Source organism: Blastococcus capsensis (assembly GCF_030165005.1).
GTDB lineage: Bacteria > Actinomycetota > Actinomycetes > Mycobacteriales > Geodermatophilaceae > Blastococcus > Blastococcus capsensis.
The window spans coordinates 1-55434 of sequence record NZ_JASNNW010000001.1 but is presented as its reverse complement, the minus strand read 5'-3'; the positions used below and the strand labels follow the sequence as shown (position 1 = coordinate 55434).

The 55434-nt window shown below is 73.4% G+C and carries 59 protein-coding genes and 1 pseudogene (1 of these 60 only partly in view); 28 read left to right on the top strand and 32 right to left on the bottom strand.

Annotated features, from left to right (window positions below; genetic code table 11):
- The 11 genes from QOZ86_RS00295 to gcvP all read left to right on the top strand — a co-directional run.
- Positions 1-640: the 3' end of an elongation factor G-like protein EF-G2 gene (locus tag QOZ86_RS00295; protein WP_284489944.1), read on the top strand. Its footprint begins 1442 nt before the window's first position; 640 of the gene's 2082 nt are visible here — the last part of the coding sequence; the start codon falls outside the window, past its left edge; it ends in the stop codon at positions 638-640.
- Positions 641-753: 113 nt separating this feature from the next.
- Complete coding sequence (gene clsA, locus QOZ86_RS00290; protein ID WP_284489943.1) at positions 754-1419, top strand: cardiolipin synthase ClsA; 666 nt, start codon at positions 754-756, stop codon at positions 1417-1419.
- Entirely contained in the window at positions 1416-2321 is a 906-nt protein-coding gene (locus QOZ86_RS00285) for a DUF881 domain-containing protein (protein WP_284489942.1), read from the top strand. Before clsA ends, QOZ86_RS00285 begins: the two co-directional genes overlap by 4 nt.
- A gap of 4 nt (positions 2322-2325) precedes the next feature.
- The gene (locus tag QOZ86_RS00280) at positions 2326-2658 is read left to right on the top strand and encodes a small basic family protein (protein WP_041775731.1); all 333 of its coding nucleotides are present in this window, start codon (positions 2326-2328) and stop codon (positions 2656-2658) included.
- Entirely contained in the window at positions 2655-3440 is a 786-nt protein-coding gene (locus QOZ86_RS00275) for a DUF881 domain-containing protein (RefSeq protein WP_284489941.1), read from the top strand. Before QOZ86_RS00280 ends, QOZ86_RS00275 begins: the two co-directional genes overlap by 4 nt.
- 82 nt (positions 3441-3522) lie before the next feature.
- Positions 3523-3927, top strand: a complete 405-nt coding sequence (gene gcvH / locus QOZ86_RS00270; RefSeq protein ID WP_284489940.1) for a glycine cleavage system protein GcvH — start codon at positions 3523-3525, stop codon at positions 3925-3927.
- Between the two features lie 265 nt (positions 3928-4192).
- The gene (gene odhI / locus QOZ86_RS00265; RefSeq protein ID WP_284489939.1) at positions 4193-4708 is read left to right on the top strand and encodes an oxoglutarate dehydrogenase inhibitor Odhl; all 516 of its coding nucleotides are present in this window, start codon (positions 4193-4195) and stop codon (positions 4706-4708) included.
- Between the two features lie 76 nt (positions 4709-4784).
- A complete protein-coding gene (ftsR, locus tag QOZ86_RS00260; RefSeq protein WP_284489938.1) occupies positions 4785-5513 on the top strand; it encodes a transcriptional regulator FtsR in 729 nt (242 codons plus the stop codon).
- A 116-nt stretch (positions 5514-5629) separates the two neighbouring features.
- Entirely contained in the window at positions 5630-6124 is a 495-nt protein-coding gene (locus QOZ86_RS00255; protein ID WP_284489937.1) for a bifunctional nuclease family protein, read from the top strand.
- Positions 6125-6362: 238 nt separating this feature from the next.
- The gene (locus tag QOZ86_RS00250; RefSeq protein ID WP_014376383.1) at positions 6363-6932 is read left to right on the top strand and encodes a MerR family transcriptional regulator; all 570 of its coding nucleotides are present in this window, start codon (positions 6363-6365) and stop codon (positions 6930-6932) included.
- Between the two features lie 209 nt (positions 6933-7141).
- Complete coding sequence (gene gcvP, locus QOZ86_RS00245) at positions 7142-10159, top strand: aminomethyl-transferring glycine dehydrogenase (protein ID WP_284489936.1); 3018 nt, start codon at positions 7142-7144, stop codon at positions 10157-10159.
- Between the two features lie 144 nt (positions 10160-10303).
- Here gcvP and QOZ86_RS00240 read toward each other — a convergent pair whose 3' ends face one another.
- A complete protein-coding gene (locus QOZ86_RS00240) occupies positions 10304-10507 on the bottom strand; it encodes a DUF5999 family protein (RefSeq protein WP_284489935.1) in 204 nt (67 codons plus the stop codon).
- A 208-nt stretch (positions 10508-10715) separates the two neighbouring features.
- A complete protein-coding gene (gene coaA / locus QOZ86_RS00235) occupies positions 10716-11678 on the bottom strand; it encodes a type I pantothenate kinase (RefSeq protein ID WP_284489934.1) in 963 nt (320 codons plus the stop codon).
- Between the two features lie 114 nt (positions 11679-11792).
- Here coaA and QOZ86_RS00230 point away from each other — a divergent pair, with 114 nt between their 5' ends.
- A complete protein-coding gene (locus QOZ86_RS00230; RefSeq protein ID WP_284489933.1) occupies positions 11793-12608 on the top strand; it encodes a GNAT family N-acetyltransferase in 816 nt (271 codons plus the stop codon).
- A 13-nt stretch (positions 12609-12621) separates the two neighbouring features.
- On the opposite strand, the gene QOZ86_RS00225 is transcribed toward QOZ86_RS00230, so the two are convergent.
- Positions 12622-13539: a serine hydrolase gene (locus QOZ86_RS00225; RefSeq protein WP_284489932.1), complete on the bottom strand. Its 918-nt coding sequence runs from the start codon at positions 13537-13539 to the stop codon at positions 12622-12624.
- A gap of 110 nt (positions 13540-13649) precedes the next feature.
- The gene (locus QOZ86_RS00220) at positions 13650-14195 is read right to left on the bottom strand and encodes a YbhB/YbcL family Raf kinase inhibitor-like protein (RefSeq protein WP_284489931.1); all 546 of its coding nucleotides are present in this window, start codon (positions 14193-14195) and stop codon (positions 13650-13652) included.
- Positions 14196-14375: 180 nt separating this feature from the next.
- Here QOZ86_RS00220 and QOZ86_RS00215 point away from each other — a divergent pair, with 180 nt between their 5' ends.
- Positions 14376-15125: an HAD family hydrolase gene (locus QOZ86_RS00215; RefSeq protein WP_284489930.1), complete on the top strand. Its 750-nt coding sequence runs from the start codon at positions 14376-14378 to the stop codon at positions 15123-15125.
- Positions 15122-17536: a glycoside hydrolase family 65 protein gene (locus QOZ86_RS00210; RefSeq protein WP_284489929.1), complete on the top strand. Its 2415-nt coding sequence runs from the start codon at positions 15122-15124 to the stop codon at positions 17534-17536. Before QOZ86_RS00215 ends, QOZ86_RS00210 begins: the two co-directional genes overlap by 4 nt.
- Here the strand turns inward: QOZ86_RS00210 and QOZ86_RS00205 are convergent.
- Together QOZ86_RS00205 and QOZ86_RS00200 are read right to left on the bottom strand one after the other, a co-directional pair.
- Positions 17529-18203, bottom strand: a complete 675-nt coding sequence (locus QOZ86_RS00205; RefSeq protein WP_284489928.1) for a M50 family metallopeptidase — start codon at positions 18201-18203, stop codon at positions 17529-17531. The two genes, QOZ86_RS00210 and QOZ86_RS00205, sit on opposite strands and share 8 nt — an antisense overlap.
- A 201-nt stretch (positions 18204-18404) precedes the next feature.
- Positions 18405-18593: a hypothetical protein gene (locus QOZ86_RS00200; protein ID WP_284489927.1), complete on the bottom strand. Its 189-nt coding sequence runs from the start codon at positions 18591-18593 to the stop codon at positions 18405-18407.
- Between the two features lie 174 nt (positions 18594-18767).
- On the opposite strand from QOZ86_RS00200, the gene QOZ86_RS00195 reads away from it, so the two are divergent.
- The gene (locus tag QOZ86_RS00195) at positions 18768-18890 is read left to right on the top strand and encodes a hypothetical protein (protein ID WP_284489926.1); all 123 of its coding nucleotides are present in this window, start codon (positions 18768-18770) and stop codon (positions 18888-18890) included.
- Between the two features lie 258 nt (positions 18891-19148).
- On the opposite strand, the gene QOZ86_RS00190 is transcribed toward QOZ86_RS00195, so the two are convergent.
- Together QOZ86_RS00190 and QOZ86_RS00185 are read right to left on the bottom strand one after the other, a co-directional pair.
- Positions 19149-19526 carry a VOC family protein gene (locus tag QOZ86_RS00190; protein WP_284489925.1) on the bottom strand — a complete coding sequence of 126 codons (378 nt, stop codon included), beginning with the start codon at positions 19524-19526 and terminating at the stop codon, positions 19149-19151.
- A gap of 32 nt (positions 19527-19558) precedes the next feature.
- The gene (locus tag QOZ86_RS00185) at positions 19559-20149 is read right to left on the bottom strand and encodes a hypothetical protein (protein WP_284489924.1); all 591 of its coding nucleotides are present in this window, start codon (positions 20147-20149) and stop codon (positions 19559-19561) included.
- On the opposite strand from QOZ86_RS00185, the gene QOZ86_RS00180 reads away from it, so the two are divergent.
- Both QOZ86_RS00180 and QOZ86_RS00175 read left to right on the top strand, forming a co-directional pair.
- Positions 20148-20504 carry a type II toxin-antitoxin system VapC family toxin gene (locus QOZ86_RS00180; RefSeq protein WP_284489923.1) on the top strand — a complete coding sequence of 119 codons (357 nt, stop codon included), beginning with the start codon at positions 20148-20150 and terminating at the stop codon, positions 20502-20504. The genes QOZ86_RS00185 and QOZ86_RS00180 overlap by 2 nt on opposite strands.
- A 478-nt stretch (positions 20505-20982) precedes the next feature.
- The gene (locus QOZ86_RS00175) at positions 20983-21213 is read left to right on the top strand and encodes a hypothetical protein (protein ID WP_284489922.1); all 231 of its coding nucleotides are present in this window, start codon (positions 20983-20985) and stop codon (positions 21211-21213) included.
- A 13-nt stretch (positions 21214-21226) separates the two neighbouring features.
- Here QOZ86_RS00175 and QOZ86_RS00170 read toward each other — a convergent pair whose 3' ends face one another.
- Positions 21227-21511 (bottom strand): hypothetical protein, encoded by a 285-nt coding sequence (locus tag QOZ86_RS00170; RefSeq protein ID WP_284489921.1) that lies wholly within the window; start codon positions 21509-21511, stop codon positions 21227-21229.
- Between the two features lie 194 nt (positions 21512-21705).
- Between QOZ86_RS00170 and QOZ86_RS00165 the strand changes: the two genes are divergently transcribed.
- The 6 genes from QOZ86_RS00165 to QOZ86_RS00140 all read left to right on the top strand — a co-directional run bounded on the left by QOZ86_RS00165 (position 21706) and on the right by QOZ86_RS00140 (position 27303).
- Positions 21706-22884, top strand: coding sequence for a MalY/PatB family protein (locus tag QOZ86_RS00165; protein ID WP_284489920.1), 1179 nt, complete (start codon positions 21706-21708; stop codon positions 22882-22884).
- A 44-nt stretch (positions 22885-22928) separates the two neighbouring features.
- The gene (locus QOZ86_RS00160; protein ID WP_284489919.1) at positions 22929-23705 is read left to right on the top strand and encodes a glycerophosphodiester phosphodiesterase family protein; all 777 of its coding nucleotides are present in this window, start codon (positions 22929-22931) and stop codon (positions 23703-23705) included.
- Entirely contained in the window at positions 23690-24592 is a 903-nt protein-coding gene (locus QOZ86_RS00155) for a lysophospholipid acyltransferase family protein (protein ID WP_284489918.1), read from the top strand. The genes QOZ86_RS00160 and QOZ86_RS00155 overlap by 16 nt, the downstream gene beginning before the upstream one ends.
- A gap of 52 nt (positions 24593-24644) precedes the next feature.
- A complete protein-coding gene (locus tag QOZ86_RS00150) occupies positions 24645-26018 on the top strand; it encodes an MFS transporter (protein ID WP_284489917.1) in 1374 nt (457 codons plus the stop codon).
- Positions 26015-26770 (top strand): thymidine kinase, encoded by a 756-nt coding sequence (locus tag QOZ86_RS00145; protein ID WP_284489916.1) that lies wholly within the window; start codon positions 26015-26017, stop codon positions 26768-26770. The genes QOZ86_RS00150 and QOZ86_RS00145 overlap by 4 nt, the downstream gene beginning before the upstream one ends.
- A 188-nt stretch (positions 26771-26958) precedes the next feature.
- The gene (locus QOZ86_RS00140; protein WP_284489915.1) at positions 26959-27303 is read left to right on the top strand and encodes an RNA polymerase-binding protein RbpA; all 345 of its coding nucleotides are present in this window, start codon (positions 26959-26961) and stop codon (positions 27301-27303) included.
- A 95-nt stretch (positions 27304-27398) separates the two neighbouring features.
- Here the strand turns inward: QOZ86_RS00140 and QOZ86_RS00135 are convergent, their stop codons facing one another.
- The 4 genes from QOZ86_RS00135 to QOZ86_RS00120 form a co-directional block, all read right to left on the bottom strand.
- Entirely contained in the window at positions 27399-27923 is a 525-nt protein-coding gene (locus QOZ86_RS00135) for an FxsA family protein (protein WP_284489914.1), read from the bottom strand.
- Positions 27924-27986: 63 nt separating this feature from the next.
- Positions 27987-28760 (bottom strand): polyprenol monophosphomannose synthase, encoded by a 774-nt coding sequence (locus tag QOZ86_RS00130; protein WP_284489913.1) that lies wholly within the window; start codon positions 28758-28760, stop codon positions 27987-27989.
- Positions 28757-30403, bottom strand: a complete 1647-nt coding sequence (lnt, locus tag QOZ86_RS00125; protein WP_284489912.1) for an apolipoprotein N-acyltransferase — start codon at positions 30401-30403, stop codon at positions 28757-28759. The genes QOZ86_RS00130 and lnt overlap by 4 nt, the downstream gene beginning before the upstream one ends.
- A gap of 573 nt (positions 30404-30976) precedes the next feature.
- Complete coding sequence (locus QOZ86_RS00120; RefSeq protein ID WP_284489911.1) at positions 30977-32521, bottom strand: amidohydrolase; 1545 nt, start codon at positions 32519-32521, stop codon at positions 30977-30979.
- 190 nt (positions 32522-32711) lie between these two features.
- Here QOZ86_RS00120 and QOZ86_RS00115 point away from each other — a divergent pair, with 190 nt between their 5' ends.
- On the top strand, positions 32712-33236 hold the full coding sequence (locus QOZ86_RS00115; protein ID WP_284489910.1) for a GNAT family N-acetyltransferase: 525 nt from the start codon (positions 32712-32714) through the stop codon (positions 33234-33236).
- A 3-nt stretch (positions 33237-33239) separates the two neighbouring features.
- Here QOZ86_RS00115 and QOZ86_RS00110 read toward each other — a convergent pair whose 3' ends face one another.
- The gene (locus tag QOZ86_RS00110) at positions 33240-34100 is read right to left on the bottom strand and encodes a lysophospholipid acyltransferase family protein (protein ID WP_284489909.1); all 861 of its coding nucleotides are present in this window, start codon (positions 34098-34100) and stop codon (positions 33240-33242) included.
- Between the two features lie 9 nt (positions 34101-34109).
- On the bottom strand, positions 34110-35285 hold the full coding sequence (locus tag QOZ86_RS00105; protein ID WP_284489908.1) for a carboxylate-amine ligase: 1176 nt from the start codon (positions 35283-35285) through the stop codon (positions 34110-34112).
- Between the two features lie 159 nt (positions 35286-35444).
- On the opposite strand from QOZ86_RS00105, the gene QOZ86_RS00100 reads away from it, so the two are divergent.
- The gene (locus QOZ86_RS00100; RefSeq protein ID WP_284489907.1) at positions 35445-36290 is read left to right on the top strand and encodes a hypothetical protein; all 846 of its coding nucleotides are present in this window, start codon (positions 35445-35447) and stop codon (positions 36288-36290) included.
- Positions 36291-36297: 7 nt separating this feature from the next.
- Here QOZ86_RS00100 and QOZ86_RS00095 read toward each other — a convergent pair whose 3' ends face one another.
- From QOZ86_RS00095 to QOZ86_RS00085, 3 genes are read right to left on the bottom strand one after another with little or no spacing between them, the layout of a single operon-like run.
- Complete coding sequence (locus QOZ86_RS00095; protein ID WP_284489906.1) at positions 36298-37932, bottom strand: Rv2578c family radical SAM protein; 1635 nt, start codon at positions 37930-37932, stop codon at positions 36298-36300.
- Positions 37933-37973: 41 nt separating this feature from the next.
- On the bottom strand, positions 37974-38447 hold the full coding sequence (locus QOZ86_RS00090) for an Lrp/AsnC family transcriptional regulator (RefSeq protein WP_284489905.1): 474 nt from the start codon (positions 38445-38447) through the stop codon (positions 37974-37976).
- A complete protein-coding gene (locus QOZ86_RS00085; RefSeq protein ID WP_284489904.1) occupies positions 38422-39576 on the bottom strand; it encodes a M24 family metallopeptidase in 1155 nt (384 codons plus the stop codon). The genes QOZ86_RS00090 and QOZ86_RS00085 overlap by 26 nt, the downstream gene beginning before the upstream one ends.
- Positions 39577-39714: 138 nt before the next feature.
- Between QOZ86_RS00085 and QOZ86_RS00080 the strand changes: the two genes are divergently transcribed.
- On the top strand, positions 39715-40632 hold the full coding sequence (locus QOZ86_RS00080; protein WP_284490334.1) for a 5'-3' exonuclease: 918 nt from the start codon (positions 39715-39717) through the stop codon (positions 40630-40632).
- Positions 40633-40638: 6 nt separating this feature from the next.
- Here QOZ86_RS00080 and QOZ86_RS00075 read toward each other — a convergent pair whose 3' ends face one another.
- From QOZ86_RS00075 to QOZ86_RS00045, 7 genes are all read right to left on the bottom strand, one after another.
- On the bottom strand, positions 40639-41328 hold the full coding sequence (locus QOZ86_RS00075) for a DUF4333 domain-containing protein (protein ID WP_284489903.1): 690 nt from the start codon (positions 41326-41328) through the stop codon (positions 40639-40641).
- An 88-nt stretch (positions 41329-41416) separates the two neighbouring features.
- Entirely contained in the window at positions 41417-44251 is a 2835-nt protein-coding gene (locus QOZ86_RS00070; RefSeq protein ID WP_284489902.1) for a DEAD/DEAH box helicase, read from the bottom strand.
- Positions 44252-44344: 93 nt separating this feature from the next.
- Positions 44345-45259 carry a twin-arginine translocase subunit TatC gene (gene tatC, locus QOZ86_RS00065; protein WP_284489901.1) on the bottom strand — a complete coding sequence of 305 codons (915 nt, stop codon included), beginning with the start codon at positions 45257-45259 and terminating at the stop codon, positions 44345-44347.
- A 19-nt stretch (positions 45260-45278) separates the two neighbouring features.
- Positions 45279-45602 (bottom strand): Sec-independent protein translocase subunit TatA, encoded by a 324-nt coding sequence (tatA, locus tag QOZ86_RS00060; protein ID WP_284489900.1) that lies wholly within the window; start codon positions 45600-45602, stop codon positions 45279-45281.
- A 109-nt stretch (positions 45603-45711) separates the two neighbouring features.
- Positions 45712-45918, bottom strand: a complete 207-nt coding sequence (locus tag QOZ86_RS00055; protein WP_284489899.1) for a hypothetical protein — start codon at positions 45916-45918, stop codon at positions 45712-45714.
- A 10-nt stretch (positions 45919-45928) separates the two neighbouring features.
- Entirely contained in the window at positions 45929-46912 is a 984-nt protein-coding gene (locus QOZ86_RS00050; RefSeq protein WP_284489898.1) for a helix-turn-helix transcriptional regulator, read from the bottom strand.
- A complete protein-coding gene (locus QOZ86_RS00045) occupies positions 46909-47886 on the bottom strand; it encodes a helix-turn-helix transcriptional regulator (protein WP_284489897.1) in 978 nt (325 codons plus the stop codon). Before QOZ86_RS00045 ends, QOZ86_RS00050 begins: the two co-directional genes overlap by 4 nt.
- Before the next feature lie 76 nt (positions 47887-47962).
- Here QOZ86_RS00045 and QOZ86_RS00040 point away from each other — a divergent pair, with 76 nt between their 5' ends.
- Entirely contained in the window at positions 47963-49123 is a 1161-nt protein-coding gene (locus QOZ86_RS00040) for a DUF3866 family protein (protein ID WP_284489896.1), read from the top strand.
- 51 nt (positions 49124-49174) lie between these two features.
- Here QOZ86_RS00040 and QOZ86_RS00035 read toward each other — a convergent pair whose 3' ends face one another.
- The 7 genes from QOZ86_RS00035 to QOZ86_RS21075 form a co-directional block, all read right to left on the bottom strand.
- Positions 49175-49924, bottom strand: a complete 750-nt coding sequence (locus QOZ86_RS00035; protein ID WP_284489895.1) for an SDR family oxidoreductase — start codon at positions 49922-49924, stop codon at positions 49175-49177.
- Positions 49925-49996: 72 nt separating this feature from the next.
- The gene (gene pafA / locus QOZ86_RS00030) at positions 49997-51355 is read right to left on the bottom strand and encodes a Pup--protein ligase (RefSeq protein ID WP_284489894.1); all 1359 of its coding nucleotides are present in this window, start codon (positions 51353-51355) and stop codon (positions 49997-49999) included.
- 103 nt (positions 51356-51458) lie between these two features.
- Positions 51459-52013: a hypothetical protein gene (locus QOZ86_RS00025; RefSeq protein WP_284489893.1), complete on the bottom strand. Its 555-nt coding sequence runs from the start codon at positions 52011-52013 to the stop codon at positions 51459-51461.
- Between the two features lie 197 nt (positions 52014-52210).
- Positions 52211-52561, bottom strand: coding sequence for a hypothetical protein (locus QOZ86_RS00020; protein WP_284489892.1), 351 nt, complete (start codon positions 52559-52561; stop codon positions 52211-52213).
- 28 nt (positions 52562-52589) lie between these two features.
- Positions 52590-53465: a proteasome subunit alpha gene (prcA, locus tag QOZ86_RS00015; protein WP_284489891.1), complete on the bottom strand. Its 876-nt coding sequence runs from the start codon at positions 53463-53465 to the stop codon at positions 52590-52592.
- 3 nt (positions 53466-53468) lie between these two features.
- Complete coding sequence (prcB, locus tag QOZ86_RS00010; RefSeq protein WP_284489890.1) at positions 53469-54326, bottom strand: proteasome subunit beta; 858 nt, start codon at positions 54324-54326, stop codon at positions 53469-53471.
- A complete protein-coding gene (locus tag QOZ86_RS21075; protein WP_431521188.1) occupies positions 54323-55021 on the bottom strand; it encodes an endonuclease domain-containing protein in 699 nt (232 codons plus the stop codon). Before QOZ86_RS21075 ends, prcB begins: the two co-directional genes overlap by 4 nt.
- A 15-nt stretch (positions 55022-55036) precedes the next feature.
- On the opposite strand from QOZ86_RS21075, the pseudogene QOZ86_RS00005 reads away from it, so the two are divergent.
- Positions 55037-55434, top strand: a pseudogene (locus tag QOZ86_RS00005) (ISL3 family transposase); the annotation flags it as partial.

Sequence of the window (55434 nt, the reverse complement as noted above, 5' to 3'; positions counted from 1 at the left end):
GCCGGTGCGGGTGCCGCTGGTGGAGACGCTGTGCGGCCCGGCCCGCGTGACCGGCCGGCACGTCAAGCAGTCCGGCGGGCACGGGCAGTACGCCGTGGTCGTGGTGGAGGGGGAGCCGGGCCCGCCCGGCTCGGGCATCGTGTTCGAGCAGCGGATCGTCGGGGGGACGGTGCCCTCCCAGTTCCACGGCAGCGTGGAGAAGGGCATCCGGGCCCAGGCCGAGCGAGGGGTGAACGGTGACCGGCCGCTGGTGGACGTCCGGGTGACCCTGGTCGACGGCAAGGCGCACTCGGTCGACTCCTCCGACGCCGCGTTCCAGGCGGCGGGAGCGCTGGCGCTGCGGGAGCTGGTGGCCGCGGTCGGGACCCGGGTGCTGGAGCCCTGGTGCCAGATCGAGGTGGAGGCGCCCAGCGAGTACGTGGGCGCGGTGATGAGCGACCTGTCCTCCCGGCGCGCCCGGGTGACCGGCTCGGAGGCCCAGGACGGCCGGGACCGCACCACGGTGCGCGCGGAGGTGCCGGAGGTCGAGCTGCTCGGCTACCCCGGCGTCCTCCGCTCGGTCACGCACGGGACGGCCACCTTCGACCGCGGCCCGCTGGGCTACGAGCCCGCTCCGGCGGGGGTGGCCGTGCCCGCCTGACGGCCCCGTGCCCAGTGGCCCCGTCCAGAGGCTCGCCGCGAGCTTGTGAGCGGTGAGAGGGACGGGGTCCTTCAGCTAGCCTCGGGCACGGTGGTGCAGGGGCTGGAGGGAACGTGACGTCGTCGAGCGGGCCGTCGGCTCCCGCGCCCGTACCCGGCGCCGGGACGCCTCGCGCAGGGATCGACCGGGAGGCGCTGCCGGACCGGATCTGGACGGTGCCGAACGCGCTGTCGGTGCTCCGGCTGCTGGGCGTCCCCCTGTTCCTGTGGCTCCTGCTCGGTCCCGAGGAGGACGGCTGGGCCGTCGTCGTCCTCATGGTCGCCGGCTTCACCGACTGGCTCGACGGCAAGATCGCCCGCTGGATGGACCAGGGCAGCCGCCTGGGCACGCTCCTGGATCCGGCCGCGGACCGGCTCTACATCGTCTCGACGCTGGTGGCGCTGGCCCTGCGCGACGTCGTGCCGGTCTGGATGGTGGCGCTGCTCCTGGGCCGCGATCTCGTCCTCGGCGTGGTGCTGCTGGTCCTGCGGGCGCACGGCTGGCCACCGCTGCAGGTGCACTACCTGGGCAAGGCGGCGACGCTGCTGCTCCTCTACGCCTTCCCCGGGCTGCTGCTGGCCGACGGCGACGGCCTGCTGGCGACCGTCGCCGCGCCGTTCGCCTGGGCACTCACCATCTGGGGCACCGCGCTGTACCTGCTCGCGGGCGTCTTCTACGTCATCCAGGTGGTCGGACTGCTGGCCGCCGAGCGGCCCGCGGGCCCCGGACGCCGGTCGTGACCGACCGACGGCCGCCGGGCGGGGTGCGGTCGCTGGGCGCCTCGCTGCTCGACGACGTCCTCGCCGAGACGCTGGACCCGGCGTACGCCCAGGCGGCCGCCGCGCGGACCGCCCGAGCGGAACCCCCGCGCCGCGGGCGCGGGCGGGTGCTGGTCGCCCTCGCGATGGCCGTGGCCGGACTGCTCGCCGCCGTGACCTACGGACTGGCGGCCGACCGGGCGCAGGGCCGGCAGGAGATCCGCGCCGCCCTCGTGCGCGACATCCAGCAGGCATCGGCGGTCAGCGACGAACTGGTCGACCAGCTCGCCGAGCTCCGGGCCGAGGTCAGCCGGACCAGAGACGACCTGCTCGACGCCACCGCGGTGGGGCAACGGGCACGGGACGCCCTGGCGCGTGCCGAGCAGGGCACCGCGGCGGTCGCCGTCACCGGGCCCGGGCTGCTCGTCACCCTGGCCAACGCCGAGGCGGAGCCCGACGACGACCTCGTGGGCGGCGGTTCGGTGGTGGCCGACCCCCTCGGCCGGGTCCAGGACGGGGACCTGCAGCGCGTGGTCAACGCACTCTGGGCCGCAGGCGCGGAGGCGATCAGCATCAACGGCCAGCGACTGGGGCCCACCAGCGCCATCCGCTTCGCCGGGGAGGCGGTACTGGTCAACTTCCGGCCGGTCACCGACCCGTACGAGATCAGTGCCGTCGGAGACCCGGACGAGCTCGCCAACGCCTTCCTCCTCAGCCCGCAGGTCCAGGCCCTGGCCGAGGACTCGCTCAACTTCGGTCTCCGGTTCGACTTCGCCAAGGAGGACGAGCTGTCCCTGCCCGCCGCCAGCCCGCCCGAGCTCCGCTCCGCCGAACCGGTCGATCCCGGCGCGGGCACCGGTGCCGATCCCACCCCCGGAGGCTGACGCCGTGATCCCCATCCTCGGACTGGCGGCCGGCGTCCTCCTGGGCCTGCTCTTCGACCCCACCGTCCCGCTGTGGCTGCAGCCCTACCTGCCGATCGCCGTGGTCGCCGCGCTGGACGCGGTGTTCGGTGGCTTCCGCGCCCGGCTCGACGGCATCTTCGACGCCAAGGTGTTCGTCATCTCGTTCGTCTCCAACGTCGTGGTCGCCGCGCTCATCGTCTTCCTCGGCGACCAGCTCGGCGTCGGCGCCCAGCTGTCGACGGCGGTCGTCGTGGTGCTCGGCATCCGCATCTTCGGCAACGCCGCGGCCATCCGGCGGCACGTGTTCCGGGCATGACCGACGCCGAACGGCCCGACGCCCCGGCACCCGCCGACGGGGCGGACGCCGGGGCTCCTCCCGGGGACCCGACGGCCACCGCGACGGCGCGGCGGCGGGGCCGGGACCCGCTGGCCGCTGCGCTGATCGGCGTCCTCACCCTGCTGCTCGGCTTCGCGCTCGCCGTCCAGGTCCGCAACGCCGACGAGGCCCAGATGCTGGCCGGCGCACGGGAGGAGGACCTCGTGCGCATCCTCGACGAGCTCGACGGCCGGGAGGACCGGCTGCGGTCCCAGCTGGCCGACCAGCGTGCGGCCCTTCGGGAGCTGACCGGTTCCGACAGCCGGACGGCCACGGCCCTGCAGGAGGCGCGCCGCCGGGCCGAGGCCCTGGGGACCCTGAACGGCACGCTGCCGGCGCAGGGACCCGGGCTGACGCTCACCGTCCGGGACCCCTCCGACGAGGTCGGGGTGTCCGACATCATCGACATCGTCCAGGAACTGCGCGGTGCCGGCGCCGAGACGATGCAGGTCGACGGCGTCCGCATCGGGTTGTCCAGCGCCGTCACGGGACAGCCGGGCCGGCTCCGGGTCGACGGCACGCCGCTGCGGGCGCCCTACGAGTTCGTCGTCCTGGGGGAGCCGCAGAACATGGAGACGGCCATGTTCATCCCGGGAGGCATCGTCCAGAGCATCGAGCGGGTGGGCGGCACCGTGGAGATCGCCCAGTCGCCCGCTCTGGTCGTGGACGCGTTGCGGCCGCTGGACCGCCCTCAATACGCTGCGCCCGACACCGGCGACTGATCGAGGACCTTTCTGCCCCACCGCTCGCATGCTCGCGGCGGCCCCTGCAGGCAGGCCGTAGCACCCATTGGAGACGCATCACATGGCAACACCGGACGACCGCCGCTACACCGACCAGCACGAGTGGGCACTGGTGCAGGGCACCGACGGCACGTCGCCCGTCGTCCGGGTCGGGATCACCCACCACGCCCAGGACGCGCTGGGCGACATCGTCTTCGTCCAGCTGCCCGAGGTGGGTGCGGAGGTGGCCCCCGGGACGGCCATCGGCGAGGTCGAGTCGACGAAGTCCGTCTCCGACATCTATGCCCCCGTGAAGGGCGTGGTCGCGGCGGTGAACGAGCGGCTCACCGACGCGCCGGAGACCATCAACGCCGATCCGTACGGCGCGGGCTGGCTGGTCGACATCGCCGTCCCGGTGGAGGTCGGCGACCCGATCGGCCTGCTGCTCGACGCGGCCGCCTACCAGGCGCTGATCGAGGGCTCGTAGCCGGGGCCGCCGGGAGGCTGCTCCCGGCGTCGCTCACTATGATCGCGCTGGTACCGGGAACGGCGGAGGACCTGCGGGGAAACCGCCCGCCCCGGCTCCGCACGTCCGGTTGACCCTCGGGCCGACCGGCTGGTTCCATGACCCACGGTCCGCCGCCCTCCCGCGGCGGCCGTCCCACGGCGGGCCGCCCGGCCCACCGTCCGCCGGCCGCCCGCGGCCCGTTCGAGGCCCCGCGGCTGGCCCCTCGTACCGGAGGAGACGCAACGTGCACTGCACTCGATGTGGCCACGAGAACCCCGAGGGCAGTCGCTTCTGCGCGCAGTGCGGTGCGGCGCTCAGCCCCGAGCGGATCGGCGAGGCGACCAGCGTGATCCCCAAGGTCGGTGGCGAGGACTCCGGCGACCAGCCGGAGGTCGTCGACGGCGCGGACGCACACGCCGGCGCCGTCGAGTCCCTGCCTGCGGGTTCGGCGCTCCTGGTGGTCAAGCGTGGCCCCAACGCGGGTAGCCGCTTCCTGCTCGACCAGGACGTCACCACGGCCGGCCGGCACCCCGACAGCGACATCTTCCTCGACGACGTGACGGTCAGCCGCCGGCACGTCGAATTCCACCGCGAGGGCGGCGGCTTCTCCGTGCACGACGTCGGCAGCCTGAACGGCACCTACGTCAATCGCGAGCCGGTCGACGTCGCCACCCTGGCCGGTGGGGACGAGGTGCAGATCGGCAAGTTCCGCCTCGTCTACCTGACCGGCCCGCGCACGGGCGAGCCGGCCGCTCGCTAGTGCACCGTCCGGCGATCTTCCGCATGTGGGGACCGCAGCCCGGGATCCCGCGACGGGATCCCGGCGAGAGAGGGGCGTGACCGCCGTGCCCGAGCGTGCGCTCGGGGACGCCGGCGACCAGCACGCGCCACGCCTGACCATCGGCGAGGTGCTGGCTGTTCTTCGCGACGACTTCCCCGACGTGACGATCAGCAAGATCCGTTACCTGGAGTCCGAGGACCTGGTCCACCCGCAGCGCACGCCGTCGGGGTACCGCAAGTTCTCGCGGGCCGACGTGAGCCGGCTGCGGTACGTGCTCACGGCCCAGCGGGACCACTACCTGCCGCTGCGGGTGATCAAGGACCACCTCGACGCGCTGGACCGGGGGGAGCCGGTTCCGGGTGCCGCTGGGGGGCCCGCGCCGCTGCCCCCGGCGTCGACGCCGGAGGGAGCCGACGCCCCGTTGACCGCGGAGCAGTTCGCCCGCGCGGCCGGCCTCGAGCCGGACCAGCTGGCCGACTGCGTGCAGTTCGGGCTGCTGTCCACCGACGCGCAGGGCCGGCACCCGGCCACCGACCTGCCGATCGCGCGCGCCGCGGCGGGCCTCGCCCGGCACGGCATCGAACCGCGGCACCTGCGGGTCTACCGGTCCGCCGTGGAGCGCGAGGCCGGGCTCGTGGAACAGCTGGTGGCGCCGGTCCTGCGCGCCCGGTCCGACGAGGCGCGCACCCGCGCGACCGAGAAGCTCGCCGAACTCGCCGCGCTGTCGGCGCAGCTGCACACCGCCTTGCTGGAGACGCGCCTGCGCGACCTCCTGCGCCCCTGACGCGGCGTACCGTGGAGCCCTCGCCGGCCGAGACGACCGACGTACCGACCCGTCACCGGCCGCCCGACCACCACCGTCCCGCCCGAGTCCAGGGCCGCAGCCGAGGGAGCCGCACCGTGCAGGAGCTTCGAGTCGTCGGCGTCCGCGTCGAGCTGCCCGGCAACCAGCCGATCCTGCTGCTCAAGGAGACGCAGGGGGAGCGCTACCTGCCGATCTGGATCGGTGCGGTCGAGGCGGCCGCGATCGCGTTCGAGCAGCAGGGCGTGCGCCCGGCCCGCCCGATGACGCACGACCTGCTCCGCGAGGTGGTGCGGACGCTGGGCGCGGAGCTGGAGGCCGTCAACATCACCGAGATGCGGGACGGGATCTACATCGCCGAGCTGGTGTTCGGCGACGACCGCGTCGTCAGCGCCCGCCCGTCGGACGCGGTCGCCCTCGCCGTGCGCACCGGGGCGCCCATCTTCGGGGCCGACGACTTGCTCGACGAGGCCGGGATCGAGATCCCGGACGAGCAGGAGGACGAGGTGGAGAAGTTCCGCGAGTTCCTCGACCAGATCTCACCGGAGGACTTCGGGGCCGGTTCGGGTTCCGGTGGGGGACCGTCCTCCTGACCGGCTCCCCGGTCGGCCGGCGGGCGGTGACCGGAAGAGGCCAACTCCTGGCTATCGGCAGGCCGGGCCGGATCCTCACCCGAAATGGGGCTGGTGTGGCGACACGCCGACCCGCTCGGTTGACCGCCCTCCCGGCCCGGCTTACCGTCGGCGAACAACAACGGTGTGACACCTGAGAACAGCGGGTGACCAGCCGTCGACCTGCCGCAGGCGTGGCGGGACAGAGGAGGACGCTGACGTGAGCGACCAGAGCAACGGCTCGCAGGGTCAGCTGTTCAGCGACGCCGCCGTCGGGGCTCCCGCGTACGACGAGGTCGACACCGACCTCGTCGGGTACCGGGGCCCGACCGCCTGCGCCGCTGCCGGCATCACCTACCGCCAGCTGGACTACTGGGCCCGTACCGGTCTGGTCGCCCCGTCGGTGCGCAGTGCCACCGGGTCGGGCACCCAGCGGCTCTACTCCTTCCGCGACATCCTGGTGCTCAAGGTCGTCAAGCGGCTGCTGGACACCGGTGTCTCGCTGCAGAACATCCGCAAGGCCGTCGACCACCTGCGCCAGCGCGGGGTGAAGGAGCTGGCCAACGTCACGCTCTTCTCCGACGGTGCGACCGTCTACGAGTGCACCTCCGCCGAGGAGGTTGTCGACCTGCTCGCCGGCGGTCAGGGCGTGTTCGGCATCGCCGTCTCCGGGGCCCTGCGCGAGCTCTCCGGCGAGCTGGCCGAGCTGCCTGCCGAGCGGATCGACGGTGGCCAGGTCGTCCCGTCCGACGACGAGCTGTCGATGCGCCGTCGACGCCGCGCCATGTAGTTGGTTTTCGGTCCTGTCGCGCCGAGTGGGCCCCGGAGGGGTCCGCGCAGGCACGACGTAGCGGCTCAGCGGTGTCGGGACGGCACCTGGTCGCGGTGTCGTCCGGTAGGACGACGGAGTCATAGCGTCTTCGTCTTCCACCCCGTCCCTCCTCGGGGAGCCCTCCGGGCCCCCGCTCGTCGGGACATCCCGCTGGTAGCGTTCTGCCAGTGGCAGACCGTGCTGAGACCGTCGCTGGACCCGAGGGCGCGGACCTTCCGCCGCTGGCCGGGCCGCTTCCTTCGCTGACGTCGCTGGACCCTGCCGGTTCCTTCGCCGGCCGCCACATCGGCCCCCGCCCCGCGGACACCGCCGCGATGCTCGAGACGGTCGGTCACCCGTCGCTGGACGCTCTGGCGGACGCCTGCGTCCCGGAGGGCGTCCGGGACCGTGCGCCGCTCGCCCTCCCGCCGGCCCAGGGCGAGGCGGCCGTCCTCGCTCTGCTGCGGGAGTGCGCGGCGGCCAACGAGGTCTTCACCTCGATGATCGGCCTGGGCTATCACGGCACGGTGACCCCACCGGTCATCCAGCGCACCGTCCTGGAGAACCCCGCCTGGTACACCGCCTACACGCCCTACCAGCCCGAGATCAGCCAGGGGCGGCTCGAGGCGCTGATCAACTTCCAGACCACCGTCGCCGACCTCACCGGGCTCCCCGTCGCCGGGGCATCGATGCTGGACGAGGCGACCGCCGCGGCGGAGGCCATGACGCTGGTGCGCCGGGCCGGCCGGGCCAAGGACGATGCGGTCTTCGTCGTCGACGCCGACACGCTGCCGCAGACCCTCGCGGTGCTGCAGACCCGCGCCGAGCCTCTCGGCATCCGGCTGCACGTCGCCGACCTGACCGACGGCTGGCCGACCGACCTGCCCGAGGCCGGCGCCTTCGGCGTCCTGCTGTCCTACCCGGGGGCCAGCGGCGCGGTCCGGAACCACCGAACGCTGGCCACCGCAGCCCACGAGGCCGGCGCGTCGGTCGTCGTCGCCGCCGACCTGCTGGCGCTGACGTTGCTGGAGGCGCCGGGGGAGTGGGGCGCCGACGTCGCCTGCGGCACCACCCAGCGCTTCGGCGTCCCGATGGGCTACGGCGGCCCGCACGCCGGCTACCTGTCGGTCCGCGAGGGGCTGGCCCGGCAGCTGCCGGGCCGGCTGGTCGGCGTCTCCGTGGACGCCGACGGCGACGTCGCCTACCGGCTGGCGCTGCAGACCCGCGAGCAGCACATCCGCCGGGAGAAGGCGACCAGCAACATCTGCACCGCGCAGGTGCTGCTGGCCGTCATGGCCGGCGCGTACGCGGTCTACCACGGCCCCGAGGGGCTGGCGGCCATCGCCGCCCGGGTGCACCGCAGCGCCACCGTGCTGGCCGGCTGGCTGCGGTCGGGGGGGCTGGAGATCGTGCACGAGCACTACTTCGACACGCTGCACGTCGCCGTGCCCGGCCGTGCGGCCGAGGTGGTGGTGGCGGCGGCCGAGCGGCGGATCAACCTGTGGCAGGTCGACGCCGACACCGTGCAGGTCGCCTGCGACGAGACGACGACGCCCGCGGTGCTCCGAACCGTGGCGGAGTCCTTCGGCGTCGCGGTGGACGACGCCGCGCAGGACGACGAGGGCGCGGATGCGCTGCCGGCCGACCTCCGTCGCCGCACGCAGTTCCTGACCCACCCGGTCTTCTCCGCGCACCGCTCGGAGACCGCGATGCTGCGCTACCTGCGTTCGCTGAGCGACAAGGACCTGGCGCTGGACCGCACGATGATCCCGTTGGGTTCCTGCACGATGAAGCTCAACGCCGCCACCGAGATGGCCGCCATCACCTGGCCGGAGTTCGCGAACCTGCACCCGTTCGTGCCGGCCGACCAGGCCCGCGGCTACGCCCGGCTGATCGAGGAACTGTGCGCGGGGCTGGCGGAGATCACCGGTTACGCCGCGGTCAGCGTGCAGCCCAACGCCGGGTCGCAGGGCGAGTTCGCCGGGCTGCTCGCGATCCGCGGGTACCACCGTTCCCGGGGTGAGGAGCAGCGCGACGTCTGCCTCATCCCGAGCTCCGCGCACGGCACCAACGCCGCGAGCGCCGTCATGGCCGGCATGGGGGTGGTCGTGGTGGCCTGCGACGAGGCCGGCAACGTCGACCTCGCCGACCTGCGGGCCAAGGTGCGGCAGCACGCCGAACGGCTGGCCGCGCTCATGATCACCTACCCGTCGACCCACGGCGTGTTCGAGACCGACATCCAGGACATCTGCGCAGCCGTCCACGACGCCGGCGGTCAGGTGTACGTCGACGGGGCGAACCTGAACGCGATGGTGGGGCTCGCCCGGCCCGGCCGGTTCGGGTCCGACGTCAGCCACCTGAATCTGCACAAGACCTTCTGCATCCCGCACGGTGGCGGTGGGCCAGGGGTCGGCCCTGTCGCCGTCCGGGAGCACCTGGTGCCGTTCCTCCCCGGCCACCCGGTCGTGGACACCGGCGCCGCCGGGCCGGTGGTCTCCGCCGCTCCCTGGGGGTCGGCGGGCATCCTGCCGATCTCCTGGGCGTACCTGCGGCTGATGGGCCCCGACGGCCTGACGAGGGCCACCGAGCACGCGATCCTGGCGGCGAACTACCTCGCCGCCCGGTTGCGTGAGCACTACCCGGTGCTCTACACGGGTGCGAACGGGCTCGTGGCCCACGAGTGCATCCTCGACATCCGGCCGCTCACCAAGGCCACCGGTGTCACCAACGACGACATCGCCAAGCGGCTGATCGACTTCGGGTTCCACGCGCCGACGATGAGCTTCCCGGTCGCCGGAACGCTGATGGTCGAGCCGACCGAGAGCGAGGACAAGGCCGAGCTCGACCGGTTCGTCGAGGCGATGGTGGCCATCCGCGGTGAGATCGACAAGGTGGCCACTGGCGAGTACGACCGGACCGACAACCCCCTGCGCAACGCGCCGCACACCTTGGCCATGGTGGCGGGGGAGTGGGGCCGGCCCTATCCGCGCAGCGCCGCGGTGCACCCGGTGCCGCGGCTGAAGAGCCGGGGCTACCTCAGCCCGGTGCGCCGCATCGACCAGGCCTACGGTGACCGCAACCTGGTCTGCTCGTGCCCGCCGCCGGAGGCGTTCGCCGATCCGGAGCCCCAGGAGGTGGCCGGCCGCACCGGTGGTGCGCCGGACGACCTCGGCACGGTGGCCGACGTGGTCGGCGCCCGGAGCTGACCCGGCGCGCCGCTGCACGCCGACGCCGAGAAGCTGGGCCGTGGCTGCGCCGATCCGCTGATATGCGCCTGGATGCGGTTATCCGGCGCGCATGACCGCATCCACGCGCATGGGCGTGCCATGCCGTCCTGCCGGCCCGAGGACTCAGGCGCTGACCGGCTGCGGGGCCAGCCAGACGTGGTGGTCGGCAACGGCGCGGCCGTCGGGCAGCAGCGCCCCGTCGTCGTCGAAGAGCACGACGCCGTTGCAGAGCAGCCGCCAGCCCTGCTCGGGGTGGCTGCTCACTACAGCGGCCAGGTCACGGGCGTCGCTGGCGGGCTCGGGGCAGGGGGTGCGGTGGGTGCACATGGCAGTCACTTCCGTTTCGCCGGGAGGAAGCCGGCAGTCACTGGTGGTACGCATCCGATTACCGGACTCCATCAGTGTCGGCACGAACGGGGCTCAGGTCACGTGATCCAGGTCACCGAGTCACCCGTCCGGGTCGTCAGGTCCTGCCATGGTGCTCCGCAGCAGCGCATGGGTGACGCCGTGCGATCGGCGTGTCGACCGGCTCCGCTCACAGCTTGCGGAGCAGGACCCGCCGCACCGAGTGGTCCGCGGACTTCTGCAGGACCAGCCGCGCCCGGGAGCGGGTCGGGGCGATGTTGTGCCGCAGGTTCGGCCCGTTCACCGCGGCCCAGATGTCCAGCGCCGTCTCCCGGGCCTGCTCGTCGGTGATGTCGGCAAAGCGGTGGAAGTAGGCGGTGCTGTCCTGGAACGCGGTCCGCCGCAGCGCCAGGAAGCGCTCGACGTACCAGCGCTGGATGTCGCCCTCGGCGGCATCGACGTAGACGGAGAAGTCGAAGAAGTCCGACAGGAAGATGTCGGGAGCCGATCCGTCCGTGCGCCGTCCGGCCTGCAGCACGTTGAGCCCCTCGAGCACGAGGATGTCCGGCCGGTCGACCGCCTGCACCCGCCCGGGCACGATGTCGTAGGACTGGTGGTCGTACACCGGCGCGAACACCTCCTCCCGACCGGACTTCACGTCGGCGAGGAACCGCAGCAGGGCCCGTCGGTCGTAGCTCTCCGGAAAGCCCTTGCGGCCGAGCAGGCCACGCTCCTCCAGGACCGCGTTGGGCAGCAGGAAGCCGTCGGTGGTGACCAGGTCGACCCGGTGGGCGCCCGGGGTCGCCGCCAGCAGGGTCTGCAGGAGGCGGGCGGTGGTGCTCTTGCCGACGGCGACGCTGCCGGCGACGGCGATGACGAAGGGAACCTTGGCGGTGGTGTCGCCGAGGAACTCGCTCTGCGCCGCCCACAGGCGGCGGCTGGCGGCGACGTGCAGACCCAGGAGCCGGGCCAGCGGGAGGTAGACCGTCGCCACCTCGCCGAGGTCGATGCGGTCACCGAGGGAGGCGAGGGCATCCAGGTCGGCGGCGTCCAGCGGCAGGCTGGACCCGGCCGCGAGCGCTCGCCACGAGTCGCGGTCGAACACCGCGTAGGGCGAGATGGAGCCACGCGTCCCAGCCGTCACAGTGCCCATCGTGCCGTCCCGCCCGGGAGCGACCTGCGCGCGGGTCACCCGCGCGGGTGGGCAGGGGCCGCCGGAGCGCCGGCGCGGGACCCGGCCGGGACGGCGCCCGTCTAGGGTCGTCCCGTGTCTTCCCACCCGGGGCTGCTCGAGTGCATCGAGCGGTACTTCGCCGCCGCGCCGCTGCCGGATGCGCGCATCGAGACGGCCGGGACGCTCGATGTCCCGATCGCCGATCCGGCCTGGCCCTACCCGGCGCGCCCCCGGTGGGACGGCGATCCGGTCACCGTCGACGACGTCCGCGCCGCCGTCGCGCTGCAGCGGGCGGCGGGCCTTCCGGCCGCCCTGGAATGGGTTCCGGAGTGCTCGCCCGAGGTGGGTGGCGTCGCCCGGGCCGCGGGGATGACGGTGGAGGAGCTGCCGCTGCTGGTGGCCGCCGACCCGGTCGACGTGGTGCTCCCGGCGGGTGTGCGACTGTTCCTCGTAGGAGGAGACGACCCCGAGCTGCCGCGCTACCAGCAGGTGGCCACGGTCGCGTTCGCGCATCCGGGTGGCGCGGTCGACGTCGAGGAGGTGCTGCTCGACGATTCGGCTGAGGCCGCGCGGCGCACCGCCGTGCTGCGGGAGCGCATCGCCGACGGGCGCACCGTCATGATGGTCGCCATCGAGCACGGCAAGCCGGTCGCGGTGGGCTGGCACCAGCCGGTCGACGTCGACGGGACCGAGGTCAGCGAGATCGTGGGGGTGGCGACCCTGCCCAGGCTCCGCGGGCGGGGCCTGGGCGCCGGCATCGCCTCCGCGCTGGCCGCGCACGCTCGCGAGACTGCCGACCTGGTGTTCCTGGCCGCTGGTGACGACGACGTCGCCCGCGTCTACGAGCGGATCGGGTTCGCCCGCATCGCCACCACCGGCGTCGCCGAGCTGCAGGCGCCGGGGGAGTGACCCGGCCGACGGCTCACCTGTCGCCGGGGGTCTCGAAGCCGGCGGCGATCGCCGCCCCGGCCGCGGTGAGGGCCCTGCGCGCGGAGCCGTAGTCCGCCGACCGCGGGACCTCGCTGAGCAGCACGACCACCCGGGAGCCGAGGACGGCGACCGAGTGCAGGTGCCGCTGGCCGTCGACGCAGCACATCCACCCCTGCTTCACGGCTGGATCGCCCGGGAGCGTGCCGAACAGCCCGAACCGCTGGTCGAAGCCGTCGGCGGCCTGGGGTGTCGTCCCCCGCATCCAGCTCAGCAAGGTGCTCGCGTCCTGGGGGTGGGCGACCACGGGCAGCAGCGCGAGGAACCGGGCCAGATCCTGCGCCGTCGTGACCGCCTGCCCCCACTGGCCCGGGATCTCCGCCGGCGGCGGGCGGGTGCCCGCCAGGTCGTACCGGGCAGCGACGTCGCGCACCATCTGACTGCCGTCGAACCGCACCCAGAGCAGGGAGGCGGCCGGATCGTCCGACCGCCGAATCATAGCGGCCAACAGGTCGGATTCGCGGGCCGTGAGTTCGATCGAGCCGTCGCGTGCCCGGGTGAGGATGTCCTCGGCCATGAAGAGCTTGACCATCGACGCGGTCGGGAACGGCCGGTCGCTCACCGGGCCGTTGTCGGAGCCGTAGGCGGCCCGGCGGGCCGCGCGTGCCTCGATCGCACGGATGCTGCCCTCGGTGGCGCGAGTGTGCTGACGGGCGACCACGACGGCGAGCGTGCCGGCCCCGCCGTGGGCACGCACCGCGTCGGTCACGAGGCTGTCCGGAGGCCCGCCGCCGGTCGTGGCCCGCCCGGGGATGGCCAGCACCAGCGCGAGCAGGTGGACCCCGGTGAGCAGGACCGCGAGTGCCGAGATCCTTGCGGACCGCGATCGGTGCGGGGCAATCGGATGGGACACATCTGACCGCTACCCGCCGACCGGTGGCTCATCCGGGGAAGCCCGATCCGTTCGGGACCAGCGGGCGGCCGTGCCGCTGTGCAACCAGGCGGCTGCACAGCGGCAGCGCCTCACTGCTGCTCGTAGGTGGCGATCAGCGTGGCCCGCGCCAGCGTGTGGAAGAAGAGGTTGAAGCCAAGCACGGCGGGCGTGGCGTCGGCATCGACGTCGAGCCGGTCGATGTCGACCGCGTGCACCACCACGAAGTACCGGTGCGGGCCGTGGCCGGCCGGCGGAGCGGCACCCACGTAGCCGGCGAAGCCACCGTCGTTGCGCAGCTGGAGGGCCCCGTCGGGCAGCCGCGGGGTCTCCTTGTCGCCGGCGCCGGAGGGCAGCTCGGTGACCGAGGCCGGGATGTTCGCCACCGCCCAGTGCCAGAACCCGCTGGCCGTCGGTGCATCGGGGTCGTAGACGGTGACGGCGAAGCTGCGGGTGCCCTCCGGGAAACCGGACCAGGACAGCTGCGGGGACCGGTCCTCGCCGCCGGCGCCCATGACGCCGCTGACGTGCGGCATCGGCAGCGGCTGCCCGTCGGACACGTCGCTGCTGGTGACAGAAAAGCCCGGCACCTTCGGCAGGAAGTCGTACGGGTTCGGCGGGGTGGGCCGGTCGGCCATGGTGGTCCTCTCCCTCGGTAGCGGTGAACGGCTGGCCGGATGCGCGCAGCGTCCTCCGTCGGACCCTAGGCAGCCGAGGACGGCGGCGCCCGTCGACGGGGGCCGCCGCAGAGATACCCCGGGATGCGGGACCGCAGGTCCGGACACGTGGACCGGGCTCGTCGCCGGTAGCGTCGCACCGTGGCCACTCCGCGATCGGTCGGTCTCCCCGACGGCGTCCGTGCCTGCCTGTTCGACCTCGACGGCGTCCTCACCCGCACCGCGACGGTCCACATGGCGGCCTGGAAGCGCACCTTCGACGAGTTCCTGCGCTCGCGCGACCCCGGAGCGCCGGAGTTCTCGCAGGAGGACTACAACGAGCACGTCGACGGGAAGCCACGGGCCGACGGGGTGCGGGACTTCCTCGCCAGCCGGGGCATCACCCTGCCCGAGGGTGGCCCCGGCGACCCGGCCGACGCCGCCACCGTCCAGGCGGTCGCCAGCCGGAAGAACGAGCTGGTGCTGGCCGAGCTCGACGAGCACGGGGTCGAGGTCTACGAGGGCTCGATCCGCTACCTGCGTGCCGTGCGGGACGCCGGGCTGGCGACGGCCGTGGTGACCGCCTCGGCCAACGGCGAGCAGGTGATGCGGGCCGGTGGGTTCGCCGACCTGATCGACGTCCGGATCGACGGGGTCGTGGCCACGCGCGACCAGCTGCGCGGCAAGCCCGCCCCCGACACGTTCCTCGCCGGTGCCCGAGCCCTCGGCGTACCACCGGAGGAGGCGGTCGTGTTCGAGGACGCCCTCGCCGGGGTGGCCGCCGGACGGGCGGGTGGCTTCGCCTTCGTGGTCGGAGTCGACCGGGTCGGGCACGCCGGCGGACTCCGGGAGTCCGGCGCCGACGTCGTGGTGCAGGACCTCGCCGAGCTGCTGGGGGAGGAGGACGGGTGACCGAGGGCCGGGCCTCGTTCCCCATCGAACCCTGGGCGCTGACCGAGGTCGGGCTGGACCATGCCTCCCTCGCGGTGCACGAGTCGGTGTTCTCGCTGGCCAACGGGCACATCGGGATGCGCGGGTCGTTCGAGGAGGGGGAGCCGGTCGCCGTCCCCGGTACGTACCTCAACGGGTTCTACGAGCAGCGGCCGCTGCCCTACGCCGAGGTCGGCTACGGGTTCCCGGAGCAGGGCCAGACCGTCGTGAACGTGACCGACGGCAAGCTCATCCGCCTGCTGGTCAAGGACTCGCCGCTGGACCTGAACTACGGCGAGATCATCGACCACCGGCGGACCCTCGACCTGCGGGGCGGGGTCCTCCGCCGGGCCACGGAGTGGCGCTCCCCGGGCGGGCGGACGGTGCGGATCACCAGCACCCGGCTGGTCTCCCTGGTCCGCCGGTCGGTCGCGGCCATCCAGTACCAGGTCGAGCTCATCGACGACCTGGGCGACCTGTACGTCTCCCTGCAGTCGGACCTGCTGGCCAACGAGACCGCCGGCCAGAGCACCGTCGACGGCGATCCCCGGGCGGCGGCCGCACTGGCCGAGCCGCTGGAGTGCGAGCTGGCCGCCGGGCGTGGCCGGCGGGCGGTCCTCGTGCACCGCACCAAGCGCAGCCGGCTGCGCGTCGCCGCCGGCATGGACCACCTGATCGAGATCCCCGACACCAGCACCGAGGACCTCGAGGCCAGCGGCGACCTCGCCCGCTACGCCCTGGCCGCCCGCATCCCGCCGCACGGCGTGCTGACGCTGACCAAGTTCCTCGCCTACGGCTGGTCCTCGCGCCGGTCGGCCCCGGCGGTGCGCGACCAGGTCGAGGGCGCCCTGGCCACCGCCAAGCTGGCCGGGTTCGACCGCCTGCTGCGCGAGCAACGCGAGCTGCTGGACCAGCACTGGGAGGATGCCGACGTCGAGATCGAGGGCGACGACGAGCTCCAGCAGGCGGTGCGGGTGGGCATGTTCCACCTCCTGCAGGCCGGCCTGCGCGGGGAACGGCAGCCGATCCCGGCCAAGGGGCTCACCGGCCCCGGCTATGACGGCCACACCTTCTGGGACACCGAGACCTACGTGCTGCCGGTGCTGACCTACACCGCTCCGCAGGCGGCCCGGGACGCGTTGCGCTGGCGGCACTCGATCCTCGACAAGGCCCGGGAGCGCGCCCGCGTGCTCGGCATGCAGGGGGCGGCCTTCCCCTGGCGCACGATCCGCGGCGAGGAAACCTCCGGCTACTGGCCGGCGGGGACCGCGGCCTTCCACATCAACGCCGACATCGCCGACGCGGTCGTCCGCTACTTCAACGCCACCCTGGACGACGACTTCGACCGCGACTTCGGCACCGAACTGCTCGTCGAGACCGCCCGGCTGTGGGCCTCGCTCGGCCACTTCGACACCGAGCACGGGTTCCGCATCGACGGCGTGACCGGCCCGGACGAGTACACGGCCGTGGTCGACAACAACGTGTACACGAACCTGATGGCGCAGCGGAACCTGCGCGAGGCGGCCGCGGCGGTGCGCCGCCAGCCCGACGTGGCCGGCCGGCTCGAGGTGTCGGAGGACGAGGTGGAGACGTGGCTGCGCGCGGCCTCGCTGATGGCGGTGCCGTACGACACCCGGCGCGGGGTGCACATGCAGTCCGACGGCTTCACCCACCACGAGGAGTGGGACTTCGAGAACACCCCGCGCTCGGACTACCCGCTGCTCCTGCACTACCCGTACTTCGACATCTACCGCAAGCAGGTCACCAAGCAGGCCGACCTGGTGATGGCGCTGCACCTGCGCGGCGACGCCTTCACGCTCGAGGAGAAGATCGCCGACTTCGCCTACTACGAGGCCCGCACCACCCGGGACTCGTCGCTGTCGGCGAGCCAGCAGGCCGTCGTCGCCGCCGAGACCGGGCACCTACAGCTCGCCTACGACTACTGGGCGGAGGTGGCGCTGACCGACCTGCAGAACCTGCACCTCAACTCCGGTCACGGGCTGCACATCGCCTCGCTGGCGGGCGCCTGGACCGTCGCCGTGGCCGGGTTCGGTGGGATGCGCGACCACAACGGGCAGCTGGCGTTCGCCCCGCGGCTGCCCCCGCGGATCACCCGGCTCTGCTTCCGCATGGTCTACCGCGGGCGAAAGCTGACCGTGACGGTGGAGCCGGCACGGGCCACCTACCGGCTGGTCGACGGCGATCCGCTGGACATCCGCCACCACGGGCAGCAGGTGACCATCGACCACGAGGACGTCGTGCTGGACATCCCGAAGCCGCCGGACGTCGAGCCGGTCTCCCAGCCACCGGGGTGCGAGCCCCGGCGGCGGACCCGGTCCCGGAGCACACCGGCCGTGCGCCCGTCGGCCAAGGACAGCGAGCGGCTCAGCTGATCAGCCAGCGGGCGCCCAACGCGAGCGCCCCGACGTCGACGGCGAGGAAGAAGCCGACCCAGAGGGGAGCCGGGAGGCGGGTCAGGCGGGCGAGCTGGTCGGCGTCGGAGTCCGGTGCGGCCCGGCGGCGCCGGGCCCCGTGCAGCTCCAGCACCGCGCGCGGCGCGGCCAGCAGCAGGAACCAGGTGGCCACCGCCCCGAACAGCGCCTGGCCCGCCGGCGGCAGCCACCAGGTGGCCGCGAAGACGATCCCGCCGGTGACCAGCACCGACCACAGGCCGTACCAGTTGCGGATCTGGACCAGCAGCAGTGCCAGGAGGGCCAGCAGGGCCCAGAGCAGGCCGACGGCGTGGCCCGCGGTCAGGAGCGCGGCCGCGCCCAGGCCGAACAGTGCGGGGCCGGTGTAACCGGCCGCGCAGGTGAGCACCATGCCGATCCCGGTGGGGCGGCCGGCGGAGACGGTCAGCCCGGAGGTGTCGGAGTGCAGCCGGATGCCGGCCAGCCGGCGGCCCACGGCCGCGGCCACCAGGCCGTGCGCCCCCTCGTGGGCGATCGTCACGACGTTGCGGGTGAGCCGCCACGCCGCGGGGGAGCCGACCAGGAGCGCCGCCACGGCGGCGCTGCCCCACAGCAGGCCGGGGGACAGATCGGGGACCGTCGCGCTCACCTGCGCCCACCAGCGCTGCAGCCGCTCCAGGATGTCTCCTCCGTCGCGCCGGGGGTCCCGCACAGGATCGCAGAGCCGGAGCCGGCGGCGTTCCGGTGGCCATCCGCCGTCGATGCACCGTTATCCCCAACAATAAGACAACAAAACCATCCGCTACGAGCAACACGAACACGACGGAAGAAACAACACCGGCGTCCGGCCTCAGTTGCCCGGCTTGGCCGCCTTGCCGCGCTCCCGATCGTCCTCGTCGGCGTCGTAGACCCCGGGCGTCACAGTCCCGCCGTTCCCGGCACCGGGGGTGGTCGGCTTGTCGATGAGGTCGTCCGGTCCGGGGGTGGGCGTGCCGCCCGGTTCGCCTCTGTTGTCGGTGTCGGGATGCCGTTCGGTCATGAGCGTCTCCAGTCGTAGGTATCTGCGGGGCGCTACCCGGCTGCCCGGGCCGGACACCTACCCGGGCCGGCTGCACGCGTCGCCACCGCGCGCAGCCGGCGGGGGAGTGCCACGATCGCCGGGGCCGGAGGGGGACACCGGAGCCGGTCGCGCAGCACGGGAGAGGAAGACCCGGTGAGCAGCTACCGGTACAAGCCCAGCAAGCCCCTGGCGATCTTCGGAGCGGCCTTCGGCCTGGCCCTGCTGGTCTTCGGCGTCGTCACGATGGTGAGCAGTGGCCTGGACGGGGAGGGCTAGCCTTCCTCGTCCTGTGGTGCGTCGCCGGCATCGCCATCATCGGGTTCAACCTCTGGGCAGCCTTCTCGGAGAAGGGCGCGCTGGCGACCTTCAGCAGGATTCCCGAGAGCGACGAGGACGCCGCCGACCGGCCTCGGTAGGGCCTGGAGAGGGCTCAGACCCGCGGCCTCCCGCTCCGGCTCGCTGATCCGGTCGCCCGGGTGCTACCCCCGGGCGGCGGTGGAATCGGAGAACTTCTGGACAGCTGCTGGGTCAGGTTCACCGCGTTGCCGTCGGGGTCGGTGACGTGGGCGACGCGCCCCAGGGCATGTCGTTCGCCCCAGACGGTGCGGTACCGCCGAGGCCGGCGACGCGGGGGATGACTGCGTCGACGTCGGGCACCTCGACGTTGAGCAGCACCCGGCCCGGGAAGCCCGTCCCGACCGCGGAATCGGCCGTGAGCCCGAGCCCGGAGTTCCCGAGACGGAGCCCGAGGTGGAACAGCGGGCCCTTCTGGGGGAAGCGGTCGGTCGCCTGAGCGTCGAACAGGCCGACGTATGAGGGCAGGCGCTCGAGGACCGGCGTGACGAGGATCGGGCGCCCGGTGGGGAACCCGGGAACTCCGGGGGAGAGGTCGGTCGAGCAGTCCCGCTGCATGGTCGACCGCCCGGTGTGCGGCAGTTGAGCGCTCAGTCCTGGCGGGTGAACAGCCAGCGGGCGAAGACGGCGTCCTGGTACAGCTCCGTGCACCAGAGAACCGACAGCCGGAAGGTCCCCGGTGGCACGACCAGGATCGGGCTGGCATCGGTGGCGTCGTCGTCGTCCAGCCGGTCCGACGACGGCGTCGGCCCCGGGGACTCGGGGAGAAGGAAAGCCCCGTTTTCGCCGGTACCGTCCAGAGCCGCGCTGATGAAGGCCAGCCGGCCGCTGGGCACCGTCACCAGGTCGCCGATGTGGTCGCCGGCCGCCGGGAACGCCAGCGCGGCGGCAAGTGTGCCGCGGTAGTCGCCGGCGCTGGCCTGCACGACGGCGACGCTGCCGTCGTCGCCCCGGAAGACCTCCAGCCAGCCTTCGTCACCGACATCCGGGTCGGTGAGCACGACCGCCGCGGTGCTGGCGCCGACCGGGATGCCGGTCAGCTGGTACCCCAGCTGCGGCACCAGGGCCTCGTAGGCCTGGTCGGAGAGGCCCCGCCAGGCGGGGAGCAGATCGCCGTCCAGGGCGAGGAACGGCTCGCCGTTGGTCCAGCAGCGGCCGACGTGCGTCCAGGCGGGTGGCATGCCGCCATCCTCCCGCAGGGGCTCGTGCGGCAACGCTGTCACCGTCGCCGACGGTCGTAGATCGCTGATCCGGGGGGCCGGGACCGCGTGCGGATCCAACTCGCTGCGGAACGTTGACTTAGTCCGCCTTATCGGAAAGCTGGCGATCCCGGACGACCTGGCCGAGGAACTCGAGCGCCAAGGCTTCGCCGCCATCCCGATCACCGTGGAGGACGGTCTGGCGGCCGGCGCGCTACCTCGACATCATGCCGATCCTTTCGACCGGATCCTGATTGCTCAAGCCATGCGACGAGGGCTCGTCCTCGTGACGGCGGATCGACGCTTCGCCGATTACGACGTCCTGGTGCTCACGTAGCGGCCTTTGCCTCGTTAGTTGACATAATGTGGATTATCGGCGCCAGACCCCGAGCGCCGGAAGGGGTTGTCGATCTTGTCCTACACACGCTGGCCGGACCGGCGGACCAGCGTGTGCCTCCAGGAATCGTCGCCGCCGTCCTCGTCCTCGACGCCGCCTCGCCGGTCCCGCGCCGAACTCCCGGACGAACACCGCCACGGCCGGCCGGGTGCGATCGATCCTGGACCCGGCGCCTCGGGGGGCCGACCGCTCCACCACATCGGTCCACGACTCCCCTGTCATGATCAACAAGCGATCAAGATCGCCTGACCCCTCACCAGCGGGTGCCGGCCGGACGCAATGTTGGCGCAGGGTGGACATCTCCAGAGGTCTCTCCCCCCTACCGCCGTGACCAGCCAGATAGCGTCACTGTGACGCAACTGGTGTGGTGTCCGTCGTTCGACGGGCGGCCGGCCGTCGGCGTTCGTAGGGTCGCACCATGAGAATCCGACGACCGTTCGCCGCACTGATGACCTCGCTGGCACTGTTCGGCGGAGCGGCCTCGCTGAGCGCCTGCGGTGACCCGGCCGGGCTCGACCGCAACGACGGCTCGACAGATGAGGTCGTGGAGACGGTCGACCCGGAGGAAGCCGACCGGGAGAACCTGCCGGACAACAGCAACCGGGAGCCCGGCCAGGGCACCGACGAGGACGCCATCGACCCGGACTGAGCCATCGCCTGGCTCAGTTGGAGCGTTCGGTGACCCAGAGCCGGTCGAGCCGGCCGGTCGAGTGCACGAGTTCGGCCAGCGAACGCTCCAGTTCGGCCTTGGTCGGCCGCTCCTGGAGCAGGGTCTGGACGTCCTCGAGGGCGCAACGCAACTGGAACAGCCGGTCCTGCAGACCGTCCAGTTCCGCCCGCGACACCAGGACGACGTCGCCCGGCAGCCCCGCCTTGGCCGTCGCCGACCGCTGCTCGTAAGCCCGTTGCCGGCACGCCTGGCCGCAGTACAGGCGGGGACGGCCCACCGACCCCTGCTGCGGGAGGACCCGTCGGCACCACCCGCAGCGCCGCTGGTCGTCACTCCCCCGGCTGGGGAGGGGAACGAGGGGCGCCGAGGTGACGCTGCCGGACGCGTGCTGCTGTGCCACGACTGCGCACGGTAGACGCCGCTGCCGACAGCTTCCGGTGACACGCCAGGACACCGCACGGAAGGTCCGAGATGACCCATCCCTCGCAGGAGGACCTCTCCCCGGTCTTCGACGCGCTCAGCGAGGAGGGACTGCGTGCCGCCGGCAGCCTCAAGTGGACCCGGTACACCGGGGCCCTGGGCGCCTTCGTGGCCGAGATGGACTTCGGAACGGCGCCGGTGGTCACCCGCGCCCTGGCCGCCGCGGTGGAGGCCGGCCGTTTCGGCTACCTCACGCCCGGAGCCGCCACCGACATGGCGGAGGCCTGCGCGCGGTGGCAGGCCGACCGGTACGGCTGGGCGGTGCCGCCGGAGTGGGTGACCCCGCTGCCCGACGTCCTGGCCGGGTTCCAGGCGGCGATCGAGCACTTCACCCCCGCCGGGAGCCCGGTCGTCCTGCCCACGCCCGCCTACATGCCCTTCCGCAGCGTTCCGAGCCTGCTGGGCCGGGAGCTGATCGAGGTGCCGATGGTCCGGCGCGAGGGGCGCCTGACCTACGACCTCGACGGGATCGGGCGCGCGTTCGACCAGGGCGGCCGGTTGCTCGTGCACTGCAATCCGCACAACCCCACGGGGCGGGTGTTCAGCACCGCCGAGCAGCTCGAGCTGGCCGACGTCGTCGACCGCTCCGGTGCGCGGGTGTTCTCCGACGAGATCCACGCGCCGCTGGTCCTGCCGGGAGCAGCCCACCGCCCCTACGCCTCGCTCAGCCCGGTCACCGCGGGCCACACCGTCACGGCGACGTCGGCGTCGAAGGCGTGGAACCTGCCGGGGCTGAAGGCCGCCCAGCTGATCGTCTCCACCGCCGCGGACGCCGAGCACTGGGCGCGGGTCGGCTTCCTGGCCGGGCACGGAGCCGCCACCCCCGGCGTGCTCGCGGCCACCGTCGCCTACGCCGAGGGCGGGCCGTGGCTGGACGGGGTGCTCGACTACCTCGCCGGCAACCGCCGGGTCCTGGCCGACCTGCTGGCCCGGCAGATCCCGGCCATCGGGTTCGAGCCTCCCGAGGGCACCTACCTGGCCTGGCTGGACTGCCGTGAGCTGCGCCTGGCGGGCCGTGCCGGCGACTTCTTCCTGGAGCAGGCGGGGGTCGCCCTGGTCGACGGCGCGGAGTGCGGCGCCCCGGGCTACGTGCGGCTGAACTTCGCGACGTCGAGGCCGCTGCTCACCGCCATGGTCGAGCGGATGGCCGCGGCGCTGGGACGGGCCTGACAGGGCCCCGCACGGACCGGGCGCGCCCCCACTAGCGTGAACGCGTGCCTGCCGCGCGGTTCCCCTTTCTCGACGGGCCGACACCGTTGGCCATGGCGCACCGGGGCGGGGCCATCGAGCACCTGGAGAACACCATGCCGGCCTTCCAGGCCTGCGTGGACCTCGGCTACCGCTACCTCGAGACCGACGTCCAGGTCACCGCCGACGGCGTGCTGGTGGCCTTCCACGATCCCACCCTCGAGCGGATCACCGACGGCACCGGGCGGATCGACGGGCTGACGTGGGCTCAGGTGTGCGAGGCCCGCATCGGCGGCCGGCAGCCGATCGTGCGCCTGGAGGACCTGCTGGCCGCCTGGCCCGACGTACGGTTCAACCTCGACATCAAGGCGGCCGGCGTGCTGGCTCCCCTGGTGCGGCTCACCCGCCGCATGGCGGTGACCGACCGCATCTGCCTGGGTTCCTTCTCGGACGCACGGATCGCCGCAGCCCGGCGGCTGTTCGGCCCCGCCGTGTGCACCTCGCTGGGACCGCGCGGGGTCGCCGCGCTGCGGCTGTCGTCCTACTCCCCGCGGGCCGCGGGCCTGGTGCGCATCTCCGCCGGTTGCGCGCAGGTGCCCCTGCAGCTCGGTGGCCGGGCACTGGTCGACGAGCGGTTCGTGGCCGCCGCCCACGCCCGTGGCCTGCAGGTGCACGTGTGGACCGTGGACGACCCGGTGGAGGCCGAGGCGATGCTCGATCTCGGTGTCGACGGGATCATGACCGACCGGCCGGCCATGCTGCGCGAGTTGCTGGAGAAGCGCGGCCAGTGGGCGCCGCGGTGAGCATCGGCGCGCGGCTGCAGAGCTGGCACCCGCGCACTCCGCCGCTGCCGCAGGATCTCGCCGACCTCGTCCGGCCCGGGGATCCGGAGTGGTTCGCGCGCGAACTGGCCATCGCCGTCGCGCCGCCGTGGTGGGTGTGGCGTCTCCTGCTGCGCCGCTTCTCCTGGCTGGTGGGCCTCTTCGGCCGGGTGGAGGTGACCGGCAGCATCCCCGAGGAGCTGCGCCGCGGACCGCTGCTGCTGGCTGCCAACCACATCGGCGACTTCGATCCGGTCGTCATCGCCGTCGCGCTCAGCAAGCTCGGCGTGGCGCCGCGGATCATGACCACCGGCGGCATCGTCTCCGCGCCGGTGGCCGGGCCGTTGATCGAGCGCACCGGCGCCATCCGCGTCGAGCGGGGCACGGAGCTGGCCCGGCACGCGGTCCGGGTGACCGAGGTGGCGCTGGTCCACGGCGGCCACGTCGTCGCCTATCCCGAGGGACGGGTGGGACTGGCGCCGGACTTCTGGCCCGAACGCGGGCGCACCGGCATGGCCCGGCTGGCTCTCGGTTTGCAGGTCCCGGTGATCCCGGTGAGCCAGTGGGGCGCGCACGAGGTGCTGCAGTACGGCAACGACTGGGGGAAGCTGCGCACGCTCCTGCGGGCCGTCGTGCGGCGTCCGGCGCTGCGGGTCCACGTCGGCCCGCCCGTCGTCTTCGACGACCTGCAGATGGGACGGGTCGGGGATGCCAACCGGGCCCGCCTGCGCATCGCCGCGGCGCTGACCCGCGGCCTGCGCCGGCTGCGCGCCGACGAGCTCGACGCCCCGGCCTTCGACGACCCGACGCGCCCGACGACGGCTGTCGCCGCGTTCCCCGGCGGGATCGTGCCGGACGACATCCCGTGAGGGCGTCGCCCCGGTGCTGGACCGCGCCGGAACGGCCTGGGAATCTGCCGCGGTGACCACCGCCCCGCCCGCCACCGGTCCGTCGGTGCCGCCGGTCGACCGCGCGCTCCGGCGCGAGCGCCTCGGCTGGTACTCCTACGACTGGGCGATGTCGGTCTTCAACACCTCGGTGACGACCGTCTTCCTGGCGCCCTACCTCACCTCGATCGCCGAGGCGGCCGCGGACGCCGACGACCGGATCCACCCGCTGGGCATCAGCGTCCCGTCGGGCAGCTTCTTCGGCTACGTGCTCTCCCTGTCGGTGCTCCTGCAGGTCCTCGTGCTGCCGCTGACCGGCGCGATCGCCGACCGCACCGGCCACAAGCGGCAGCTGCTCGCCGGCTTCGCCACGCTGGGCTCGCTGTGCACGATGGCGATGTTCTTCGTGGCCGACGCCCGTTATCTGCTCGGCGCGGCGCTGTTCATCGTCGCCAACCTCTGCTTCGGCGCGGCCACCGTCGTCTACTACTCCTGGCTGCCAGACCTCGCCGGCCCGGAGGAGCGGGACGCCGTCTCCAGCCGGGGCTGGGCGTTCGGCTACCTCGGCGGGGCGCTGCTGCTGGCGGCCAACCTGGCCCTGTTCACGCAGCACGAGAGCCTCGGTCTCACCGAGGGTGAGGCGGTGCGGATCTCCCTGGCCTCGGCCGGCGTCTGGTGGGCCGGCTTCACCGTGGTCAGCGTCTCGCTGCTGCGCAACCGCCGGCCACGAGACGTCGTCCCGGCCGGCCCGCGGGCCGGTGCGGTCGGGGCCAGCTTCCGGCAGCTCGGTGCGACGCTCCGGGACATGCGGCGGTACCGGCTGACCCTGTGGTTCCTCGCGGCGTACCTGCTCTACAACGACGGCGTCCAGACCATCATCGGCGTCTCGGCGCAGTACGGCGCCGAGCAGCTGGAGCTGAGCCAGACCACCTTGGTCTCGGCGATCCTCCTCGTGCAGGTGGTGGCCTTCTTCGGTGCGCTGACGCTGGGCCGGGCGGCGGCCGTGATCGGCGCGAAGCGCACGGTGCTCGGCGCGCTCGTGGCATGGACCGGCGTGCTCGTGGCGGCGTACTTCCTCGAGGCCGGCGCCGTCGTCGGGTTCTACCTGCTCGCCTCGGTGATCGGGTTCGTGCAGGGCGGCACGCAGGCGCTGTCCCGGTCGATGTTCAGCCAGCTGATCCCACCGGGCAAGGAGGCCGAGTACTTCGGCTTCTACGAGATCAGCGACCGCGGGACCAGCTGGCTCGGCCCGTTCCTGTTCGCCCTGACCTACCAGCTGACCGACTCCTACCGGTACGCCATCTTCAGTTTGATCTTCTTCTTCGTCGCCGGCTTCTACCTGCTCGCCAAGCTGGACCTGCGCCAGGCGATCGTCGAGGCCGGCAACACCCCACCGGAGCGCGTGTGACCGCGGGCGAGTCCGGCTCCCCGACCATTCCCCTGCCGCTGTCGTCCCCGGCCGCGGTGCCCACGTCCGGGGACCACCGCCGGAATCCCGCTCCGGCGCACCTGCGCTTCTTCCACGGACCCATGGACTGCGGGAAGTCGACGCTGGCGCTGCAGGTCGACCACAACCAGAGCCGGCAGGGCCGGCACGGGCTGCTGGTCACCCAGGGGGACCGCTCCGCCGCGCCGCAGATCAGCTCCCGGGTGGGGTTGTGCCGGGAGGCGCTCGGCATCGACAGCGGTACCGATCTGCGGCTGCTCGTCCGGGACCGCTGGGCGGACGGCCACCGCGTGGACTACCTGATCGTCGACGAGGCGCAGTTCCTCTCCCGCGGCCAGGTCGACCAGCTCGCCGAGGTCGTGGACGAATCGCACGTCGACGTATACGCGTTCGGGTTGACCACCGACTTCCGCACCCGGCTGTTCCCCGGCACCCAGCGGCTGCTGGAGGTGGCCGACGACATCCAGCGCATCCAGGTCGAGGTGCTGTGCTGGTGCGGCCTGCCCGGGCTGCTCAACGCACGCGTGGTCGACGGGATCATGGTGCGCACGGGCGAGACCGTCGTCGTCGCCGACACCGCTCCGCCCGAGCTGCCCGGGGAGGCGACCGGCCCCTCCCCCGCCGTCCGGTACCAGGTGCTGTGCCGACGGCACTACGCGCGCGGTGAGCTGGGCCCCACGGCGGCGGGCCGGGAACAGCTAAGCCAGCCCTGAGCCTGCTCTCACCCGTGTGGGGGCCGCCGACAGCCCGGATCCCACCCCATGCGATGATGAGCAGCCGATTCGGCGGAATCTCTCCGCCTTTTTGGTCGTTCATCTCTCTGACTCCTCGGTCGTCTGGGTAAGGCCCCGGCGATCGGACGTCGAGTCCCGACCGACACAAGACGAGAGGACGGTGTGCCATGGGTGAGCGTTCCTTGCGCGGCAGCCGACTGGGCAGCGTCAGCTACGAGACCGAGCGGAACACCGCTCCGATCGAGCGGCAGTACGCGGAGTACCGGTGCGCTTCCGGCCACCTGTTCACGGTGCCGTTCGCCGACGACGCCGAGCTCCCCGACACGTGGGAGTGCAAGTTCGACGGTGGCGCGGCCAAGCTGATCGGCGGGGCCGAGCCGGCGCCCAAGAAGGTGAAGCCTCCGCGTACCCACTGGGACATGCTGCTCGAGCGTCGCAGCGTCGAGGACCTCGAGGAGGTCCTGGCCGAGCGCCTCGAGGTGCTCCGCGGCCGGCGCACCCGGGCCAGCTGAAGAACGGCTCGCCTCTCCCCTGGAGGCGGGCCGATTGATCAGCTCTCGAACGGCCCCGGTGGAAATTATCCACCGGGGCCGTTCCGCGTCTGCGGTCAGTTCCGCGGGCGGTCCGTCGTCGGGCCGTCGACGACCTCACCCTCGAGCACCAGGGGCTCTCCGGTGCCGGTGCTCCCGGACGGGCCGGCCGGCGGCACGTGCCCGCTGCGGGTGCTGCCGACCCGGACCGGGCCGCGCACGTGATCGGGCAGCCGGGCGAGGACGACCCGTGACAGCACCCGGCGCAGCAGCCCACGCGTGCCGGGCAGCAGGCACAGCAGGCCCAGCAGGTCGCCGATGAACCCGGGCAGCACCATCAGCAGGCCGCCGACGGCGGCCAGGCCGGCGTCACCGAGTTCCTTCCCGGGCGCCTGCCGCGACGCGGCCCGGGCCCGGAGGTCGGTCAGCGCACGTCGGCCCTGCCGGGCCAGCAGGATCCAGCCGAGCGCGCTGGTGGCCAGCATGGCGAGGACCGTCCAGCCCACCCCGATCCAGGCGGCCACGAGCACGAAGACGACCAGTTCGGCCAGCGCGGTCAACCCGACGACCAGGCGCAGCCGCCGGCGCAGCAGGTCAGCCACGACGATCCCTCCTCCGGGGCCGGAGCCCCTTCTCGGCCCGGCGGCGGTCCCGCCGGCTGTGGGTCACTGCCCGGGCTCCTCGGCCGGGCGGGGCAGCGGCGGCGGCACCCGGCCCGGCAGCCAGCCGGCCAGCCGGTCCTGCACGCCCCACACCGTCACCCGTACCCACGCCTCTCCAACGATCGAGCCGCTCATCTTGCTCCGGCCGAGGATGCGCTCGGAGAAGGTGATCGGTACCTCGGTGACCCGGGCGCCGGCCCGCACCGCCCGCCACGCCCAGTCCACCTGGAAGCAGTACCCCTCGCTGGCGACCTCGTCGAAGGGCAGCCGGTCGATCAGCTCGCCGCGGGCGGCGCGGAAGCCGCCGGTGGCGTCGTGCAGCGGCAGGCGCAGCGCCCGGCGGGTGTAGCTGTTGCCCATGCGGGAGAGGAGCAGCCGGTGCAGCGGCCAGTCCTCGACCCGGCCACCGTCGACGTACCGCGAGCCGAGCACGAGGTCGGCGTCGGCCAGCGCGGCGAGCAGGCGGGGCAGCTGCTCGGGCGGGTGCGAGCCGTCGGCGTCCATCTCGACCAGCACGTCGTAGCCACGTTCGCGGGCCCAGCGGAACCCGGCCACGTAGGCGCGGCCGAGCCCGGCCTTCGCGGTGCGGTGCAGGACGTGGATGCGCGGGTCGTGGGCGGCGAGCGTGTCGGCGAGCGCTCCGGTGCCGTCGGGTGAGCCGTCGTCCACCACGAGGGCGTGCGCGTCCGGGTTGCTGGCGTGCAGCCGCTCCAGCACCTCTGCCAGGTTGTCGACCTCGTTGTACGTCGGGATGACCACCAGGACGCGATCGGTCACGCCGCGCTCCCCCGTCGTGCCCGGACCGCCCAGAGCAGTGCCGCCAGTCCCAGCGCCGTGAGCACCCACTCCGGGGCGGAGCCGAGGCGCAGCGCCACCGTGGCGCCGTCGCGCTGTGCGATCTCCTCGACGAAGATCGCGGGCTCGAACAGCTCCGAGGACCGGACGACGGTGCCGTCGGGTGCCACGATCGCGGAGATACCGCTGGTCGCGGCGACCGCCACCGTCCGCCCGTACTCGACGGCGCGCAGCCGGCTCATCGCCAGCTGCTGGGCGCTCTCGTCGGTGTAGCCGAACGTCGCGTTGTTGGTCTGGACGACGAGCATGCCGGCGCCCGCGTCCACGACGTCGCGGACCAGGCCGTCGTAGACCACCTCGAAACAGATCAGGTCGCCCAGCCGGATGCCGCCCACCTCGAGCAGGCCCACCTCGTCGCCCGCGGCGAAGTCCCGGCGGACCAGGTCCACCTTCTCGCTGAAGAAGCGGAAGAAGTCCCGCGCCGGCACGTACTCGGCGAAGGGCACCGGATGGCGCTTGACGTAGGTGTCGCCGGGGCCGTTCTCCGGCGTCCAGACGATCGCGGTGTTGCTGATGTACCGCCCGGGACCGTCCACGACGGCCCCGACCAGGATCGGCGCGTCGACGGCGTCGGCGGCCCGCTGGATCTGCGTGGCCGCGTCGGCGTTGGTGTAGGGATCGATGTCGGAGCTGTTCTCCGGCCACAGGACGACGTCGGGCTGCGGCTGCTCCCCCGCGGCCACGTCGGCGGCCAGCTGCAGGGTCTGCCGGACGTGGTTGTCCAGCACGGCCCGGCGCTGGGCGTTGAAGTCCAGTCCCGCGCGGGGGACGTCGCCCTGGATGACCGCGACCGCGGCGGTCGGCCCGCCCGCCGTCAGCGAGTCACCGGGCAGGGGCAGCCAGGCCAGCGCACCGATCAGCGGCACGGCCAGCACGAGGGCGGCGAGCCGCAGCGCCGAGCGGACGGCGCCCCGCTGCTCCCCCGCCGAGGCCGCTCCGGCACGCCAGGCCCGGCCGAGGGCGAGCGCCGCGGCAGCCAGCAGGGCGCCCACGAGGGCGACCGCGAAGCTGACGAGGGGCACGCCGCCGTAGGCGGCCAGCGCGAGCAGCGGTCCCTCGCTCTGGGAGAACCCGAGCCGGCCCCACGGGAAGCCACCGAAGGGGAAGCGCCCCCGGATCGCCTCGTCGGCGACCCAGAGCGCGGCCGCCCACACCGGCCACGCCGGCAGCCGGGAGGTGAGTGCTGTCGCCGCACCGAGCAGCGCCAGGTAGAGCGCCTGGCTGAGCGCGAGGGCCAGCCACGGGAACGCCCCGACGTAGATGCCGGTCCAGGAGAGCAGCGGCACGAAGAACGCGAGTCCCATGACCAGGCCCAGCCAGAGCCCGGTGCGCACCCGGACGCCCCGGACCGCCACGGCCAGCGCGGCCGGCCCCAGGACGGCGAGGGTGGTCAGATCGTGACCGGGGAAGGACAGGAACATCGCCAGCCCACCGGCAGCGGCCAGCAGCGTGCGCCACGGCGCCCGCAGCGCGCGGCGCGCAGCCGCGCCCGGGTGGGCGGCGACGTCGGGGCCGGTCGGCCGGGCGAGCGTGCCCGTCGCCGGCCCAGCATCGCCTACGGGCACGCAGAGCCTCCGGGAGGTGCCGGCGCCCCGAGGGGCGGATCGTCCCCGCACCGCTCGGGCAGGGTCCGGACCGGCGGTTCCGCGCGGTCCTGACCCAGCATCCCATCTACGCCCGGCGGGTGAGCGGACGTTCCCCACACCACCTGTCCGGGCTCCGGATCTCCTGCACGGGTCGCGCCAGCGGTCGCCGCACGCGGGCGACGCACCTTCGGGCCGGACGGCCACTCGCTGGCGGCGAGGGGCGCGACCGTTGTCTGATGGCGCGGGTCGGCGTGGGCTCCGCCGGGATGCCCGCCTCCGCGTCCGCCGGCGGCACGCCCGTCCCCCACGACCCGGGGGCGTGGCCGGCGGCTGCCGGCCACGCCGGCCGGGGGGCCTGGCGCGCCTGCCGGGAGAGCACTCAGGCGGTGCGTCCGGTCAGGAACTGCAGGCACTGTAAGAACCACGGCGCCCAGAGATCGAGACCCCGGAGAGCTGCGAGCCGCAGTGTGACCGGATCGTTACTGATCGTTGTCCCCGACACATCTTGTCCGGCCACCGGGGAGACCTGCTGTCCAGGAAGTCCCGGGTGGGTCAGGAGTTCCCGACCGGGACGCCGTCGACGAGCAGCAGCCGGCAGCCCAGGCGGGACCGGTCCGCCAGGACCCGCGACAGCCCGTTCCCGGTCGCCCACAGGGCGAGGTCGGCCGCTGCGCCGACGGCGAGGGGGCCCGCGGGGTGCTCGGAGCGGGCGGCGACCCAGCCGCCGTGGGTCGCGGCGTCGAACGCGTCGAACGGGCGCAGGCCCGAGCCGGGCGTCCGGTGGTCGACGGCGGCGTGCACGCCACCCCACGGGTCCAGTGCTGTCACCGGTGCGTCGCTGCCCAGCGCCAGGGCGACGCCGCCGTCGGCGAGGTCGGCGAACGGGTTGGTGGCCAGGGCGCGCTCCACGCCCAGCCGCTCCGCGTACATACCCGCGTCCCCACCCCAGGCGGCGTCGAAGGCCGGCTGCACGCTCGCGACCATGTGCCACTCGGCCATCCGCTCCACCACCTGGGCCGAGGGCATCTCCAGGTGCTCGAGGCGGTGCCGGCAGGAACGGACGGCGGCGACGCCGAGCTCTGCGACGACCGCGGCCACCGCGTCCAGCACCTGGCCGACGGCGGCGTCGCCGATGCAGTGGAAGCCCGCCTGGATGCCGGCCGCCGTGCAGGCCCGCACGTGCGCCACGAGCGACGCCGTCTCGAACCGAAGCACGCCGGACGTGTCCAGCCGGTCGTGGTACGGGCTGCTCAGGGCCGCGGTGTGCGAACCGAGTGCGCCGTCGCAGAACAGGTCTCCCCCTGCGCCGGCCAGGGCGAGCTCGCGGACGAGCTCCAGGCCACCGCGCTCGGAGAGCTCACCCCAGTAGCCGAGCACCCGCGGGCCCGGCTCGTCGCCGGCCAGGAGCAGCAGCTCCGACAGGTCATCGGCCGAAGAGACCTCCGGCCCGGCCATCTCGTGCAGGCTGCCGATGCCCAGAGCGGCGGCGGCCGCCCGGGTGGCCCGCTGCGCAGCGCGGCGCTGGGCCGGCCCGACCGCACCGTACGCCGCCTGGCGGGCGGCGTGGTGGGCGTCCAGGCGCAGCCTGCCGTCGGACGAGAAGCCCGGCAGGCCGGTGATGCCCGGGACGAGGTCGAGCAGCGCGGTCGAGACCGTGGCGGAGTGGACGTCGACCCGCGCCAGGTAGACCGGCCGGCTCCCCGCCACCGCGTCGAGATCGGCCCGGGTGAGACCGCGACGCTCCGGCCAGCCGGTCTCGTCCCAGCCGGTGCCCAGGACGATGCCGACGGGCACTCCGGCGACGTGCGCCCGCAACGACGCCACCGCGTCGGCAAGGCTCAGGCTCGAGTGGAGGTCGAGACCGGTCAGCGCGAGTCCGGTGGCGGTCGCGTGCACGTGGGCGTCGACGAAGGCGGGTGTGAGCAGCGCCCCCTCTCCCCCGACCACCCGGCCGGCGGCAGGGGCGTCGGCGGCTGCGCCCAGCCAGGCGATCCGGCCGTCGACGACCTGCACCGCTCTGCCAGGCCGGTCGCCGACGGTCACGTCGGTGAGCAGCAGGGATCCGCGCACCTGCGCGTTCCTGCCGGAACCGGTCACGTCCGCCGCCGTCCTTCCGCCTCGTGGCCCCGCCCGGGGACGGCGGTGCTCCGGACACACAGCAGACCACGGTCGACGGGCGCGCCTCCGGCCGGGCGGCCGCCGTGTTGCCCGCTGCTGACGCTGCAACCGCCGGGGTACCCGGCGTTCCCAGGTGGCCACGGCCCCGCGGCGACGGTAAGCAGGAGGGATGGACGTGGTCGAGCAGGTGTGCACGGAGCGGCTACGGCTCCGGCCGTGGACCACCGGTGCCGCGGACCTCGCCCGGCTGGCCGACATCTACGGCCGCGACGAGGTGACCAGGTGGCTGGGCGGCGGCCCCTCCGTGCCACCGGACGAGCTCGTGGCCCGCTGGACCGCGGTGCACCAGCTCGACCCCCGCTTCCTCTGCTGGGCCATCGAGCGGCCCGACGGCGTGTCGGCCGGGACGGTGCTGCTCAAGCCGCTGCCGAACGGGGTCGGGGAGATCGAGGTCGGCTGGCACCTCCACCCCGACTCGTGGGGACGCGGTTACGCCACAGAGGCCGCGCGGGCGGTGGTGGACCGCGCGTTCGAGTTCGGCCTGCCCGAGGTCTACGCCGTCGTGCGGCCCGGCAACGCGCCGTCGATGGCGGTCTGCAGGCGGCTGGGGATGACACCGTTGGGCCGGATGACCCGCTGGTACGACGTCGAGCTCGAAGCGTTCCGGCTCATGGCACCCGTCGTGGTCGAGTGATCTTCAGCGGCGCCGCAGCAGGCCGCTGATCCGCCGGCCGAGCGTCCGCTTGGTGGCCCGCGTCTCCCGCCCGGCGGCGCGCACCGAGTCGGCGGCGGCCGCCTCGGACGGGGTGGGGGCGGTGCCGCCGAGGTGGGCCGGTTGCCACCACCGGTCGTCGTCGCCGGCCGGCTGGTCGGGGTAGGTGCGCTGCGCCTCGTCCAGCAGCGCCTCCATGGCCGTGCGCACGCGCCCCAGGAGGGCCGGGATCTGCACACCGGGCTCGGCGACGATCGGCTCACCCAGGATCACCGTCACGGGGACGCCGCGACGCAGTTCCACCTTGTGGTTCTTCGTGGCCACCCGGTGCCCGCCCCACACGGCGGCGGGGATGATCGGCACGCCGGAGTCGATGGCCATGCGGGCCGCGCCGGCCTTGAGCCCCTTCACCGTGAAGCTGGTGCTGATCGTCGCCTCGGGGAAGATCCCGACGATCTCGCCGTCCTTGAGCGCGCGCACGGCGGTCTCGAAGGCGGCGGAACCGGCCTTCCGGTCGACCGGGATGTGGTTCATGGCCCGCATGAACGGGCCGGCGAACCCGTGGTCGAACACCGCCGACTTCGCCATGAACCGCACCAGACGGTGCTGCGGCAGCGCACCCAGGCCGAGGAAGGTGAAGTCGAAGAAGCTGACGTGGTTGCTGCAGATGATCGCGCCGCCGGTCGCGGGGACGTGCTCGGCGCCGCGGACGTCGAACCGGAAGCGCAGCAGCCGGAAGACGACCAGCGCGATCCGGATGACGAACCGGTAGGGCTTGTCCCGTGGGTCGGGTGCGGCACCGAACAGCCCGGGACGGACGACGTCACGCCAGCTCGCGGTGTACATGCGCGGAATCTAGCGGCTGGCCCCGACGGTCGCCCGAGGGTCCCCTCCCGCGGTGGCGGCGACCGCGGCCCGGACGACAGCGGTGAGGTCGCCGGTCTCCTGGTGCACACGGTGCTGGAGGTCGGCGCCGGTGCCCCGGGAGAGCAGGGCCGCCACCCCGTCGGAGACGCGCTGCTCGTCGCCGGCGTCGGCGAGTGCGGGGCGGACGTGGTCGAGGAGGTCGGTGAGGACGTCGGCGGCCGCGGCCGGGCGGCCGGTGCGCGGGTGGACGAGCTCTCCGGACAGGCCGGAGCGCCCGGCCCGCCAGGCGGCCAGGCGCAGGAGCTCCGGTCGCATCTCCGGCACCGCTCCCCCGCCGCCCGCATCCCGGGCGGCCGTCTCGACCAGCCCCCGCACCAGGCCGGCCAGCGTCACGGCGTCCTCGACCCGGAGGGCGACGTCGGCCGAACGCACCTCCACGGTCGGCCAGCGTGCCGAGAGCCGGGCGTCGAAGTAGACCATGCCGGCGTCCAGGACCGTCCCGGTCTGCAGCATGGCGTCGACGAGCCGGTGGTAGTCCGCCGCGGCGGCGAAGGGCCCGGTGGGGCCGGCCGAGGGCCACCGCTGCCACACCTGCGACCGGAAGCTGGCGTAGGCGGTGTCCTGCCCCTGCCAGAACGGGGAGTTGGCGGTCATCGCGGTGAGCACCGGCAGCCATATCCGGATGCGGTTGAGAACGGCCACGCCTTCCTCGTCGTCGGCGACCGAGACGTGCACGTGGCACCCGCAGGTGAGCCCGTCGCGGGCGGTCTGGCCGAAGGCGTCCATCAGCCGCCCGTAGCGCTCCCCCTCGGTCGGAACCGGCTCGACGGCGACCGGAGAGGTGGCCAGCGCCGCGATCCGTGCTCCGACGGCCACCGCGGCGGCGTCGGCGCGCTGTCGCCAGTGGCGCAGCTGGCTCTCCACCTCGGCGAGCGTCGCGCAGACCGGCGTCCCCAGCTCGACCTGCTGCGCTTTGAGCTCGGGCGCCAGGTGGGCCGTCTCCGGGGCAGCGACGGCCTCTCCTCGGTCCGCGCGGTCGTGCTGTTCGACGTCCTCCCCCTCACCGCGCCGTGCAGCGACGGCCAGCGCCTCGGGGCCCTCGGGTACGGGCACACCGTCGGCATCGACGACCAGCAGTTCTTCCTCGACGCCCATGGTTCGCATCGGACCCATCATCCGGGTCGCCGGGGCGTCGTGCAGCGCTGTTCTCGCTCGGCCTCCTGTGTTGGTGCTTCGGCGCTCGGAGGGCGCTGGTGGTCGTCAACGGCAGGTGCCGACAATTTTGAATTGAATTATTGTTGGGGATAACGGTAGATTGACGGCATGCCACGCGCCTGGCAGCAGCCGCTGCCCGCCATGCCGTCGGTCCCACCGGTCCGCGCTTGGGCGCGGCTCTCCGCGCCTCCCGGCTACGAGGTGCAGTGGCGGCGCTTGGCCGATGCGTCCCTGGAGCTGGGACTCGGTCCGGACGACCTGGCCGGGGTGGGCCTGGACGTCATCGCCGGCGCCCGCGGCTGGAAGCCGGCGACCGTGGCGCTGTACAGCAAGGTCGCCCGCTACGGCGGCCTCGCGCTGCCCCTCCCTGCCACGCCGGAGCCGGATCCGCCGGCGCTCGACCTGCGGCCGCTCACCCAGCTGCGCGGAGACGACCCCGAGCACCTCCGCTCCACGGCCTGGTGCGCCCTCGCGCTGGGATGGCCCGCTCCGGTGGGGATGTTCCGTTCGCTGCGCCGGGACCAGGTGCGGGCCACGGCGCGCCGGCTGCTGGTCTCCACCGACGACGGCGACTGGGCGGTGCCCGGCGCCAACATCGCCTGGCACGCGTGGGAGACGGCTCGTGGACGGTATCCCGCGCTGGCGGCCAGCCCCTGGGTGCTGCCGGCGCTGCGCCGCGGTCCGGGCCTGGAGTCCCGGATCGGTGGACGACTCTCCAACCAGGCACTGCAGGCCACGTTCACCAAGCACGTGCGGAACACCGTGCGGGACCTGCGGGCGACGGCCCCGCCGTCCCGCCGGGACGCCGTCGAGGAGCTGGCCGCCGCCTACCGGACGCTCTCCTACGACTCCTACCGCAGGCTGGCGCTCGCCGCGGGCGCCCCGCCGGTGGCCGCGCGTGGCGTGGTCCGGGCGAACCGCGCCACGGCCAGGGCCGCCCGTGAGGCCGGCTGACCGGCTCTCACAGCAGTCTCAGCTGCTCCGGTCCGCCGGCGTCCTCGTGCACGGTCCCGACCGACCGCCAGGACGGGTCGGGCGCCTGGACGCCGGGCAGAGCACCCGTAGGGAGGCTGCCGTCGGGGAACCCGACCTCCTCGTCGCCGGGCACCCCGGTGGCGACCGGCTCGTCGACCCGCCGCGCGGCGCCCCCGGAGCGGCGGTCCAGACAGTGCCGCGCCAGCAGCGGGGCCACCCGCCGGGACAGCCAGCTGCGGTACTCCGTCGGCACGTACGGCCGGCGGGCGTACAGCCGCTCGTAGCGCGGCACCAGCTCGGGATGGGCGCCGGCCAGCCAGGCCATGAACCACTCCCGTGCACCCGGGCGCAGGTGCAGCGGGATGACGGTGACCCCGGCCGCGCCGGCGGCCGCGATGGCGCGGATGGCCGCATCCAGGCTCGCCTCGTCGTCGGTGAGCCCGGGCAGGACCGGGGCGAGGAAGACGCCGCACGGCAGGCCGGCGTCGGCCAGCGTGCGGACGAGGTCCAGCCGGGCCCGCGGCGTGGGCACACCGGGCTCCAGATCCGCGTGCAGTGCGTCCTCCCAGATCGCCATGGAGATGCCGAGCCCGATCGGCACCCGCCGTGAGGCTTCCGCCAGCAGCGGCACGTCACGGCGCAGCAGCGTGCCCTTGGTCAGGATCGAGAACGGGGTGCCGGAGTCGGCGAGGGCCCGGATGACGCCGGGCATCAGCCGGTACCGCCCCTCCGCGCGCTGGTACGGGTCGGTGTTCGTGCCCAGGGCCACGTGCTCGCGCCGCCACGACGGCCGGGCGAGCTCCTTGCGCAGGACGTCGACGAGATTCGTCTTCACCACGATCTGGGTGTCGAAGTCGCGGCCGGAGTCGAACTCGAGCCATTCGTGCGTCCGGCGAGCGAAGCAGTTGTGACTGATGACGCCGTTGGCGACGAAGTCCCCGGTTCCGGTGGTGATGTCGTACATCGGCAGGTCAAGCCCCAATGCCTCGACCGACAGGACACGAAGTGCGTCTCCTCGGACCATGCCCGTCAGATGGCCCCGCCGATGGTCCGCAGACACCTCGAGCGTTGCGACTGTGCGGCCGAACCCCAGCAGGCTGTCGTTCGTCGTGAGATGTGGGCGCTGATCAGGACCGCGCATCGCCCCGGTCACGTGCTTCCACCCTCGACCGGTGAGGAATCGGTGGTCCGCACTCGCGACGATCTCCGTCCCATCCGCGAGGTCGACCTGATATGCGGGCTTCACCGTGGACCAGTGATCGAGCACTTCTGTCATGACGTAGTAGCGGTATCGGCCACGCTCCTCCGTGCCGACGATGTGGTCGCCGACCCGCAGATCCGCGATCGGCCGCTGGCTTCCGTCGGCCATGAGGACCTGGGTATCGCCCGAGACGCAGTAGGTACAGGCATGGCTGCATCCCCGGTACGGATTGATCGTGTACGGGAACGGCATGGCCGAATCGCCGGGCACCTTGTTGAGGGCGCTGCGCGCCCGCACCTCGTGGAAGGTCAGCCCCGGGAACTCCGGCACCTGCACGCTGCGCAGCAGACCGCGGACAGACGACATGCCCGGCAGCGCCGAGGTGTCCTCGACATCGATCCGCTGGGCCTCCCACCGCATGGCACCTATCCGAACATGCGTTCGAACGGATGTCCAGCGGATCAGATCGGCGGGCGGGCCTCGTACGGCGTGGAGAGGACGACCGTCGTCCGGGTCGTCACGTTCGCCGCGGACCGGATCTCCTTGAGCAGCGCCTCCAGGGCGTCGGGCGAGGCCACCCGCACTTTGAGGATGTAGCTCTCCACCCCGGCGACCGCGTGGCACTCCTCGATTGCGTCGAGGTGCGCCAGCAGGGCCGGCGCGTCGTCGGTCTGCGCATCGGACGGGGTGATCGACACGAAGGCCGTCAGTGGCAGACCCAGCTGCCTGGCGTCCAGGGTCGCCCGGTAGCCGGTGATCAGCCCGCGCTGCTCGAGCCGGCGGACCCGCTGGTGCACCGCCGACACCGACAGCCCGACCCGTTCGGCGAGCTCGGTGTAGCTCGCCCGCCCGTCGCGGGCCAGGGCCGCCATCAGCGCACGGTCGACGTCAACAGCGACGCCGCCGGCCTCAGCCGGGGAGTTCGACGAGCTCACGGGGACCGTTGTTCAGGACGCGGACCCCGTCGTCGGTGCAGACGACGATGTCCTCGATGCGGGCGCCGTGGCGGCCGGGCAGGTAGATGCCGGGCTCCACGGAGAACGCCATGCCCGGCTCCAGTGGCAGGGCGTTGCCGGCCACGATGTAGGGCGCCTCGTGGGTGTCCAGACCGATGCCGTGGCCGGTGCGGTGGATGAAGTACTCGCCCCACCCGGCGTCGCTGATCACCTCGCGCGCGGCGGCGTCGATCTGCTCGGCGGTCACGCCCGGCCGCACGGCCGCCGTCGCGGCCTGCTGCGCGGCGTGCAGGACGCCGTACCACTCGGCGACCTCGGCGGACGCGCTGCCGCCGACGACGTAGGTGCGGGTGCAGTCCGACCGGTAGCCGGTCGCCGTCTCCCCACCGATGTCGACGACGACGAGCTCGCCGGCCTGCACCCTGCGGTCGGAGAGCTCGTGGTGCGGGCTGGCTCCGTTCGGCCCCGACCCGACGATGGTGAAGTCGACGCCGACGTGCCCCTCGGCACGGATCGCCGCGGCGATGTCCGCCCCGATCTCGGCCTCCGTGCGGCCGACGGTCAGCCACTCCCCCATCCGCGCGTGCACCCGGTCGATCGCGGCGCCGGCCAGGGCCAGCTCCTCGATCTCGGCGGGCGTCTTCACCATGCGCAGCCGGTCGACGACGGGTGCGGCCAGCTCCAGGGCCGAGCCGGGGAGCGCCCGGTGCACGCCCAGGGCGTGCTCGGCCCAGGTGCGCGAGCCGACGGCGACCCGCGCGGGTGCGGTGCCGAGCCGTGCCGTGGCGGCACCGGCGAGCACCGCGAACGCGTCGTCGGTCTCGTCCCAGGCCAGCAGCTCCAGCCCCAGCGCGCCGGCCGGGCCGGCGTCGACCATCGGCGCCTCCAGCCGCGGCACCACCAGGAACGGCTCCCCGCTGCGCGGCACGGCCAGCGCGGTGAGGCGTTCCATCGCGTGGGCGTCGTACCCGCACAGGTAGCGCAGATCGGCGCCGGGGGTGAGCACGAGCAGGTCCACCCCCAGCTCCGCGGCGACCGACCGGGCGGCGTGCACCCGGTCGATGGTCACGAGCGGGTCGGATCCGTGCGGAGCTGTCGCGTTTCCCACCAGCGCAGAGTAGCGACGGGGACCGCCGTTGCCCGCAATCGTTGCCAGACCGCTACCGTCCGCCATCGTGAGCGAGCGGGCGAGGTCAGGCAGGAGCACGGGACGGGCGAGCGTGCGCGGGCAGCGCTCGTGACCACCATGCTGCTGGACGCCGCGTCGCTGTACTTCCGCGCGTTCTACGGGGTGCCCACGAGCGTCACCACCCCCGACGGGCGGCCGATCAACGCCGTCCGGGGCTTCCTGGACATGACCGCCCGCCTGGTGACGGCGCACGGCCCCGACCACCTCGTCGCCTGCTGGGACGACGACTGGCGGCCGGCCTTCCGCGTCGAGGCGCTGCCGTCGTACAAGGCGCACCGGCTGGCTGCCGACGGCGGGGAGGAGACCCCCGAGGAGCTCGGCCCTCAGGTACCGATCCTCGTCGAGGTGCTGGCCGCGGCCGGCCTGGCCCGGGTCGGCGCCCCCGGCTACGAGGCCGACGACGTGATCGGGACGCTGGCCACCCGGGCGCGCGGACCGGTCGACGTCGTCACCGGGGACCGGGACCTCTTCCAGCTGGTGGACGACGCCCGGGCCGTGCGGGTGCTCTACACCGCCCGCGGCATCGCCGACCTGGAGTTCGTCGACGAGGCCACGGTCACCGCCAAGTACGGCATCCCGGGGCGGGCCTACGCCGACTTCGCCGTGCTGCGCGGGGACCCCAGCGACGGGCTGCCCGGCGTGGCCGGGGTCGGGGCCAAGACCGCCGCAGCGCTGATCGACGAGTTCGGCGACCTGGCCGGCATCCGGGCGGCGGTCGCGCGGACCGTCGTGCCGAAGCCGCCGCTCACCGCGGCCGTCCTGAAGAAGCTGCACGCCGCGGCGGGCTACCTCGACGCGGCTCCGGTCGTGGTGGCCGTGGCCAGGGACATCGATCTGCCCCCGGTCGAGGGCCCCCTCCCCCGCTCCCCTGCCGACGCCGGCGCCCTCGCCGCGCTGGCCCGGGCGCACGGGCTGCAATCCTCGCTCAGCCGGCTCGGCGCCGCCCTCGGCTGGCGCGAGGACGTCGTGGGCTGAGCGTCCTCAGGGCTCGGTCCAGGTGTAGTGGGCGCCGTCCTCGTCGGTGATCTCGATCTGGAGGGTGACCTGCTCGTCGTCGGCCGTGACGCCGGTGCACTCGTAGGTCGACCCTTCCTCCACCGCCATCTCCTGCGCGCACTGGAGATCGACGGCCACGCCCTCGCGCCGCTCGAACTGCGCCGCGACGTCCTGCTCGACCGCGGCCCGGGACAGCACGGTGGGGCCGGTGGACAGGGCGAGCACCGCGATGCCGATCAGGACGGCGAGGGCGGTCAGGGCGGCGAACAGGCTCGCTCGGATCCGCCGCCGCGCCGGCGCCTGCCAGGGACCTCCGTGGCCAGGAGCGCCGTAGCCGGGGACGCCGTACGGCGCACCACCCGGCGGAACCGGCGGGCCGAAGCCGGCCGGCGGCTGCCCGTACTGCTGCCGCTGCCCGTACTGCTGCCCCCGCGGGGGCAGCGGGAGCTGTCCCCGCGGTCCGAAGTCCGCCGGGAGCTGCCCGTAGGGCTGGGTGGCGCCGAACGGCGGCCCACCCGGAGCGGCGCCGGGCTGCGGCCAGGGGTGCTGGCCCCAGGCGGGCGCGCCGTACGGGGGCGACCCCGCCGGCGGCTGCCCGGCCCCCGGCGGCCGGCCGCCCGGCCCCGGCACCGGCGACCCGTCGGGTTCGGCGTCGCCGTGCGGCGGGTTCGTCATCGTCGCTCCCGAGGTGCCTGACGCCCCGTCGGGACGTGCCGGCATTCTGTCGCACCGACCGCCCTGGCCACGCGCGGCGCCCCGCCGGTCAACCGCCGACCGCGACGGCGACCACTCCTCGCCGCATCCGCTCGACGGTGCTCCGGGCGGTGCGCGCGACCGCGTCGTCGGCGACCTTCCCGAGCTGGTCGAGCAGGTCGAGCAGCTGCCGGGTCCAGCGGACGAAGTCGCCGCCGGAGAGCTCCGTGCCGGCCTGCTCGGCACCGGCGAGCACCCGGTCGAGGTTCTGCCCGTCGGCCCAGCGGTAGGCCGCCCAGGCGAAGCCCAGGTCGAGGTCGCGGCTGGCCGGTACGCCGAGGTGGAGCTCGACGTCCTGCAGCCGCGAGCGGATGCCGCGCATCCGCCCGATGACGTCGGCCACCGCGCCGGCCGGTACCGCGGGCAGGCCGGGGGTGTCCCGGCGGGCCTCGAAGACCAGCGTCGACACCGCGGCCGCCAGCTCCGCCGGGGTCAGCCCGCGCCACACCCCGGCCCGCAGGCACTCGGCGACCAGCAGGTCCGACTCCGACCAGATCCGCGCCAGCCGGCGGCCGTCGTCGGTCACCACCGGAACGTCATCGGCGGCACCGAGGACCGCGGTGTCGGCGGGCACCAGAGGCGCTGCCTCCGGCACCAGGTAGCCCAGCTCCTCCAGCACGTCGCAGGTGCGGTCGAACTGCCGGGTGAGCGAGCCGGTGCGCTCGGCCATGGTGCGCTGCAGCGACTCCGCCTCGCGCACCGCCCGCAGCCAGCGCTCGGCCACCCGCACCCGCTCCTCGCGGTCGGGCAGCTGGTGCACCGGGTGGTTGCGCAGCGCCTGCCGGAGGTCGGCGAGCACCGGGTCGTCGGCGGCGGCCGAGCGGTGCCTGGTCCGCCGGGCACCCAGGTCGTGCTCGACGCGCGCGTTGCGCAGGGTCGAGGCGAGGTCGCGCCGGGCGTGCGGGCTGCGGTGGTTGAAGTTCTTGGGCACGCGCACCCGGGCCAGCGCCGTCACCGGGCCGGGGAAGTCCACCGAGCCCAGCCGCCCGGCCCACTTGTCCTCGGTGAGCACCAGCGGCCGCGGATCGGCGAGGTCGGTGATCCCCGGGTCCAGGACGACGGCGAGCCCCTGGCGCCGCCCCGACGGCACCCGGATGACGTCTCCCGGGCGCAGCGCGGCCAGCGCGTCGGCGGCCTCCGCTCGACGCTTGGCCTGGGAGTCGCGGGACAGCTCCTTCTCGCGGTCGGCGATCTCGCGGCGCAGCTGGGCGTAGGCACCGACGTCGCCCCGGTCCGAACGCATTTCCGCGGCGAACTGCGCGGCGTCCCGCTCGTGCCGGGCCGCGGCCCGGGCCAGGCCCACCACCGACCGGTCGGCCTGGAACTGGGCGAAGGAGCTGGCCAGCAGTTCCCGGGCGCGGGCGCGGCCGAACGAGCCCACCAGGTTGACCGCCATGTTGTAGCTGGGCCGGAAGGAGGACTTCAGCGGGTACGTGCGGGTGCTGGCCAGCCCGGCGACCACCGAGGGGTCCATGCTCGGCGCCCAGATGACCACCGCGTGGCCCTCGACGTCGATGCCCCGGCGACCGGCCCGCCCGGTGAGCTGGGTGTACTCCCCCGGCGTGACGTCGACGTGCGCCTCGCCGTTCCACTTCACCAGCCGCTCGAGGACCACGGTGCGGGCCGGCATGTTGATGCCCAGCGCGAGGGTCTCGGTGGCGAAGACGGCCTTGACCAGGCCCCGCACGAAGCACTCCTCGACGGTCTCCTTGAACGCCGGCACCAGCCCGGCGTGGTGGGCGGCGAGACCGGCGAGCAGGCCCTCGCGCCACTCCCAGAAGCCGAGGACGTGCAGGTCCTCCTCAGGCAGCGAGCCGGTGCGCTCGTCGATGATGGCGGCGATCTCCGCCCGCTCGACCTCGTCGGTGAGCCGCAGCCCGCTCATCAGGCACTGGTGCACGGCCGCGTCGCAGCCGTTGCGGCTGAACACGAACGTGATGGCCGGCAGGAGGCCCGCGCGGTCGAGCCGCTCGATGACGTCGGAGCGGGCCGGCGGACGGTACCGGGGCCGGTGGTGGCTCTCCCGGCGGCCGGAGCCGCCCCAGCTGTCGATCCGGCGCTCGTGCTCGCGCACGTACCGGACCAGCTCCGGGTCGACGACGGAGGCGCCGCGCTCCCGCGTGGACAGCGGCCGGGGGCTGTTCCCCTGCTCCGCGGCATGCGCGGCGGGGCGCAGCGAGAACAGGTCGAACACCCGGTTGCCGACGAGCATGTGCTGCCACAGCGGGATCGGCCGGACCTCGCTGACCACGACCTCCGTGTCGCCGCGGACGGTGACCAGCCAGTCGGCGAACTCCTCGGCGTTGCTCACCGTCGCCGAGAGCGAGATCAGCGTGACCGACGGCGGCAGGTGGATGATCACCTCCTCCCACACCGCACCGCGGAAGCGGTCGGCGAGGTAGTGGACCTCGTCCATGACGACGTAGCCGAGACCGTGCAGCGCCGGGGACTCGGCGTAGAGCATGTTGCGCAGCACCTCGGTGGTCATCACGACCACGGGGGCGTCGCCGTTGACCGCGTTGTCCCCGGTGAGCAGCCCCACCCGGTCGGCGCCGTACCGCTCGACCAGGTCGTTGTACTTCTGGTTGGACAGCGCCTTGATCGGCGTCGTGTAGAACGCCTTGCGCCCCTCGGCGAGAGCCTTGTGCACGGCGAACTCGCCCACCACCGTCTTGCCGGCACCGGTGGGCGCGCAGACCAGGACCCCCGAGCCCTCCTCCAGCGTCTCGCAGGCCTCCACCTGGAAGGGGTCCAGGGAGAAGCCGAGCCCGGCGGTGAAGTCGCCCAGCGTCGGGTGGGAGGTCCGCCTGCGGGCAGCGGCGTACTGCTCTGCGGGGCTGGACATGCCCCCACGTTAGGCGCTGGCGGGGACACCGACCGGGCGAGCGCCGGCCCTCACCTCCGGTTGATCATCGGCGCTCGGCGGCCACTGGTCGGCTCAGCTGCGTGGGGACGGCGAGGAGTCGACGGGCGCGTCGAGGGCCGAGGGGTGGGCGTCGAGCGGCGAGGCCTCGTCGTCGCCGAGGTCGTGGAAGTGCGCCAGGGCGTCCCGCCGGGCACGCCGCCGGTCTACGAAGCGGGCCACCTGGATGGCGAGCTCGAACAGCACGATCATCGGCCCGGCCATCACGAGCATGGTGAACGGGTCCTGGGTGGGCGTGACGAACGCGGCGAAGACGATGGTGAGGAAGAAGATCCACCGACGGCTCCTCCGGAGCACGTCGTAGCTCAGGACCCCGACCAGGTTGAGCGCGACGGCGACCAGCGGAACCTCGAAGCTGACCCCGAACGCGATCAGCAGCGAGATCGCGAAACCGATGTAGTCCTGCGCGGTCAACGCGATCACCGTGCCGCTGCCGGCCAGCCCGAGCAGCAGCTCGAGGCCGGCGGACAGCGAGATGTAGGCCAGCGCCGCACCCAGGGCGAACAGCGTCGAGGAGACCGCCACAAAGGCGATGCCGTAGCCCTTCTCGTTCTTCTTCAGCCCCGGCGTGACGAACGCCCACAGCTGGTAGAGCCAGAAGGGTGCGGAGAGCACCGCCCCGGCGAGGAAGGCGACCTTGAGGCGGATGAACACCCCGCCCAGGACGTCGGTGATCAGTAGCCCGCACTCGAGCTCGTCGCCGCTGGCGAACCGCAGGTCCTCCGGCAGCCCGCAGTACGGGGCGCGGATGAACTCGCCGAGGCCGTGCTCGTACCACCAGAAGCAGACCGCCGTGGCCACCACCAGCGCGAGCAGCGCCTTGGCGATCCGGTTGCGCAGCTCGGTGAGGTGCGCGATCAGCGTCATGGTGGCCTCGGCGTCCCGGGGAGGGCGCCGCCGGCGGGGTGCGCCGCGGGTCGCCCCGCTCACCGCTCGAACTCCCGGGAGGTCAGCGGGGGCCGTCGGCCGTGCGCGCCTGCTCGGCGCGGGCCCGCAGCTCCGCGGCCCGGAGCTCGGCGGCCCGGGCCTCGTCCTGCAGGCGCGTGTTCAGCTCGTCCGACGGAGCCGACGCGGGAGCGATCTCACCGCGGACCGGGGTGGTGGTGGCGGCGTCCCGGGTACGGACGTCGTCGTCCTTCATGCCCTTCATCTCGCCCTTGAAGATGCGCAGCGAGCGCCCCAGCGAGCGCGAGGCGTCGGGCAGCTTCTTGTAGCCGAAGAGCAGCAGGATGGCCAGGATGATCAGGCCGATCTCGAGCGGGCCGAGTCCCATGGCACGTCCTCCAGAAGTCGGGTGGCTCCGGCGATGCTACGCCGGGGAGCGTTCGTTCCCGGGGTGCCGGCGGATGTCCGCGGGCGGGCGGTGACGGGCCCGACCGCGGTCAGCCGGCGGTCGCCCGCTCGTTCCGGACCTGCGCGGCGCGCTCGGCGGACTGCTGGATCTCCGCGCGCACGGGCGCGATGTCCCGCTCGGCCGCCGCCAGCTCTCGGTCGAGCCGGCCGAAGGCCCCCAGCACGCCGTACGCGACGACCCCGAGGGTCACCAGTGCCAGGACGACGACCACGGCGAGCACGATCCAGAACACCACGGCGGAAACCCTAGCCGTCCGTGCCGGGCGCGATCCCGTACCGGGCCAGCGCGGCCCGGGCCTCGGCGGCCACCTGGGCGCCGATCTCGGCCGGCTCCTCGACGACGGCGTTCCCGCCGAGGGTCGCGACCAGCCGGCGCGCCCAGGCCAGGTCGGCGGTGCGCACGGTGACCGCCAGGCCGCCGGGCGGCTCGTCGACCGGGGCGACGTCCTCCACGGGGTAGTAGTCGGCCACCCAGCGGGCGCTGCGGGCCAGGCGGAGCCGGACTTGGGGTGCGTCGGGGCCGGGCTGGTAGACGCCGTTGTCGACGTTGCGGCCGGTGGCCTGGGGCGGTGGGGCCGCGGGCTCGTCGAGCGCGACGACGTCGTCGACCCGGTCCAGGCGGAACAGCCGGACGCCCTCCGCCCGGCGGCACCAGGCCTCGAGGTACCACCGGCCGTCGACCAGCAGCAGCCGCATCGGATCGACGGTGCGCTCGGTGCGCTCGTCCCGGGTGGGCACGTAGTAGTGGAGGTGGAGGGCACGGCCGTCCTCCAGCGCGGTCCGGACCTCGGCGAGGGTCTCCTCGCGGGCGTCGACGCTCACGGCGACGGGGGTGACCCGGTCGGCCGCCTCGCCGGCCGCCGCCGACACCTTGGCCAGGGCCCGGCTGACCGCGTCCCGCTCCGCCAGCCCTGGCAGCTCGAGCAGCGTGCGCAGCGCGACCACCAGCGCCACCGCCTCGTCGGTGGTCAGCCGCAGCGGCCTGACCATGCCGGCACTGAAGGTGACCCGCACCCGGTCGCCCTCGAAGGCGACGTCGATGAGGTCGCCGGGGCCGTAGCCGGGCAACCCGCACATCCACAGCAGCTCCAGGTCGCTGCGGAGCTGGCGCTCGGTCACGCCGAAGTCGCGGGCCGCCTCGGCCACGGCCACCCCCTCCACGCGGGCGGACAGGTACGGGACCAGGGCGAGCAGCCGGGTCATCCGGTCGGTGGTACCCGAGCTGGTCATGCGGGGACCCCCATCGCGGCCAGGCGGGTCAGCCGGGCGATGACCGCGTCCCGCATCCCGGTGGGCGCCTCCACCACCACGTCGGCCCCGTAGGCGGCCAGCTGGTCGGCCAGCGCCCACGGCTCGGTGGTGCGCAGCTGCAGCCGGTCGTCGCCGTCGCCGGCCGGGCCCAACGAGGTGGCGTGCCGCCGGAGGCCCACGGCGGTGCCCGGCCGCACCCGCACCACGACCAGCTGCTCCTCTCCCCCGGCCTGACCGGCGACGACCGCGGTGAGGTCCAGGTCGGCGGGAGGTTCGAACGCCCCGGCCGGCCCGACGGCCTTCGGGGTGCCGACGACGCGGCCGAGCCGGAACACCCGCGGGGCCTGCCGGTCGCGGTCGTGCCCCACCAGGTACCAGCGGCCGTGCCAGGCGACGACGCCCCACGGCTGCACGTCCCGGCGGACGGCGGTGTCCTCGTCGGGACGGCGGTAGTCGAACTGCAGCCGGCGACGGTCGCGGGCAGCGGCGTAGCAGGGCTCGAACGCGGCCTCTCCCCGGTCCAGCCGCGGCTGGATCGGGAGGGTGCGGGAGGTGTCGACGTCGACGCCGGCGGCCCGGAGCTTCACCAGCGCGCTCTGGGCGGCGCCAGCCAGCTGCGCGGACTCCCACAGTCGCAGTGCCAGGCCCACCGCCGCGGCTTCCTCGCCGGTGAGATGGATCTCGGGCAGCTCGTAGTCGGCGCGGGCGATGCGGTAGCCGTCCTCGGTGTCGAAGACGCTGGTGCGGCCGGTCTCCAGCGGCACGCCCATCTCGCGGAGCTCGGCCTTGTCCCGCTCGAACATGCGCTTGAACGCCTCGTCGGCGCGGGCGGTGCCGTCGTCGGCCTCGTAGCCGGGCACGGTGGCCCGGATCCGCGCGGCCGTGACGAACTGCCGGGTGCTGAGCAGCGCGATGACCAGGTTGACCAGTCGTTCCGCCCGCTTGGCCGCCATGCCCCTCAGGCTAGTCAGCCTCCGGGTCGGCCGTCGTCGCCCGGCCGCCTCCCGGTCCGCTCGCTAGCCTGCCGGTATGAGCAGCGCAGCCGGATCCGTGCCCACCTCGCGCATCCGGTGGCGCCGCGGGCGGGTCAGCGCCACCGGCCGTTCGTGGCGCGACGCCCTCGAGCTGAGCGTCGAGGTGCCCGGCGACGGCGAGCTGCAGGCGCTCGCCTACCCGTCGCTGGTCGGCGTTCCCGAGGTCGGCGACGACGTGCTGCTCAACACGACGGCGCTGGCGCAGAACCTCGGCACCGGCGGCTACGCGCTCGTCGTCGCCGTCCCCGACCGGTTGCCGCCGGACCCGGAGACCCCCGGGCACCTGGTCAAGGCGCGGTACACGCCGCTGCAGGTGACCGTGCAGGGCGTCGACGAGCAGGACACCGAGCACCACGCGGCGATCGCCGCCGCCGCCGACCTGGCCGGCATGCCCGTCGTCGTGGCCGACCTTCACTCGGCGCTGCCGGCGGTGCTCATCGGCATGCTGGCCACCGACCCCGACCTGCGGGTGGCCTACGTGATGACCGACGGCGGCGCACTGCCCGCGGCGTTCTCCCGCACGGTGGGCACGCTGAAGAACTCGCTGGCCGGGGTGGTCACCGTCGGGCAGGCGTTCGGCGGCGACCTCGAGGCGGTCACGCTGCACACCGGTCTGCTGGCGGCCAGGCACGTGCTGAACGCCGATCTGGCGATCGTCACCCAGGGCCCGGGCAATCTGGGCACCGGGACGCCGTGGGGCTTCTCCGGCGTCGCGGCGGGCGAGGCGTGCAATGCCGTGAGCGTGCTCGGCGGCCTGGCCGTGGGCGCGCTGCGCATCTCCGACGCCGATCCGCGCCCCCGCCACCGTGGCGTCTCGCACCACTCGCTGACCGCGTTCGGCCGGGTGGCGCTCGGCGGCGTCACGCTGGTCGCGCCGCGCGGTCTCTCCTCGGAGCTGGGTGGCCAGGTGGACGAGGACCTGGCGGGCCAGCCGGAGCGCAACGTCGTGGTCTGGGTGGACACCGACGGGCTGGACACCGCCCTGGGGCTGTCCCCCGTACCGCTGCGCACCATGGGCCGCGGGTACCCCGAGGAGCGGGCGTACTTCCTGGCCGCCGCGGCGGCCGGCCGCTACGCCGCCCTCCAGGTACCCCTGCCGGGCGCGGAGGACGAGGCCGGCGTGCACGTGGAAGCCGGGGACGGCACCGGTACGTGAATCGAGCCGAGTGGGGCCCGCAGGCCTACGCGTCGCGGCAGCCGTCCGCGGTCACCGGCGGAAGCCGTGCTCAGCGTCGATGGTCGTCCCCGTCAGTGCCATGGCGGCCGGACCGGTGAGCCAGGCAACGATGTCGGCCGTGTCATGGGGTGCCGTCCACCGACCGGTCGGGAAACGCGCCGCGACGGCCGCGCGGGTGGCGTCGTCGGCGTAGCCGGTGTCGACCGGTCCGGGGTTGACGCACACCACCCCGATGCCCTGACCGGCCAGCTCGGCGGCGAGCGTGGCGGTGACCTGCTGGACCGCTCCCTTGCTGAGGACGTAGGCCAGCTCGCCCGGCATCGCGCCACGGTGCTGACCGGAGGTCATGAGCACGACGGCCCCCTCGCCTGTCGCGCCGCGGTGTTGGGCTGCGAAGGCCTGGACGAGCAGGACCGTCGCGCGGGTGTTGACGGCGAAGGACCGGTCGAGCTCGGCGGCGGTGACCTCCGCCAGCCCCCCGGAGCTGCTCCGGGCGTGGTTGGCGACGAGCGCGTCGAGCGGACCGGCGAGCGACCGCGCCTCGCGGACGACCCGGGCAGGAGCCAGGGAGTCGGCCAGGTCGGACGCGACGTGCGGTGGGTCCCCGAGTTCCGCCAGGACGGCCGCCAGGTCGTCGGAGCCCCACGGCTGCTCGGCGTCGTGCGCCGACCACGAGTGGACGACAATGCGGTGGCCGTCGGCGAGTAGACGTCGGGCGATGGCGAAGCCGATGCCTGCACGGCGGCTCACCCCGGTCACGAGCACGGTGCGGGCTCCCACGCCCACATCATGCCGCGGCGACCTGCGGGGCTTGCGACCAGCCGGGCACTGGTGTGTCGGACGGCTCGTCGATCACATGCTCGCGATGAGCTTCTCCACGCGTTCGTCGACGGACTTGAACGGGTCCTTGCAGAGGACGGTGCGCTGGGCCTGGTCGTTGAGCTTGAGGTGCACCCAGTCGACGGTGAAGTCACGGCGCTTCTCCTGGGCTTTGCGGATGAACTCGCCGCGCAGCTTGGCGCGGGTGGTCTGCGGCGGCACGTTCTTCGCCTCGAACACCTGCGGCTCGTGGGTGACCCGCTCGACGTGGCCGCTGCGCTCGAGCAGGTAGTACAGCCCCCGGGTGCGGCTGATGTCGTGGTAGGCGAGGTCCATCTGGGCGATGCGCGGAGAGCTCAGCGGCAGCTCGCGCTTGGCGCGGTACCGCTCGAGCAGGCTGTACTTGATGGCCCAGTCGATCTCGCGGTCGATGAGGCTCAGGTCCTCGCTGTCGACGGCCTTGAGCACCCGGCCCCACAGCTCGAGCATCTGCCGGTGCACGGGCGTGCAGCCCTCACGGTCGACGAACTCCATCGCCCGGCTGTGGTACTCGGACTGGATCTCCAGGGCCGACATCTCGCGGCCGCTGGACAGCCGGACCTTGCGGCGGCCGGTGATGTCGTGGCTGATCTCCCGGATGGCCCGGATCGGGTTCTCCAGCGTCATGTCCTTGATCGGCACGCCGGCCTCGATCATCCGCAGCACCAGGTCGGTCATCGTGACCTTGAGCAGCGTCGTCGTCTCGCTCATGTTCGAGTCGCCGACGATGACGTGCAGCCGCCGGTAGCGCTCGGCGTCGGCGTGCGGCTCGTCCCGGGTATTGATGATCGGGCGGGACCGGGTGGTGGCGCTGGAGACGCCCTCCCAGATGTGCTCGGCGCGCTGGCTGACGCAGTAGAGCGCGCCGCGCGGCGTCTGCAGCACCTTGCCGGCGCCGACCACGATCTGCCGGCTCACCAGGAACGGGATCAGCACGTCGGCCAGCCGGCCGAACTCGCCGTGCCGGCCCACGAGGTAGTTCTCGTGGCAGCCGTAGCTGTTGCCGGCCGAGTCGGTGTTGTTCTTGAACAGGTAGATGTCGCCGGTGACGCCCTCTTCGGCCAGCCGCTGCTCGGCGTCGACCAGCAGGCCTTCGAGGATGCGCTCGCCCGCCTTGTCGTGGACGACCAGCTCGGTGAGGTCGTCGCACTCGGCGGTGGCGTACTCGGGGTGGCTGCCCACGTCGAGGTAGAGCCGGGAGCCGTTGCGCAGGAAGACGTTGGAGCTCCGCCCCCAGGACACCACGCGCCGGAACAGGTACCGGGCGACCTCGTCCGGCGACAGCCGGCGCTGCCCCTTGAAGGTGCACGTGACGCCGTACTCGGTCTCGATCCCGAAGATCCGTCGGTCCACGCCCCGAGACTAGGCGCCGGGAGCGACGGGGAGCTGTCTTCCGCGCGGAAACCGGTGTTCCCTGCGCCCGGGTCCGCTCCGCCGACGGCTCCTCGGCACGTGCTCAGTCGCGGGTCCGGGTGCCGGGGCGCGGCCACGCGACGGCCAGGAAGAAGGGCACCAGGAACAACCCGAAGGCCAGCGGGTGGAGGATCAGCTCCAGGATCTGGTTCGGGCCCTGCGGGTTGGTGAACCACGGGAACAGGAGCCGCCCGAACACCTGGAAGTTGACGACGTAGAGCAGCAGGCCGTAGACGAGCCCGCCCGCGATCAAAGCCAGCGCGCTGCGCAGCAGCGGCGCGATCAGCGCGAAGATGATGCCGAAGAGGATGGACAGCGTCAGATGGGTGACCAGGCCGATGATGACCTCCGGTGGGCCCATCATCGGCATGTCGGAGAACCGGAAGATCGTGGAGATCGCCAGGAAAGGTGCGACGGGCGGAGCGCCCTGGCTGAACGCGAAGTACATGTTGGCGACGATGAACACCTGGCCGCCGGTGAGACCGGCGGCCACGCCCCGGGTCAGTAGCTGGTCCACCGTCAGGTTCGGCGAGTACTTCGTCGCACGGGCGCTGCGGTGGAGGCCGTGCGTATCCGCATGCGTTTCTGAGGAGGCCATGGTTTCTCCGTTCGGCGGGGGCGCGATGAGGTCGCGACGGACCTACCCGGTCGGCCCGGTACCACCTCGGGCTGCCCTGATCGTCATGCCATCGCAACGTCCGACGGGACGCCGGAGGTGTCGCACAGTGCGGCAGCGCGCGGACCGGTCGACCGCGGTGCCGCGGAAGTCGGACCGCCGACCCGCTCTACTGCCGGTCACGCGCGCTTGTCGTCGAGCCGCTGCAGCAGGTCGTCGAGCGCCTGCTCGATCTCGTCGTGCCCGTTCTGGGACGCCCGTTGCTTGCCGTGGATGAGCGCGGCCCGGTTCACCGTCGAGAAGTCGCCGTACGGGAAGTGGTAGCGCTTCTTGGTCTCCTCGTTCGCCTCCGGGTCGACGGCGAGGTGCCAGGCGGCGTAGCCGTCCCAGCCGTGCTTCTCGATCTCGGTGTTGCCGTCGTCGGCCGAGGGGGCGGCGTCGGACCACTCCGTCCGGTCGTCGTAGGTGCCGGCGTCGATCAGCGTGCGAGCATGGGCGACGGCGTCGTCGTTGACCTCGTAGTTCGGCATGCCCGCACCCCTACCCCGCGAGCGCGGATCAGTCGCCCGGATCGTCCCCGGTCTGCGGATGCGCCTCGCCGGTGTGGGCTGCGCCGCCGGCCGTGTCCGGGGCCGCCGGGTCGCCGAGACCGGCGGGGGTCCCCGGCGCAGGGTGGCTGGGGGTGTGCGTGTGCGCCGGCGACGGGGCGGGACCGGTCTCGCCGTCGCCCAGGAGGGTGTGCAGGGCGGCGCCGACGATCCGGCGGAAGGCGCGCTTGGGCCGCCGCCGGTCGAGGACGGCGACCTCGAGCTGCTGGGCGTCCAGGCGGCCGGGTCCGCCGTTGCCGGCGCCGCTGGTGGCGGGGCTGACGGCCGACAGCGCGTCGACCCCGACCTTCAGCGCGTCGGCCAGGCCCATGCCGGCGTGGAAGTTCTCCCGCAGGTGGGAGGTGACGGATTCGGCCTGCCCACCCATGACGACGAAGTCGGGCTCGTCGACGACGGAGCCGTCGAAGGTCAGCCGGTAGAGCTGGTCCTGCTCCGGGGTCTCCCCCACCTCGGCGACGCAGAGCTCCACCTCGTAGGGCTTCATCTGCTCGGTGAAGATGGCGCCCAGGGTCTGCGCGTAGGCGTTGGCGATGACCCGGCCGGTGACGTCGCGGCGGTTGTAGGAGTAGCCGCGGACGTCGGCCAGGCGCACGCCGGCCACGCGCAGGCTCTCGAACTCGCTGTAGCGGCCGACGGCGGCGAAGCCGATCCGGTCGTAGATCTCGCCGATCTTGTGCAGCGTGGAGCTGGGGTTCTCGGCGATGAGCAGGACGCCGTCGGCGTAGGTGAGGACGGCGACGCTGCGGCCGCGGGAGATGCCCTTGCGGGCGTACTCCGAGCGGTCCCGCATGACCTGCTCGGCGGAGGCGTAGTACGGCATGGTCATGGCTCAGGCCCCCCGCTCGGTGTTCTGCCGGTCGGCGGCCGCGCGCTCGGTGACGATCTGGTCGGCGACGGCGGCCACCTCGGCGTCGGTGAGCCGGACGGCACCCTCGGCGTCGACGCGGTAGACGATCGGGTACAGCCGGCGCACCGGGTCGGGGCCGCCGGTGGCGGAGTCGTCGTCGGCGGCGTCGTAGAGGGCCTCGACGACGGTGCGGGTGGCCTCGTCGGCAGGGAGTCCGTACCGCCAGGTCTTCTTCAGCGAGTTCTTCGCGAACAGCGAGCCGGAGCCGACGGCGGCGTAGCCGCGCTCCTCGTAGTTCCCGCCGGTGACGTCGTAGCTGAAGATCCGCCCGGGGGCGGTGTCGGACGCGGCGTCGAGGTCGAAGCCGGCGAACAGCGGGACGACGGCGAGACCCTGGAGCGCCGCGCCGAGGTTGCCGCGGATCATCTGGGCCAGCCGGTTGGCCTTGCCGTCGAGGGACATGGTGAGCCCCTCGATCTTCTCGTAGTGCTCGAGCTCGACCTGGTACAGCTTCACCATCTCGATGGCGATGCCGGCGGCGCCGGCGATGCCGATGACGCTGTAGGAGTCGGCCGGGTAGACCTTCTCGATGTCGCGGCTGGAGATCAGGTTGCCCATCGTGGCCCGCCGGTCACCGCCCATGAGGACGCCGCCGTCGTAGGTGACCGCGACGATCGTGGTGCCGTGCGGCGCGATGTCACCCACGGGCAGCTGCGGCGCCGGCCGCCGGCCGGGCAGCAGGTCCGGCGCGGCCGTGGACAGGAAGTCCGTGAACGAGGAACCCACCCGGTCCAGGTAGGCGGGCGGGAACCCGCTCCGGCCGGCTGACGACTCGTTCACCCATCCACCTCTCCCGCCGTCTTGCGCCGGCGTGACCGCTGTTCTCGGCCGAGTCCGCGCAAGTCTTCGCCGCGCGTCCCCGGACGTCGCTGCGACCCTACCGGCGGCTCCCCGGGCCGGCTGGCCCCGTGGTGCTGGCCGGCAACGCGAGAAGCTTCGCCACTGAGCCTGCGATCGTCGGCCACCGTCACCTCGGGGAAAAACACGAGACCCTCTGGAGACGGGGGCGCTGGCAAGCCAGAAGGTAGGGCGGAAAGAACCGTCTGCGCCGGCGGGTCGATCAGATAGTTAGCTGCGTTCCGCAGCATGACCGCGTTGTCCTGAAACCGCGGCAGCCTATTGTAGTTACATTCACCGCACAGAAGGCCACGAATAGCTCTTCGAGTCTCCGGAATCGAATGATCGTGATCGATACACAAGCGGACCCTCTGCGGCGGCGCGCCACATACGTAGCAACGACCTCCTTGCGCATTGAAGATCGCTACATACTCCGCCGGAGTGAGTCCGAACTGACGGAGCGAGGCGGCGTATCGAAGCCAGGGCCGGCAGGGCCGACAGACTTTTCCTCGTTCGAAGCGCTCCTTCTGACCTCCACATAGGGGCTCTTCGCAGTTGAGGGTGTAGGTAGGGCTGGCGCGTCGGTCCCGGGATAGAGGTCGAGGCCTCCCGAGGATGGAAGTTCTCACACTGCCCATCCGGAAGACCTCGACGTGCCTGACGCTACCTTCGGCTGCCCTGACCTGACCACGTTCGCCGGCGTGGATGAGCTGGGTCTGGAGGTCGTCGGGCAGCGGCTGGCTCCTGACCGTGCGGTCCTGGCCTGCCGGGTCGTCGAACCCGACCGGTGGTGCCGTCGCTGCGGGTGCGAAGGCGCGCCGCGGGACACCGTGACCCGGTCGCTGGCCCACGCACCGCTGGGCTGGCGACCCACCACGCTGCTGATCACGGTCCGCCGCTACCGATGCTCGGGTTGTGGGCACGTGTGGCGCCAAGACACCAGCAAGGCGGCCGAGCCGCGGGCGAAGCTGTCCCGCCGAGGTCTGCGGTGGGCGTTGGAAGGCATCGTCTGCCAGCACCTGACCGTCGCCCGGGTCGCCGAGGGCCTCGG

What these genes read in the sequence shown, in the direction of transcription:
- QOZ86_RS00220 (WP_284489931.1), bottom strand. Translation starts at nt 14,195, where the DNA reads ATGGCCGACCGGCCCACCCCGCCGAACCCGTACGACTTCCTGCCGAAG.
- QOZ86_RS00095 (WP_284489906.1), bottom strand. Translation starts at nt 37,932, where the DNA reads ATGCGGTGGGAGGCCCAGCGGATCGATGTCGAGGACACCTCGGCGCTG.
- QOZ86_RS00180 (WP_284489923.1), top strand. Translation starts at nt 20,148, where the DNA reads ATGCCGCCATCCTCCCGCAGGGGCTCGTGCGGCAACGCTGTCACCGTC.
- QOZ86_RS00040 (WP_284489896.1), top strand. Translation starts at nt 47,963, where the DNA reads ATGAGCAGCGCAGCCGGATCCGTGCCCACCTCGCGCATCCGGTGGCGC.
- coaA (WP_284489934.1), bottom strand. Translation starts at nt 11,678, where the DNA reads ATGGGCACTGTGACGGCTGGGACGCGTGGCTCCATCTCGCCCTACGCG.
- QOZ86_RS00200 (WP_284489927.1), bottom strand. Translation starts at nt 18,593, where the DNA reads ATGACCGAACGGCATCCCGACACCGACAACAGAGGCGAACCGGGCGGC.
- QOZ86_RS00080 (WP_284490334.1), top strand. Translation starts at nt 39,715, where the DNA reads ATGCTGCTGGACGCCGCGTCGCTGTACTTCCGCGCGTTCTACGGGGTG.
- QOZ86_RS00075 (WP_284489903.1), bottom strand. Translation starts at nt 41,328, where the DNA reads ATGACGAACCCGCCGCACGGCGACGCCGAACCCGACGGGTCGCCGGTG.
- QOZ86_RS00240 (WP_284489935.1), bottom strand. Translation starts at nt 10,507, where the DNA reads ATGTGCACCCACCGCACCCCCTGCCCCGAGCCCGCCAGCGACGCCCGT.
- QOZ86_RS21075 (WP_431521188.1), bottom strand. Translation starts at nt 55,021, where the DNA reads ATGGGCAGTGTGAGAACTTCCATCCTCGGGAGGCCTCGACCTCTATCC.
- QOZ86_RS00275 (WP_284489941.1), top strand. Translation starts at nt 2,655, where the DNA reads ATGACCGACGCCGAACGGCCCGACGCCCCGGCACCCGCCGACGGGGCG.
- QOZ86_RS00110 (WP_284489909.1), bottom strand. Translation starts at nt 34,100, where the DNA reads ATGTACACCGCGAGCTGGCGTGACGTCGTCCGTCCCGGGCTGTTCGGT.
- QOZ86_RS00175 (WP_284489922.1), top strand. Translation starts at nt 20,983, where the DNA reads ATGAGAATCCGACGACCGTTCGCCGCACTGATGACCTCGCTGGCACTG.
- gcvH (WP_284489940.1), top strand. Translation starts at nt 3,523, where the DNA reads ATGGCAACACCGGACGACCGCCGCTACACCGACCAGCACGAGTGGGCA.
- QOZ86_RS00025 (WP_284489893.1), bottom strand. Translation starts at nt 52,013, where the DNA reads ATGGCCTCCTCAGAAACGCATGCGGATACGCACGGCCTCCACCGCAGC.
- QOZ86_RS00050 (WP_284489898.1), bottom strand. Translation starts at nt 46,912, where the DNA reads ATGACCAGCTCGGGTACCACCGACCGGATGACCCGGCTGCTCGCCCTG.
- QOZ86_RS00190 (WP_284489925.1), bottom strand. Translation starts at nt 19,526, where the DNA reads ATGCAGCGGGACTGCTCGACCGACCTCTCCCCCGGAGTTCCCGGGTTC.
- QOZ86_RS00115 (WP_284489910.1), top strand. Translation starts at nt 32,712, where the DNA reads ATGGACGTGGTCGAGCAGGTGTGCACGGAGCGGCTACGGCTCCGGCCG.
- QOZ86_RS00165 (WP_284489920.1), top strand. Translation starts at nt 21,706, where the DNA reads ATGACCCATCCCTCGCAGGAGGACCTCTCCCCGGTCTTCGACGCGCTC.
- QOZ86_RS00045 (WP_284489897.1), bottom strand. Translation starts at nt 47,886, where the DNA reads ATGGCGGCCAAGCGGGCGGAACGACTGGTCAACCTGGTCATCGCGCTG.
- QOZ86_RS00185 (WP_284489924.1), bottom strand. Translation starts at nt 20,149, where the DNA reads ATGCCACCCGCCTGGACGCACGTCGGCCGCTGCTGGACCAACGGCGAG.
- QOZ86_RS00070 (WP_284489902.1), bottom strand. Translation starts at nt 44,251, where the DNA reads ATGTCCAGCCCCGCAGAGCAGTACGCCGCTGCCCGCAGGCGGACCTCC.
- prcA (WP_284489891.1), bottom strand. Translation starts at nt 53,465, where the DNA reads ATGACCATGCCGTACTACGCCTCCGCCGAGCAGGTCATGCGGGACCGC.
- QOZ86_RS00140 (WP_284489915.1), top strand. Translation starts at nt 26,959, where the DNA reads ATGGGTGAGCGTTCCTTGCGCGGCAGCCGACTGGGCAGCGTCAGCTAC.
- QOZ86_RS00100 (WP_284489907.1), top strand. Translation starts at nt 35,445, where the DNA reads ATGCCACGCGCCTGGCAGCAGCCGCTGCCCGCCATGCCGTCGGTCCCA.
- QOZ86_RS00105 (WP_284489908.1), bottom strand. Translation starts at nt 35,285, where the DNA reads ATGCGAACCATGGGCGTCGAGGAAGAACTGCTGGTCGTCGATGCCGAC.
- tatA (WP_284489900.1), bottom strand. Translation starts at nt 45,602, where the DNA reads ATGGGACTCGGCCCGCTCGAGATCGGCCTGATCATCCTGGCCATCCTG.
- QOZ86_RS00020 (WP_284489892.1), bottom strand. Translation starts at nt 52,561, where the DNA reads ATGCCGAACTACGAGGTCAACGACGACGCCGTCGCCCATGCTCGCACG.